This window comes from Lactobacillus sp. ESL0230 (genome assembly GCF_003692805.1).
GTDB classification, from domain to species: Bacteria; Bacillota; Bacilli; order Lactobacillales; family Lactobacillaceae; genus Lactobacillus; species Lactobacillus bombicola.
The window spans coordinates 403,700-461,370 of sequence record NZ_REHI01000006.1; the positions used below are offsets into that span (position 1 = coordinate 403,700).

Annotated in this window: 49 protein-coding genes and 1 other RNA gene (2 of these 50 running past the window's edge); 25 read left to right on the top strand and 25 right to left on the bottom strand. The window is 33.7% G+C overall.

The features are described 5' to 3' along the window. Window positions 1–175, top strand: partial view of an HU family DNA-binding protein gene (locus F5ESL0230_RS03685; protein ID WP_090091881.1) — the 3' portion only. It extends 101 nt beyond the left edge of the window; the window shows 175 of its 276 coding nt (coding positions 102–276); its start codon lies off the left edge, out of view; the stop codon is at window positions 173–175. Window positions 176–287: 112 nt separating this feature from the next. Continuing rightward, a complete protein-coding gene (locus F5ESL0230_RS03690) occupies window positions 288–1,538 on the top strand; it encodes a peptide-binding protein (protein ID WP_122021632.1) in 1,251 nt (416 codons plus the stop codon). A gap of 47 nt (window positions 1,539–1,585) precedes the next feature. Here F5ESL0230_RS03690 and F5ESL0230_RS03695 read toward each other — a convergent pair whose 3' ends face one another. Beyond that, the gene (locus F5ESL0230_RS03695; protein WP_122021633.1) at window positions 1,586–2,473 is read right to left on the bottom strand and encodes a YitT family protein; all 888 of its coding nucleotides are present in this window, start codon (window positions 2,471–2,473) and stop codon (window positions 1,586–1,588) included. A gap of 102 nt (window positions 2,474–2,575) precedes the next feature. On the opposite strand from F5ESL0230_RS03695, the gene F5ESL0230_RS03700 reads away from it, so the two are divergent. Beyond that, window positions 2,576–3,769: a CCA tRNA nucleotidyltransferase gene (locus F5ESL0230_RS03700; RefSeq protein ID WP_122021634.1), complete on the top strand. Its 1,194-nt coding sequence runs from the start codon at window positions 2,576–2,578 to the stop codon at window positions 3,767–3,769. Here the strand turns inward: F5ESL0230_RS03700 and F5ESL0230_RS03705 are convergent. Then, complete coding sequence (locus F5ESL0230_RS03705; RefSeq protein ID WP_122021635.1) at window positions 3,755–4,420, bottom strand: hemolysin III family protein; 666 nt, start codon at window positions 4,418–4,420, stop codon at window positions 3,755–3,757. The two genes, F5ESL0230_RS03700 and F5ESL0230_RS03705, sit on opposite strands and share 15 nt — an antisense overlap. 119 nt (window positions 4,421–4,539) lie before the next feature. Here F5ESL0230_RS03705 and F5ESL0230_RS03710 point away from each other — a divergent pair, with 119 nt between their 5' ends. The 11 genes from F5ESL0230_RS03710 (at window position 4,540) to F5ESL0230_RS03760 (ending at window position 15,526) form a co-directional block, all read left to right on the top strand. Continuing rightward, window positions 4,540–5,400: a DegV family protein gene (locus F5ESL0230_RS03710; protein WP_090091891.1), complete on the top strand. Its 861-nt coding sequence runs from the start codon at window positions 4,540–4,542 to the stop codon at window positions 5,398–5,400. 5 nt (window positions 5,401–5,405) lie between these two features. Further along, entirely contained in the window at window positions 5,406–5,636 is a 231-nt protein-coding gene (locus tag F5ESL0230_RS03715) for a YozE family protein (RefSeq protein WP_090091893.1), read from the top strand. A gap of 48 nt (window positions 5,637–5,684) precedes the next feature. Beyond that, the gene (gene ylqF, locus F5ESL0230_RS03720; protein ID WP_118896463.1) at window positions 5,685–6,524 is read left to right on the top strand and encodes a ribosome biogenesis GTPase YlqF; all 840 of its coding nucleotides are present in this window, start codon (window positions 5,685–5,687) and stop codon (window positions 6,522–6,524) included. Next, complete coding sequence (locus F5ESL0230_RS03725; protein WP_122021636.1) at window positions 6,521–7,276, top strand: ribonuclease HII; 756 nt, start codon at window positions 6,521–6,523, stop codon at window positions 7,274–7,276. Before ylqF ends, F5ESL0230_RS03725 begins: the two co-directional genes overlap by 4 nt. Before the next feature lie 52 nt (window positions 7,277–7,328). Then, complete coding sequence (dprA, locus tag F5ESL0230_RS03730; protein WP_122021637.1) at window positions 7,329–8,165, top strand: DNA-processing protein DprA; 837 nt, start codon at window positions 7,329–7,331, stop codon at window positions 8,163–8,165. Window positions 8,166–8,242: 77 nt separating this feature from the next. Next, window positions 8,243–10,351: a type I DNA topoisomerase gene (topA, locus tag F5ESL0230_RS03735; protein ID WP_122021638.1), complete on the top strand. Its 2,109-nt coding sequence runs from the start codon at window positions 8,243–8,245 to the stop codon at window positions 10,349–10,351. An 87-nt stretch (window positions 10,352–10,438) separates the two neighbouring features. Next, window positions 10,439–11,755 carry a methylenetetrahydrofolate--tRNA-(uracil(54)-C(5))-methyltransferase (FADH(2)-oxidizing) TrmFO gene (trmFO, locus tag F5ESL0230_RS03740; RefSeq protein ID WP_090091901.1) on the top strand — a complete coding sequence of 439 codons (1,317 nt, stop codon included), beginning with the start codon at window positions 10,439–10,441 and terminating at the stop codon, window positions 11,753–11,755. Window position 11,756: 1 nt separating this feature from the next. Next, on the top strand, window positions 11,757–12,683 hold the full coding sequence (gene xerA / locus F5ESL0230_RS03745) for a site-specific tyrosine recombinase/integron integrase (protein ID WP_122021639.1): 927 nt from the start codon (window positions 11,757–11,759) through the stop codon (window positions 12,681–12,683). Then, entirely contained in the window at window positions 12,683–13,207 is a 525-nt protein-coding gene (gene hslV / locus F5ESL0230_RS03750) for an HslVU peptidase proteolytic subunit (RefSeq protein ID WP_122021640.1), read from the top strand. The genes xerA and hslV overlap by 1 nt, the downstream gene beginning before the upstream one ends. Before the next feature lie 15 nt (window positions 13,208–13,222). Then, on the top strand, window positions 13,223–14,623 hold the full coding sequence (gene hslU, locus F5ESL0230_RS03755; protein ID WP_122021641.1) for an ATP-dependent protease ATPase subunit HslU: 1,401 nt from the start codon (window positions 13,223–13,225) through the stop codon (window positions 14,621–14,623). A gap of 18 nt (window positions 14,624–14,641) precedes the next feature. Further along, on the top strand, window positions 14,642–15,526 hold the full coding sequence (locus F5ESL0230_RS03760; RefSeq protein WP_122021642.1) for an aldose 1-epimerase family protein: 885 nt from the start codon (window positions 14,642–14,644) through the stop codon (window positions 15,524–15,526). Window positions 15,527–15,595: 69 nt separating this feature from the next. Here F5ESL0230_RS03760 and F5ESL0230_RS08695 read toward each other — a convergent pair whose 3' ends face one another. Next, entirely contained in the window at window positions 15,596–15,676 is an 81-nt protein-coding gene (locus F5ESL0230_RS08695; RefSeq protein ID WP_369931599.1) for an IS3 family transposase, read from the bottom strand. Window positions 15,677–15,945: 269 nt separating this feature from the next. On the opposite strand from F5ESL0230_RS08695, the gene F5ESL0230_RS03765 reads away from it, so the two are divergent. Genes F5ESL0230_RS03765 through F5ESL0230_RS03775 form a run of 3 tightly spaced genes read left to right on the top strand, consistent with a single transcriptional unit; the run spans window position 15,946 to window position 19,165 of the window. Next, the gene (locus F5ESL0230_RS03765) at window positions 15,946–16,992 is read left to right on the top strand and encodes an ABC transporter transmembrane domain-containing protein (RefSeq protein WP_122021643.1); all 1,047 of its coding nucleotides are present in this window, start codon (window positions 15,946–15,948) and stop codon (window positions 16,990–16,992) included. Further along, on the top strand, window positions 16,985–17,518 hold the full coding sequence (locus F5ESL0230_RS03770; RefSeq protein WP_158593053.1) for an ATP-binding cassette domain-containing protein: 534 nt from the start codon (window positions 16,985–16,987) through the stop codon (window positions 17,516–17,518). The genes F5ESL0230_RS03765 and F5ESL0230_RS03770 overlap by 8 nt, the downstream gene beginning before the upstream one ends. A gap of 15 nt (window positions 17,519–17,533) precedes the next feature. Further along, on the top strand, window positions 17,534–19,165 hold the full coding sequence (locus F5ESL0230_RS03775; RefSeq protein ID WP_122021645.1) for an ABC transporter ATP-binding protein: 1,632 nt from the start codon (window positions 17,534–17,536) through the stop codon (window positions 19,163–19,165). Window positions 19,166–19,451: 286 nt separating this feature from the next. On the opposite strand, the gene plsY is transcribed toward F5ESL0230_RS03775, so the two are convergent. Continuing rightward, window positions 19,452–20,087, bottom strand: a complete 636-nt coding sequence (gene plsY, locus F5ESL0230_RS03780; protein ID WP_090091914.1) for a glycerol-3-phosphate 1-O-acyltransferase PlsY — start codon at window positions 20,085–20,087, stop codon at window positions 19,452–19,454. A 73-nt stretch (window positions 20,088–20,160) separates the two neighbouring features. Here plsY and parE point away from each other — a divergent pair, with 73 nt between their 5' ends. From parE to F5ESL0230_RS03800, 4 genes are all read left to right on the top strand, one after another. Further along, entirely contained in the window at window positions 20,161–22,143 is a 1,983-nt protein-coding gene (gene parE, locus F5ESL0230_RS03785) for a DNA topoisomerase IV subunit B (protein WP_122021646.1), read from the top strand. Window positions 22,144–22,164: 21 nt separating this feature from the next. Further along, on the top strand, window positions 22,165–24,618 hold the full coding sequence (parC, locus tag F5ESL0230_RS03790) for a DNA topoisomerase IV subunit A (protein ID WP_122021647.1): 2,454 nt from the start codon (window positions 22,165–22,167) through the stop codon (window positions 24,616–24,618). Window positions 24,619–24,774: 156 nt separating this feature from the next. Beyond that, complete coding sequence (locus F5ESL0230_RS03795) at window positions 24,775–25,710, top strand: LysR family transcriptional regulator (RefSeq protein WP_122021648.1); 936 nt, start codon at window positions 24,775–24,777, stop codon at window positions 25,708–25,710. Between the two features lie 69 nt (window positions 25,711–25,779). Then, window positions 25,780–26,709 carry a manganese-dependent inorganic pyrophosphatase gene (locus F5ESL0230_RS03800; RefSeq protein WP_122021649.1) on the top strand — a complete coding sequence of 310 codons (930 nt, stop codon included), beginning with the start codon at window positions 25,780–25,782 and terminating at the stop codon, window positions 26,707–26,709. Window positions 26,710–26,797: 88 nt separating this feature from the next. Here the strand turns inward: F5ESL0230_RS03800 and F5ESL0230_RS03805 are convergent, their stop codons facing one another. Continuing rightward, window positions 26,798–27,157: a helix-turn-helix domain-containing protein gene (locus tag F5ESL0230_RS03805; RefSeq protein WP_122021650.1), complete on the bottom strand. Its 360-nt coding sequence runs from the start codon at window positions 27,155–27,157 to the stop codon at window positions 26,798–26,800. 1,388 nt (window positions 27,158–28,545) lie between these two features. Between F5ESL0230_RS03805 and xerS the strand changes: the two genes are divergently transcribed. Further along, window positions 28,546–29,628 (top strand): tyrosine recombinase XerS, encoded by a 1,083-nt coding sequence (gene xerS / locus F5ESL0230_RS03810; protein ID WP_122021651.1) that lies wholly within the window; start codon window positions 28,546–28,548, stop codon window positions 29,626–29,628. 31 nt (window positions 29,629–29,659) lie between these two features. On the opposite strand, the gene F5ESL0230_RS03815 is transcribed toward xerS, so the two are convergent. The 3 genes from F5ESL0230_RS03815 to F5ESL0230_RS03825 all read right to left on the bottom strand — a co-directional run bounded on the left by F5ESL0230_RS03815 (window position 29,660) and on the right by F5ESL0230_RS03825 (window position 31,680). After that, window positions 29,660–30,295, bottom strand: a complete 636-nt coding sequence (locus F5ESL0230_RS03815) for an NUDIX hydrolase N-terminal domain-containing protein (RefSeq protein ID WP_122021652.1) — start codon at window positions 30,293–30,295, stop codon at window positions 29,660–29,662. A gap of 21 nt (window positions 30,296–30,316) precedes the next feature. Continuing rightward, complete coding sequence (locus tag F5ESL0230_RS03820; RefSeq protein WP_122021653.1) at window positions 30,317–31,195, bottom strand: DegV family protein; 879 nt, start codon at window positions 31,193–31,195, stop codon at window positions 30,317–30,319. A 77-nt stretch (window positions 31,196–31,272) separates the two neighbouring features. Continuing rightward, window positions 31,273–31,680, bottom strand: coding sequence for a MarR family winged helix-turn-helix transcriptional regulator (locus F5ESL0230_RS03825; RefSeq protein ID WP_122021654.1), 408 nt, complete (start codon window positions 31,678–31,680; stop codon window positions 31,273–31,275). A gap of 279 nt (window positions 31,681–31,959) precedes the next feature. On the opposite strand from F5ESL0230_RS03825, the gene F5ESL0230_RS03830 reads away from it, so the two are divergent. Further along, complete coding sequence (locus F5ESL0230_RS03830) at window positions 31,960–33,648, top strand: NFACT family protein (protein ID WP_122021655.1); 1,689 nt, start codon at window positions 31,960–31,962, stop codon at window positions 33,646–33,648. Window positions 33,649–33,752: 104 nt separating this feature from the next. On the opposite strand, the gene F5ESL0230_RS03835 is transcribed toward F5ESL0230_RS03830, so the two are convergent. The 11 genes from F5ESL0230_RS03835 to F5ESL0230_RS03885 all read right to left on the bottom strand — a co-directional run bounded on the left by F5ESL0230_RS03835 (window position 33,753) and on the right by F5ESL0230_RS03885 (window position 45,425). Further along, a complete protein-coding gene (locus F5ESL0230_RS03835) occupies window positions 33,753–36,929 on the bottom strand; it encodes a carbamoyl phosphate synthase large subunit (protein ID WP_122021656.1) in 3,177 nt (1,058 codons plus the stop codon). 3 nt (window positions 36,930–36,932) lie between these two features. Then, window positions 36,933–37,985, bottom strand: coding sequence for a carbamoyl phosphate synthase small subunit (locus F5ESL0230_RS03840; protein WP_122021657.1), 1,053 nt, complete (start codon window positions 37,983–37,985; stop codon window positions 36,933–36,935). Between the two features lie 4 nt (window positions 37,986–37,989). Then, on the bottom strand, window positions 37,990–38,898 hold the full coding sequence (locus F5ESL0230_RS03845) for an RluA family pseudouridine synthase (protein WP_122021658.1): 909 nt from the start codon (window positions 38,896–38,898) through the stop codon (window positions 37,990–37,992). After that, window positions 38,882–39,355, bottom strand: coding sequence for a signal peptidase II (gene lspA / locus F5ESL0230_RS03850; protein ID WP_122022038.1), 474 nt, complete (start codon window positions 39,353–39,355; stop codon window positions 38,882–38,884). Before lspA ends, F5ESL0230_RS03845 begins: the two co-directional genes overlap by 17 nt. 7 nt (window positions 39,356–39,362) lie before the next feature. After that, window positions 39,363–41,039, bottom strand: coding sequence for a formate--tetrahydrofolate ligase (locus tag F5ESL0230_RS03855; RefSeq protein WP_122021659.1), 1,677 nt, complete (start codon window positions 41,037–41,039; stop codon window positions 39,363–39,365). A gap of 145 nt (window positions 41,040–41,184) precedes the next feature. Continuing rightward, window positions 41,185–41,520 carry an acyltransferase gene (locus F5ESL0230_RS03860; RefSeq protein ID WP_122021660.1) on the bottom strand — a complete coding sequence of 112 codons (336 nt, stop codon included), beginning with the start codon at window positions 41,518–41,520 and terminating at the stop codon, window positions 41,185–41,187. Further along, window positions 41,513–42,742, bottom strand: a complete 1,230-nt coding sequence (locus tag F5ESL0230_RS03865; protein ID WP_122022039.1) for a metallophosphoesterase — start codon at window positions 42,740–42,742, stop codon at window positions 41,513–41,515. Before F5ESL0230_RS03865 ends, F5ESL0230_RS03860 begins: the two co-directional genes overlap by 8 nt. Further along, complete coding sequence (locus F5ESL0230_RS03870; protein WP_090091942.1) at window positions 42,729–43,859, bottom strand: class I SAM-dependent RNA methyltransferase; 1,131 nt, start codon at window positions 43,857–43,859, stop codon at window positions 42,729–42,731. The genes F5ESL0230_RS03865 and F5ESL0230_RS03870 overlap by 14 nt, the downstream gene beginning before the upstream one ends. A gap of 73 nt (window positions 43,860–43,932) precedes the next feature. Beyond that, window positions 43,933–44,300, bottom strand: an RNA gene (rnpB, locus tag F5ESL0230_RS03875) — RNase P RNA component class B. 26 nt (window positions 44,301–44,326) lie between these two features. Further along, window positions 44,327–44,767, bottom strand: coding sequence for a DivIVA domain-containing protein (locus F5ESL0230_RS03880; protein ID WP_122021661.1), 441 nt, complete (start codon window positions 44,765–44,767; stop codon window positions 44,327–44,329). 97 nt (window positions 44,768–44,864) lie between these two features. Further along, window positions 44,865–45,425, bottom strand: a complete 561-nt coding sequence (locus F5ESL0230_RS03885; protein ID WP_122021662.1) for a DUF1273 domain-containing protein — start codon at window positions 45,423–45,425, stop codon at window positions 44,865–44,867. A 69-nt stretch (window positions 45,426–45,494) separates the two neighbouring features. Here F5ESL0230_RS03885 and recU point away from each other — a divergent pair, with 69 nt between their 5' ends. Beyond that, complete coding sequence (recU, locus tag F5ESL0230_RS03890; RefSeq protein WP_122021663.1) at window positions 45,495–46,145, top strand: Holliday junction resolvase RecU; 651 nt, start codon at window positions 45,495–45,497, stop codon at window positions 46,143–46,145. Then, window positions 46,126–48,483, top strand: a complete 2,358-nt coding sequence (locus F5ESL0230_RS03895) for a transglycosylase domain-containing protein (protein ID WP_122021664.1) — start codon at window positions 46,126–46,128, stop codon at window positions 48,481–48,483. Before recU ends, F5ESL0230_RS03895 begins: the two co-directional genes overlap by 20 nt. Before the next feature lie 38 nt (window positions 48,484–48,521). Here F5ESL0230_RS03895 and nth read toward each other — a convergent pair whose 3' ends face one another. The 6 genes from nth to addA form a co-directional block, all read right to left on the bottom strand. Then, a complete protein-coding gene (gene nth, locus F5ESL0230_RS03900) occupies window positions 48,522–49,166 on the bottom strand; it encodes an endonuclease III (RefSeq protein ID WP_122021665.1) in 645 nt (214 codons plus the stop codon). Then, window positions 49,166–49,801, bottom strand: coding sequence for a DnaD domain protein (locus F5ESL0230_RS03905; protein WP_122021666.1), 636 nt, complete (start codon window positions 49,799–49,801; stop codon window positions 49,166–49,168). Before F5ESL0230_RS03905 ends, nth begins: the two co-directional genes overlap by 1 nt. A gap of 75 nt (window positions 49,802–49,876) precedes the next feature. Further along, window positions 49,877–51,175 (bottom strand): asparagine--tRNA ligase, encoded by a 1,299-nt coding sequence (gene asnS / locus F5ESL0230_RS03910; protein WP_122021667.1) that lies wholly within the window; start codon window positions 51,173–51,175, stop codon window positions 49,877–49,879. Window positions 51,176–51,240: 65 nt separating this feature from the next. After that, window positions 51,241–51,720, bottom strand: a complete 480-nt coding sequence (locus F5ESL0230_RS03915; RefSeq protein ID WP_122021668.1) for a hypothetical protein — start codon at window positions 51,718–51,720, stop codon at window positions 51,241–51,243. Further along, window positions 51,707–54,487, bottom strand: coding sequence for a helicase C-terminal domain-containing protein (locus tag F5ESL0230_RS03920; protein WP_305022788.1), 2,781 nt, complete (start codon window positions 54,485–54,487; stop codon window positions 51,707–51,709). Before F5ESL0230_RS03920 ends, F5ESL0230_RS03915 begins: the two co-directional genes overlap by 14 nt. A gap of 29 nt (window positions 54,488–54,516) precedes the next feature. After that, on the bottom strand, window positions 54,517–57,671 hold the 3' portion of the coding sequence (addA, locus tag F5ESL0230_RS03925) for a helicase-exonuclease AddAB subunit AddA (protein WP_122021670.1). The gene runs 457 nt beyond the window's last position; the window shows 3,155 of its 3,612 coding nt (coding positions 458–3,612); its start codon lies off the right edge, out of view; the stop codon is at window positions 54,517–54,519.

Sequence of the window (57,671 nt, forward strand, 5' to 3'; positions counted from 1 at the left end):
AGATGATCTTGCTAAAAATGAAAAAGTTCAATTAATTGGTTTTGGTACTTTTGAAGTGCGTCAACGTGCAGCTCGTAAAGGTCGTAATCCACAAACTGGTGATGAAATCGAGATACCAGCAAGTGTTGTTCCTGCTTTTAGACCAGGTAAGGCTCTTAAAGAGGCAGTTAAATAGTTTTTAATAAAAAGATGATGGCATTTTTGGCCATCATTTTTTTTACTTAAAAAAATTTATAAAAGAGCTATAATAGACACCTGGATGTAATCTGATTAAGTGGAGGAATAATATGAGCTATTCAGAACAATTACTTGATTCAATTGAAGAACAAGATTTTTCTCAAGCAAATATTTTATTAAAGAAAGCATTAGAGAGCGACCAACCAGAAATTTTAGCATCATTAGCTGAAAGTTTAACTAATATTGGTTTTACTGATTTAGCTAAACAAGTCTATCGTAGTCTTATCGCTCAATTTCCCAAGGAAGATATTTTTAAAATTTATTTAGCTGAAATTTTATTAAATGATGGCAAAGATGACGATGGCTTATCTTTACTTTACAATATTTCTAATGCATCACCAGCTTATCTTGATAGTCTTTTAGTACAAGCAGATTATTATCAGACCAATGGCTTTTTAGAAACAGCTTATAGTAAATTGAAGGAGGCATCTCAGCTTGCTCCCAATGAAGATGTTATAAAATTTGGCTTAGCTGAGATAGATTATCTTAGTGGTCGATATGAGAATGCACTTGAGTTATATAAGGATTTATTAAAGCGACAAGAAAGTTTTGGTGAAATTAGTTTAAATGACCGACTTTTTCAAACTTTAGCAAAATTAGGTCGGTATGAAGAAGCTAGCCAAGTAATTAAAAGTAATAATAGTTCGTTATTAGACATTGATAGTAAATATCAAGCCGGATTAGTGTTATTAACAGTCAATGAAGATGATTTGGCAATTAAGTATTTGAATGAAGTTATTGGACAGAGTCCAGACTATGCTAATGCTTATCGCTTGTTAGTTACTGCTTATAAACATAAGAATGATAATGAGCAAATTTTATATATGGCCCAAACTGGTATTGAATACAACGAATTTGATCCTGTTTTGTATGTAGAAGGCGCCTTAGCGGCGGTTAAACTTAACAATAATAAAACGGCTGAGGAATTGCTTAAAAAGGGCTTGAAGAATATTCCTGAAAGTGAAGATTTACGCTTGCAGTTATCTAACTTATACCTTCGTGAAGGCAAGGATACAGAAAATCTGCAATTATTCAAAAATGTTGCTGAAGATGAAATTGAGCCGCGAGCACATTGGAATATGGCTATGTCATATCAAAATTTAGAACAAGCCGATAAGGCTAAAAGTGAGTATCTATTGGTTTATCCTGAATTCAAAAATAACGCTGCCTTTTTAAAACAGATGATTCGCTTTTTTAAAACTCAGGCGCACTCAACTGATATTGTGAAGCAGTTACTACAAAGATACTTAAAATTAGAACCTGAAGATTTTGAAATGCAAGAAATGTATGCTGATTTATAATTAAACAAAAAACTGTTGGAAATTCCAACAGTTTTTTTAATTAAAGACTATTTTCGGATAAAAAAGTGCCGTTGTTTTTGCTTATAGGTGAAGCCTTCACCAACAGCTTCATGGACTTTGATTACGCTAACGAATGCCTTAGGATCTTCTGCAGCTATTAAATCTTTAATAGCTGGCAATTCTCTTGGCGACACAACTAAATAAATGACGGGGCGCTTATGCTTACTATAGCCTCCTTGTGCTTCTAAATAAGTAAAGCCGCGGTCCAATTTCAAGTCAATCATTTTAGCAATTTCTTGATATTTATTGGAAATAATTAATAGACCTCTAGCTGATGTTGTTCCTTGCTGAACGGCATCCATTACCCGGGATAAAATAAAAGAAGCAACTAAAGTATACATAATATGTTTAATATCCAAATATGAAAGTGAGGCAAAGAGTACTAGTGCATCACAGATTAGCAAAACCTTACCAGAAGAAATACCATAATTCATTTGTAAAATACGGGCAATAATATCTGTGCCGCCAGAAGTACCGTTGTAGCGAAAAACTAGTCCTAGTCCAATTCCTGACAAAGCACCGGCCATTATTGAAGATAAGAAGAGGTCGTGTTCTAGATTTAATTGCGATATAATAGGTACCAAGCGCCAAAACCATAAGAAGAAGGATAACCAAAGTGTCCCCCAAATTGTATAGGCTAAAAGACGCTTTCCCATGTAACGATAACCTAAAATAATTAAGGGAATATTTAATAAAAGGGATGATAGTCCCATATTAATTCCCCAAAAATGACGTAAAAGTAGTGAGATACCACTTATACCACCGTCAGTTAAATTATTGGGAGCTGAGATCATATCTAGACTAATACCATAAATAGCGCAGCCTAGCATAATCATTAACAATTCTAAAAGATTGTGTTTATTAAATTTTGACATAATATAAATCTTTCTTTTAAGTTCTTAAATATAGCCCCTTAAACATACCAGAAATAAAGTCTTTTGAAAATAAAAATACTAAGTTAAATGAGTTGATTAAGAATGAAAATAGATAAATTACCTTCAATTTTTTTATCGGCACTACCAGTGCTGAAAATATTAGAACAAGCTGGATATGAAGCGTATTTTGTTGGAGGATCAATTCGTGATTTGCTGCTAAAGCGGCCAATACATGATATTGATATCGCAACAAGCGCTTATCCTGAAGAGGTTAAGAAGCTTTTTCCTAAAACAATTGATACCGGAATTAAACATGGTACAGTAACAGTTTTACATAATGGGGAAAGTTATGAGATAACAACCTTTAGGACTGAATCAGGCTATCAAGATTTTCGTCGCCCTGATAAAGTGACGTTTGTACGTAGTTTAGCTGAGGACCTTAAACGACGCGATTTTACTATAAATGCTCTGGCAATGAATACTAGTGGAGATATCATTGATTTATTTGATGGATTAAGTGATTTACATAAGCATTTAATTAAAGCAGTTGGCAATCCGCTAGAACGATTTCATGAAGATGCTTTAAGAATGATGCGTGCGGTTCGATTTATGAGTCAACTAGGTTTCAGATTGGAAAAACAAACAGCAACAGCACTAAAAGAGTTGCATCCGTTGCTAGCCAAAATTTCAGTTGAACGGATTCGAGATGAATTTGTAAAAATGGGATTAGGGAATGATTCTAGAAGGGCTTTTGCAGTATTTTTGAATACCCATCTTAGTGAAGAAGTTCCAAATTTTGCTGGTAAAAAAAACTTGCTAGCGGTTTATCCCAATTTAAAGTTTAATCCCCACTTAGAAACGAGTCTCTGGAGTGTGATTGCTATTTTACTTAAGATTCCTAACCGCCAAATAGCGAACTTTATGCGCAGTTGGAAAAATTCTAATTTAATGACTAATAAGGTAGAAAAAATTATTACCTTATTTGATGTGATTTCTGCTCATGTGCCAACAGATTTTGAATTATTTGAGGCTGGTGAGGAAACTTTAATGAATACAATTGATGTTGCACGTATTTTAGGACAACCAATTAGTTCAGAAATCCTGGTTAACCGATATCGGGCTTTACCAATAAAAAAAGCCGCTGATTTAGCGGTTGATGGTCGTTTTTTGATTAACTTGGGAATTAAACCAGGGCCGGAGTTAGGCAATTTATTGCTAACAATCAAAAAAGCAGTTGTTGCAGGTGAATTAGAAAATAGCCCAGAAGCAATTGCGGCCTTTTTAAACGTAGAATAAAACTGAAAAATACATTAAAGCAGATGCTAAAATAACAAAAAGGTGCCAAATAACGTGTATATAAGGAATGCGTCTCATGGTATAAAAAAATGCTCCGACAGTATATGCTACTCCTCCACTAGCTAGTAACCAAAATCCAGTTGGGCTCAGACGAACATATAGCTGTTGGGCGACTAAAATTACTAACCAGCCCATACCAACATATATTATGGTATCTAAAATACGATGTTTGCCCCGATTGAAAATGTAGTAAAGTATGCCCAAAATTGCTAATAGCCAAACTAAACTAAACAAGAACCAACCCCATCTACCGCCAATGACTACTAATGAATAAGGCGTATAGGTACCAGCAATTAAAAGAAAAATTGAGGAATGATCAAAAATTTGAAATATATTTCGTGCTTTTGTAAATATTAAACTATGAAAAAGGGTTGAAAAAAGGTATAGTAGCAACAAGCAAATTCCATAAACACTGAAGGTAATAATTCTTACTGTACTATGGGTTGAAACAGCTTTAATAATCAATAAAATCAACCCCGCTATAGCGAGACAAAAGCCGATGCCATGCGTAATAGCACTCAGCGTATTGTCAATAATATAGTATCTTTTTGTTCTTTTTTGCGGCTCTTGCCAAAATTCTTTTAATTTCATAATGAATCAAGCCATTCACTTTCTTCTTTTTGTTTATTTTTTTGATATAATACAGATAATTGATATTAATATTCTATCATAAAAATGTGACAGCAATTCAGAATTGAGGGCGAGTAAAGTTGTCAGAAATTAAAATTTTGACAGATTCTTCGGCACAATTGACGCCAGAAGAAATAGAAAAATATAATATTACGGTTGTACCGTTATCGGTAACCGTTGGAGGTAAAACCTATTTAGATGGGGTAGAAATCACCAGACAACAATTTGTTGATGAAATGGTTATTGCAAAAGAATTACCCAAAACAAGTCAACCACCAATCGGGACTATCATAAAAGCAATTAATGATTTGACAGCAGATGGTAGTGAAGTCATCGGTATATTTTTAGCCAAAGCATTAAGTGGTACGATTGATGCAGCAAGGCAAGCAGCCAATATGGCTGATAAGCCTGATGCTGTTCATATTGTAGATTCAGAATTAACAGATCGAGCTGAGGGACTACAAGTTTTAGCTGCTGCACGTGATGTTGCATCTAACAAAACAGTTAACCAAATTTTAGAGCATATTGAAAACATTAAAAAAACGCAGCGTTTGCGGATGATGATTGTGAACTTAGAAAATGTTATTAAAGGTGGACGTTTAGGCCCCATCTCTGGGAAGATTGCTAATTTACTTAATATTAGAATTGAATTACAGATGCCAGGTGGAGAATTAAAAATTGCTAAAAAGGGCCGTGGTAAAAAGTTCTCGCTTGCCTTTGATCAACGCGTTTTAGCTGATATAGCGGCTAACAAAGATAGTATTAAGGAAGTGGGCATTTCTTATGTTTCAACTGGTGGAGTACCAGAAAAATTACTTGATTTGGCTCAAAAAATAAAAGATATTAATTCAAATATTAATGTATTGGTACGTGAAACTAGTCCTATTATTGCCACCCATGCTGGTATGGATGCGTATGCCATTTTATATTATACGGAGTAAACATATTGTCATATCGAGAGAGCTTTTATCGTTATTTAATGACCCAGTGTAGTGCAGATGCAAAAGATGATGTAGCACAATTTGCAAATAATGCTCAAAATGATCAAACTTTTCCTAAACAAGAGCAAAGTTATGAAGAATTGTCTAATTATTTGGAATTAAATGCAGGTTATTTACCAAATATGAGTATTTTTGATGAAGCATATCAAATGTACCGCGAAAAGATGTCATATTAATTATATATGGTCACATAGACCTTTTAGTGTAAAGAAGGCAAGATAGTAATGGCTAAAATTCAGTGGTATCCAGGTCATATGAATAAAGCTCGTAATCAACTTGAAGATAAGATGAGCTTAATTGATGTATTAGTTGAAGTATTAGATGCACGAATTCCACAATCATCAAGAAATCCAATGATTGAAGACTTGGTTGGAGATAAACCGCATTTAATTATTTTAAATAAAGCAGATTTAGCAGATCCCACAATGACCAAGCTTTGGCAAAAAAAATTAACTGGCAAAGGTAAATTTGTTATGGCAATGGACTCCTTGCATAGTAATAATATGCAAGTTTTAGTTCGTATGATTAAAAATGCCGCCAATGAAAAAATTAAACAGCGTGAAGCCAAAGGGGCTACTAATCCTATAATTAGAATTGCCGTAGCTGGTGTACCTAATTGCGGGAAATCGACAATTATTAATCGTTTAGTTGGACGTAATGTAGCAGTAGTTGGTAATAAGCCAGGCGTTACTAAGGGACAAACTTGGCTAAAAACGCAGTCTAATATTCAGATCCTTGATACACCAGGGATTTTGTGGCCTAAATTTGAAGATCAAGATGTTGGTTATAAGTTAGCTGCATTTGGAGCAATTAAAGATACAATTTTTAGCGCAGATGATGTTGCTTTATTTTTGCTTGCAAGTTTGCGCAAAAATTATTTAGCTGATTTGGTGAGATTTACTCGTTCGACAAAAGATCGAGTAGAGAAGATTAATAATACTGATTTGTTATTAGCACTTACTGAAGAATATGGCATGCGCGATGATTATGACCGTTTCTCTTTGTATTTACTACAACGGCTTCGTAAAGGTAAGGTAGGAAGGATTACGCTTGATCGTCCATGAAGATTACTGAAATAAAACAGTTATTAACTGAAGATAATGTTAGTGAGTCAGATTTAACAATGCTTTCGTTAGATTCAAGAGTTGGCGTCCAAAAATTATTAGCAAGCTATTATAAACGTAAAGCAAAGTTTGCCGAAAAAAAACTTGCCTTTAATAATCGTTTTTTTTATGAAAAAAAATATTGGTCGAAAAAAAAGATTGTAGCTGGAGTAGATGAAGTAGGGCGTGGACCGCTTGCTGGTCCGATAGTTACTGCGGCAGTTATTTTAGACGATAGTTTTGATCTTATTGAAGTCAATGATTCTAAAAAATTAAGTGGAACTAAACGTTTAGAGCTCTATCCATTAATTTTACAAAAGGCAGTTAGTGTAGCTATAGGAATAAAGAGTGCCCAAGTAATCGATCAAATTAACATTTATGAGGCTGATCGTTTAGCAATGGCTGATGCGGTAAAAGGATTGGACTTAAAACCAGATGCATTATTAGTTGATGCGATGAATGTGCCAATTAACTTGCCGCAAGAGCGCTTGATTAGAGGGGATGCTAAATCTAATTCGATTGCAGCAGCTTCGATTATTGCGAAAGTTTTTCGTGATCAGTTAATGGAAGATTATCATGATATTTATCCCGAATATCATTTTAATTGTAATGCTGGTTATGGCACTAAGGATCATATTGCAGCATTACAAAAATATGGTCCGACGCCGATTCACCGTAAAACTTTTGCTCCAGTAAGTGATTTTTATAAGTAAAATAAAAAATCTGCCTCCTTTTCTGCGTATTATACAAATGGGAGGATTTTTTATGAAAATAACAGATTTTCTTTTACGTCTAAAACTACAAAAAAATATTGGTTATGTTAAAATGTTACGAATTGCTAGTCAAATCACTAGCAATGATATCAGTATTCAGACTATTAAGAATATGAATTTGCCTGATAATTTAAATCAGTCATGCTTAGCTGCGTATAATGATACAGGGATAGAAAAAATTATTATTCGTATTAAGAAACAGTGTTACCCCATTAGTTTTTTTGATAATGAATATCCAGACGCCTTGCGTCAAATTTATCGGCCACCTTTAGTTTTATTTACTCAAGGAGATTTGAGTTTATTAAAAAATAAAATAGTAACAATCGTTGGCGCTAGGCAGGCTACTAGTTATAGTCAAGTAGTGTTGGATAAGTTGGTACCTAATTTAATCAAAAATAAGATAGTAATTGCCAGTGGTCTAGCCAAAGGGGTAGACGTCATGGCGCACAAAGCAACCTTAAAAAATAAAGGTAAGACTATTGCTGTAGTGGGGAATGGACTTAATCATTTTTATCCCATGAGTAATTATCAGGTTCAAGAGCAAATTGCTAAATCTGGTCTAATTTTAAGTGAGTACCTACCTGATACTCCACCAAGACCCTTTCGATTTCCAGAGCGTAATCGTATCTTAGCTGGCATTGCACAAAGTGTGATTGTAACTGAAGCTAAGGAAAAGTCTGGCTCATTGATAACAGCTAACTTAGCTTTACAAGAAAATCGTGATATCTTTGCCATCCCGGGGCCAATTACTAGTCTCCTTTCTGCAGGACCTAACAAGTTAATTGCAGCTGGGGCTTGTCCAATTACGGATTTTGAATTTCAACTTTAAAGATTTGACAATTAGCCAATAAATATTCTATTCTCAGTCTAGTACTAAAATTAAGAAAATTAATGAGGAGGCTTTTGATGCCTACTAAGTCAAAGCCAAAAAAGCGTAAAAAAACATTAGTAATAGTTGAATCACCGGCTAAAGCTAAAACAATTGAAAAATATTTAGGACGTAACTATCGTGTGATTGCTTCTAAGGGACACATTCGTGACCTGCCTAAATCACAAATGGGGATTGATTTTGAAAATCACTACGAGCCTAAATATATTTCAATTCGTGGTAAAGGTGACACAATTAAGGAATTGAAGGCAGAAGCCAAAAAGGCTAAAGAAGTATATTTGGCTTCTGACCCCGATCGTGAAGGAGAAGCTATTGCTTGGCATGTGGCCCATGCCTTAAATTTGGATGATACAGATAAGAATAGAGTTACTTTTAATGAGGTTACTAAGGATGCTGTCAAAAACAGTTTCAAGCATCCACGGGCAATTAATATGGATACAGTTAATGCCCAACAAGCTCGCCGAATTTTAGATCGAATAGTCGGTTATTCTTTATCACCTATTTTATGGGATAAAGTAAAAAAAGGTTTGAGTGCTGGGCGTGTTCAATCTGTTGCGCTTAAGCTTGTGATTGATCGTGAAAAAGCAATAAATAATTTTAAGCCTGAAGAATACTGGACAATTGACGCTGAATTTAAGAAAAAAACTAAAATATTTAAAGCCCAGTTTTGGGGAATCAATGGTAAAAAAAAGGACTTACCCAATAATGACGCTGTCAAAAATGTTTTAGCTAAAATTGATAAAAAGCAAGAATTTAATATTAATAATGTTGTTAAACGTGAACGTCGGCGCCAACCAGCTGCTCCGTTTACAACTTCAACAATGCAACAAGAAGCCAATAAGCGGTTAAGTTATCGTACTAGAAGAACTATGAGCATTGCCCAGCAGTTATATGAGGGAATTAGCTTAGGTAAAGAAGGTACGGTCGGCTTAATTACATATATGAGAACAGACTCCAAACGAATATCTCCAATAGCCCAGGCTGAAGCATCTAAATTTTTGAATGAAAAATATGGTGCCCAATATGCAGCTAAAGGGGCGCGGCATTTTAAAAATCAAGAAGATGCCCAAGATGCTCATGAAGCAATTCGGCCAACTAGCGTTTATCGTACACCGGAGTCACTTAAAGCAGTGTTAACTACTGAGCAATATCGTTTATACAAGTTGATTTGGTCACGCTTTTTAGCCAGTGAAATGACACCAGCTGTTTATGACACAGTTAGAGCAGATGCTGAACAAAATGGGGTGATTTTTAGAACTACAGGTTCAAAAATGAAATTTGCTGGCTTTACTAAGGTATATGACAATCAACAAGAAAAAAGTAGTGAATTACCTGAATTGGAAAATGGTGATATTGTTAAATTAGCAAAATCTGATAATAAGCAGCATTTCACTTTACCACCAGCTCGATATACTGAAGCCAGTTTAGTTCATGCTCTAGAAGAAAATGGTGTTGGTCGGCCTTCAACCTATGCTCCGACAATTGATACACTGCAGCGGCGTTATTATGTTAAATTAGAAGCTAAATCTATTGTACCGACAGAATTGGGTGAAATTGTTGACGATTTAATTGAAAAATTTTTCCCAGACATTGTTAATATTGATTTTACAGCTCAATTAGAAAATGACTTAGATAGCATTGAAGCGGGCCAGAAGAATTGGGTAAAGGTGGTAGATGAATATTATCATCCCTTTAAAAAGGAACTAGATAAGGCTGATGCCGACATAAAAAAAGTTCAGATTAAAGATGAACCAGCTGGTTTTAATTGTGATATCTGTGGTGCCCCCATGGTCATTAAAATGGGCCGCTATGGCAAATTTTATGCTTGTTCGCGCTTTCCGGAATGTCGTAATACGAAAGCAATTGTTAAAAAAATAGGTGTTTTGTGTCCCAAATGTGGTAAAGGTGATGTGGTTGAAAAGAAATCCAAACGTAACCGTAAATTTTATGGCTGCTCTCGTTACCCAGAATGTGATTTTGTTTCATGGGATAAGCCGATTAGTCGCCAATGCCCTAATGATGGTCACTTCCTAGTTGAAAAAAGAAGTAAACACAATTTAGTTGTTTTATGCCCTAATGGTGATTACAGCGAAGAACCAAGGGAAGAAGAAAAAGAAAACCAATAAAGTTAAATTTATGTAAATATCATCAAATCAATCTGATTTGATGATATTCTTTTACATAAATAATATTTTTAGTAAAGGAATATTGATATGCCTAAAAAAGTAACTGTAGTAGGTGGTGGCTTAGCTGGAAGTGAAGCTGCTTGGCAATTGGCTAAACGAGGAATTCCAGTTGATCTTTATGAAATGCGACCGCAAAAAATGACATCTGCACATAAAACAGGGCAGTTAGCTGAACTTGTTTGTACCAATTCAATGCGGTCGAATCAACTATCAAATGCGGTAGGATTGATAAAAGAAGAAATGCGTCAGTTAGATTCACTTATTATTGCTGCAGCAGATAAGACACAAGTTCCAGCTGGTGGAGCACTAGCTGTGGATCGGGATGATTTTAGTGACTATGTTACCGCTAAGTTGCACGCAATGCCGAAGATTACTTTTCATGATGAAGAAATAAAAATTTTGCCAACTGAAGGAATAAATGTTATTGCTACAGGTCCTTTAACTAGTGATGCATTAGCTACACAAATTCAAAAATTTTCTGGAACTGAAAGTTTACATTTTTTTGATGCTGCTGCACCAATTATTGCTGCTGATTCAATTGATATGGATATTGTTTATAAGAAGTCACGCTATGATAAGGGTGAGGCGGCATATTTAAATTGTCCAATGACGCAAGAAGAATATGAAAATTTTGCCCGTGAATTGGTGAGTGCAGAAACAGCCCAAGTGCATAGTTTTGAAAAAGAAGATGTATTTGAAGGTTGCATGCCGATTGAAGTTATGGCTGCTCGTGGTGAAAAGACTATGTTATTTGGTCCACTAAAGCCAGTAGGGTTAGAAGATCCACATACTGGGAAACAGCCGTATGCAGTAGTCCAATTGCGGCAAGATAATGCGGTTGCCTCAATGTATAATATAGTTGGCTTTCAGACTCATTTGAAGTATGGGGCCCAAAAGCGAGTTTTTTCAATGATACCAGGACTAGCCAATGCACGTTTTATTCGTTATGGTAAAATGCATCGTAATACTTATATGGCCTCACCTGAAGTACTAACGGCAAGTTATGAAGCTAAAAAATGTGCTGGCCTCTTTTTTGCTGGTCAAATGACAGGTGTAGAAGGATATGTTGAGAGTGCAGCCAGTGGCTTAGTTGCTGGAATTAATGCAGCCAGAAAAGCGAGCGGACAAGATACAATTATTTTTCCGAAAATTACTGCAATGGGTTCAATGGCTAATTATGTGACTACAGCTAATGTTAAGCACTTTCAACCAATGAATGCTAGTTTTGCTTTGATACCTGGTCTTGAAGGTAAAAAAATTCGTAATAAGCGTGAACGGCATGAAAAAATTAGTGAGCGTAGCTTGGAAACGCTAGCAAAGTTCAAGCAAGAAGTGATAGACTAAAATGGTAGCGGAAGAAAGTAATTTTTTGCAACTTTTTATTTCGTATTTACAAAATGAGCGTCAATATAGCAAGGCAACTATTAGGTCTTATCAAACTGATTTGCTTGAAGCAAAAATGTTTTGGCAAGAAAATGGTGGCTTTACTGGTTGGGAAAAAGTAGTACCCAGGGATGTGGAGATTTTTTTACAAAATTTGGCTCAACGTAAGCTTGCACGTACTACTCAAGCGCGAAAAATGTCAAGTTTACGTTCTTTTTATCATTTTTTGTTTAAACGAAAAATGATTAAAGTTAATCCGACTCAGACTATTGTCTTGAGAGCTAAAGAACGAAAACTACCGCAATTTTTTTATCCACCAGAAATTGATCAAGTTATAACTTCACTAAGTAGTAAAGATCCATTAACAATGCGTAATCTAGCGATGTTTGCATTGTTTTATACAACTGGTATGAGGGTTAGTGAGGTTAGTGGATTAAAAATTAAGGCAATAGATTTTGATTTAAAGATTATCTTAGTCCATGGTAAGGGGAATAAGGATCGTTATGTAGCTTTTGATGATCAAACTAAAGTTGTATTAGTAGATTATTTAGAAAGTGCGCGCAAGCAACTTTTAGCCAATGCAAAAGATACAGATCATGTTTTTTTAAATAGTCGGGGACGATCATTAACCTCGCGTGGCATTGAGTATGTTATGCAAAAAGTGTTTAACAATGCAGGAATTAACGGTAAAGTGCATCCACATGAGTTACGGCACTCCTTTGCGACGGCTATGCTCAATAATGGTGCTGATTTGCGTAGCGTTCAAGAATTACTTGGTCACGTTAATCTTTCAACCACCCAGATATATACGCATGTGACTATGAGCCATCTACAAGCAAATTATAAAAGATTTTTTTCCCGCAATGATAAGAAAGACGAGGCAAAATAATGACAACAATATGTTCAGTAAAATATAATGGTAAGACTGCAATTGCAGGTGATGGACAGGTTACTTTAGGTGAAAAAGTAATTGCTAAGTCAACTGCTAAAAAAATTCGCCGGATATATCATAATCAAGTAGTAATCGGTTTTGCAGGTGGGGTTGCGGATGCTGTTAGTCTGCAAGACATGCTTGAAGGAAAGTTAGAGGCATTTGGTGGAGATTTGCGCCGAGCAGCTGTTGAAATGGCGCAAGCATGGCGTAAAGATGCAACTTTACAGAAATTGGAAGCCATGATTATTGCTTTTAATGATCATGACCTATTGCTTATTTCTGGTAATGGAGAGGTTTTAGAGCCAGATGAGAATGTTGTTGCGATTGGTTCAGGTGGCAATTTTGCTCAAGCGGCGGCAATTGCGATGATTAGGCATTCTTCGAATATGACAGCGAGTGAAATTGCACATGAAGCAGTTGAAATTGCTGCTGGTATTGATATTTTTACCGATGACCAAATTAATACAGATGAACTTTAAAAGCAGGTGAAACTCATGGAAACAAAGACTCCTAAGCAAATTGTTAGTTTGCTAAACGAATATATTATTGGTCAAGATAATGCTAAAAAGGCAGTTGCAGTTGCCCTTTATAATCGTTATCGGCGCATGCAATTATCCAGTAAAATGCAGGCAGCAATAACTCCTAAAAATATGCTGATGGCAGGACCAACGGGTGTGGGTAAGACAGAAATTGCTAGAAGGTTAGCCACAATCGTTAAGGCACCTTTTGTTAAAGTAGAAGCAACTAAATTTACAGAAGTTGGCTATGTCGGTCGTGATGTGGAATCAATGGTACGTGACTTGGTTAATGAAGCAGTTCGTATGGAAGAAAAAGAACAATTTGATCAAGTTCGTTTACAGGCAACTAAAGAAGCTAATAAAGCTTTAGTACGCTTGCTAGTTCCTGGTATTAAACGTGAAAAGCAAAAGAATATGATGGAAGAATGGCAACAGATGATGTCGGCGATGACTTCAGGTACTCAGGCAGACGCTAATTCAAATGAAGAAGAAGTAACTGATGCTATCCGTAATGAGCGTTTGACTGTCGCTGAACAATTAAACAAAGGCTTACTAGAAAATCGAGATGTTACAATTAACGTTGAACAGGCACCTAAAGTTAACCCGATGGGTGATATGATGGGGCAAATGGGTATTGATATGAGTTCAATACTTAATGGGCTAGCACCTAAAAAGAAAATTAAGCGCACCTTACCAGTTCGAGAAGCACGTGAAATTTTAATTCAAGAAGAATCACATAAGATGGTTGACTATGATTCAATTTATCAAAAAGCGATTGAACGGACGGCTAATAATGGCATCATTTTTATTGATGAAATTGATAAAATTGCTGCTGGTAATAAAAAAACTTCTGGGGAAGTATCACGTGAAGGGGTACAGCGCGATATTTTACCAATTGTTGAGGGATCGACCGTGCAGACAAAATACGGTCCAGTTGAAACAGACCATATTTTGTTTATTGCAGCCGGTGCCTTCTCTGAATCTAAACCTAGTGATTTAATTCCTGAATTACAGGGACGTTTTCCAATTAGAGTGGAACTTAATGCGTTGACAAAGAATGATTTTGTGAAAATTTTAAAGGATCCAGCCGATTCTCTGTTAGAACAGTACGTTGCTTTGATGAAAGCAGATGGTGTTAAATTGATTTTTACACAAGAAGCTATAAGTCGAATTGCACAAATTGCTTATGATGTCAATCAGGGAACTGATAATATTGGTGCAAGAAGATTGTCGACTATTTTAGAAAAATTGCTTGAAGATGTGCTTTATGAAGGACCAGATATGGCCATGGGTGAAATAACGATTACTGAAGCATATGTTAATGAAAAACTTAGTGATATAATAACAAATAAAGATTTAACCAAGTTTATTCTTTAATAAAGGCGATGAATGATCATGGATTACACTATTAAAAATAGTATTTTACAAGTTGTTATTTCAAATATAGGTGCCGAGATTCACAGTGTTAAAAGTCTGCATAGTAACTATGAATATATTTGGCAGGCAAATCCAGATGTATGGCAACGGCATGCACCAATTCTGTTTCCTATCGTAGGTAAATTGAAAAATAATCAATATACTTTTCAAGGTAAGACCTATCAAATGGCCCAGCACGGTTTTGCCCGCGATATGGCATTTGAGGTTGAGCAACATACTGCTGAGAGTATTACTTTTTTGCTAACAGATACAGCTCAGACAAGAGAAATTTATCCCTTTAAGTTTGAACTGCGGGTTAACTATAATTTATTAAACAATTTACTTGAAGAAAACTTTAGTATTACCAATAAATCAGATTATGAAATGATTTTTGGAATTGGCGGTCATCCGGGATTTAATATTCCAACAAGTTCGGTTATTAGCAAGTCTGATTTTTATTTTAGTACTAAACCTTCACTTACTCGTGTGCAAATTCCAATAAAAAGTAATGGTCTTCTAGACTGGTCTAATCGCTCTCTAGCATCGACTAATAGTTTGATTACCTTAAGCGAACATTTATTTAAAAATGATGCCCTGGTTTTTGAATTACATGGCCATGATAATCGCATATCGTTGAAAACTGATACTAGTAATTATCATGTTAATGTATGGCTGCGGGATGCACCTTTTGTAGGAATTTGGTCACAGTATCCCCAAATGGCTGATTATGTTTGTATTGAACCTTGGTGGGGAATTGCTGATCGAGCAGATTCGACTGGGAAGTTAGAAGAAAAATTTGGAATGAATCACCTTGAAACAGGAAAAACTTTTACTGCTGGTTTTAGTATGGCTTTTCATGATTAAGGTAAAAAGCTTAGTGTTAATTATTGACTGAAACTAACCCCTAGAATTAGAAGTTAATATTATTTCATTTTATAAGGCCGTATTCCGATATTCAATCGGGGTGCGACCTTTTAACTTATACTTAATTCTAGTTTGAGTGTAGTGTTTGATTCACTTTAATAGACAATCTGTTTTCCAAAAGATATAGGTAAATCTAAGAATGTAGAATCTATTTCTAACTTCTGCCATTGCAAGCTTGAGTTTACTAGTACTATAAATTGCTGGCTTAACGGTAAGTCTTTCAGGTAATAACTAATTTATAAGCATTCTATGAAAGAATATTAACATTTACTTTAAAAATAACATATTTTTTTATTTTATTCTATTGCTATATGGTAAAATATAGCAATAGTTTTTTATACAATTGAAAGAGAATTACAATGTCGCTTAGAAGTCTTTTTAAAATCAACACTTTCCGAGCAGGTTTGTTGGTTATTATTTATCTTGCGTACTCGTATGCAGGAACAATCTCTGCATTTCTTTTTCGATATGCTTTAAACTCCTTAATCAATAAAAGCTTATCGAACTTTATTTATTGGTGCATTGCAGAGATACTTATCGCTATGGTAAGTAGCCTGCTTTTAGCTTATGGAACCTACTTATTTAATAAGCAAATACAGCAGTATATCCATGCTATCAGGGACAAGATTATTCATCATTATTATCAAAATAACAATACCAAAGTTGCTGAAATTCAAAATATTTTAAATAATAATATGAAAACTTTAGCAGATGAATATGCCAGACCTTGGATTCTTATCTTAAGCAGCAGCTTAATGCTTTTGATGTCTATCGGTGTGTTGTTTTCTATGCATTGGACGCTGGTCATAGCTACAGTCCTCACTTGTGTCATAGTACTTGCTCTGCCTCAATTAACCCAAAAAATTACCACGCGTGCAACTAAGGCAGCTTCCCAGAAAAACGCCGTCTTTTTAAAGACAGTTGCTGACTGGTTTAGTGGATTAAATGTATTACGGCGCTACCATGCAATTAACCGATTGCAAAATGTGCTTAACCAAAGTAGTGGTAGGCTTGCTGATGCAAATGAAAAAAAACAAAAAGCATTGAGTACTGCTGATGGACTAAATGGGGTAGGTAATTCAATTGGTCAAGTTGGTATTATCCTCTGGGGTGGTCTACTTTTCTTTCACCACCAATTAGACATCGGTGGTTTGCTTGTTGCTAGTAACTTTGTTAGTTCTATTTTTGATGAATTATGGGACATAATTGACTCCATTACGCAGATAAAGGCCACTAAAGACCTGCGCACCGAATTGCACACGTTGACTCAGGATACTGAAACAGATACTGAAGTGGACGCTTCTCCTGCTGCTATCAGTGTAAAAGGGCTAGTGATAACTTACGAGGGCCACCAGATAAGGTATCCAGATTTTGCAATTAAGGCTTGCGACAAGGGTCTTGCTTAGCGGAGACCCGGGCACTGGGAAGTCAACTCTGCTTAAAGCTATCTTGGGCAAGTTGCAGCCTACGGCAGGCTCAATTGAATATTACAATAAAAAAGGTGAATTGATTACGCCTAACTACAGACAGATCGGCTATGTAGCCCAGGACGGCGTTCTTTTTCCTGATACAATTGCAAATAATATGACAATGTTTCAACATTATCCAGAAAGTCAGTTAAATAAAGTGATTGATTCGGTTGAATTAACTGACAATCTGACCAAGTTTCCCCAAGGTGTAAACACGACAATCAATCTCGATAATCTCAACGTATCTGGTGGTCAGCAACAAAAAATCATCTTAGCGCGGGCCAAATTAAAAAGACAAAATTTTTTGCTACTAGACGAGCCAATTAGTGCAATCGACAGTAAAACTAGTACTAAGATTATCAAATCACTGCTAGCAAGTGATCAAACTATTATCATGATTGGTCATAATTTGCGACCGGAAGTGCAAAAATTATTTGATTATCGTATTAACTTAAGCAGATAGAAGTAAGGAAAGATTATGAAAATCAAAGATTTTTGGCAGGTGAATCCTGTTGTTTTTATTTGTACGATAATAGTTAAGCTACTAGCGCCTGCTTTGACCCTGCTAAACACACAGGTTGGAATATACCAGGTTGATGCTATTCAACAGGTTAGTTTACCCAAGTTTTTAAAACTAACGGCGCTTTCCTTTGTTTTGCTAGTAGTTAGTTACTTAATAGAATATCTATTTGATTATATTTTAGCCAAACAAAAAGAACGATATAAAAAAATTATAAGAGCAAAAATAGTTAGCCATCTCTGTTATACCAAGCAAGAATATGCAATTGCTCAAATACAGAATTTTTTAACAAACGATCTAATTCAAAGTGAGGAAAACTATCTTGATGCTTTTTTCAAATTGGTTAGTGGCATCGGCTATTTTGTTTCTGCTTTAGTATTGTTATTTACTATCCATTGGGCCATGTTAATCGTTATTTCCTTGATGGTAATTGTATCATTACTTTTACCCAAGTTAATAGCAAGGCCGTTACAAAAAGCTATGATGACTATTTCTGCTAGTAACAAAAACTATCTTGATACAATAAGAAGTTGGTTGACCGGAATAGAAGAGTTACAAAGATATTTTGCTGGTAATCACCTTTTTGTAGTATTAAGCAAATCTTCACAAAAATTAGAGAACGCTAATGTCAAAGAAACTGGAATAAAGCAATATCTTAAGTTTGTTAACGAAGTCTCCTCTCAAGTTATGTTACTGTTGCTATATGCTGTAACTGGCTATTTAATTATTACCAAGCAAATAGCTTTTGGGGTGATTTCAGTAGTTAGTGATCTCAAATATTATTTAACTAGTGGTATTGAGATGATCACAGAGGCTCGTGGAGCCATGATTGGAGTTACTGATCTTAATAGGCAGATTGAAGATTTAGTCATACCAGTTATTAAGCAGGAAGAACCCAATGTAGGTTTAGAAGAAGTAGATGAAATTATCACAGCTGATTTGCAAATGGCTTTCCCGAATGGTGAAAGTTTACAATTACCCGATATTAAAGTTAAACCTGGCCAAAAAATATTGTTAACGGGTGAGTCAGGTGTGGGCAAATCAACCTTGCTTAAAATTCTGGCCGGTGAACTTAGACCTAGTTCTGGTCATGTTATCTATTGCGGTAGGCATGGCAATCTAGCTCACCCTGATTTAAGTACAATCGGATACTTGCCTCAAAATGCAGTTTTATTTCCTGCTAGCATAGTTGACAACATAACCATGTTTGATGATAACTTAGCGCCAATGGTGCCAGAATGGGTCAAAGATATGCAGCTGCAGCAAGACATTGCCGAGCAGAAGCTGAACCTGCAAACAAAACTTGATTTAAATAAGCTGACTATTTCAGGTGGTCAAAGACAAAAAATAGTTTTGTCACGTGCACTAATTCATCAAAGTAGAATCATTCTGGTTGATGAGGGAACAAGTGCGATTGATGAACAGGCAACTATAAAAATCTTACGTAAAATTATGGCGACTGATGCCAGTGTAATCTTCATTGCGCATAATTTAAATCCAGAAATGAAACAACTTTTTGATTACGAACTTCATTTTTTTAGAAACAATAACAAAATCAAGGCGAATATCATTGCCAACATAGCTATTTAGAAAACTTAATATAAACTCGGAAGTTTAAGTTTAACTAAAAGCTTAGACATTTTATTATTATAAAAGACCCAATGCGCGGTTTGAATATTAATGTGAACCCCAAAATTAGGATAGTTTAGTAAATTTAACCATAATAAAACCCTCCAGCTGGATTTTTGGTCCATTCTAGAGGGGAACCTCAGTTAATTATTGATACTATTTTTTTTATTAATTATTTTATTGCGAACTTTTGTTCTGATGATTTATAATTATAACAGCCAGTTTTTCTGGTTGTATTTATTTTAGTTTATAACTTATGGTGCTTTTTTTTATACCAGTACCATAAGCCGAAGGGAATAATATTTTCTTGGTGGTGAATAAGTCGATTTATATTACTGCGATGGCGATTAAAAAGGATAATCATAATGCAGCCAACGATGATCTCTAAGAAAAGATCATGAAAGAAAAAGGTAGTAATAAAAATCAAAACAACAGCGATTAAACTTGATAAGCTTACATAAGAAGTAATAAACACAAGGGGCAAAAAAATCAAGGCACAAATGCTGAAAAACTTCAAATCGTAGCCTAAGAAAAGTCCGGCACTAGTTGCAACAGCTTTTCCCCCCTTAAATTTAAGGAAAATAGAAAAAGTATGTCCTAAAATTGCTAAGCAACCACAAATTAGAAGAAGATACTTTGGACCAGAAATTTGCAATAATCTTGGCAGATTAGTTGCTAAGGTTCCTTTAAGTACATCAATGATTAACACAAAGCTACCAGCTAATGGTCCAAAAACTCTAAAAGAATTAGTTGTTCCTATGTTACCTGAACCATATTTACGTATATCTTCTGCGAAAAATATTTTTCCGATAACAACCCCGGTCGGAAATGATCCTAGTAAGTATGCTAAAATAAATACCAGTATTAATTTTAGATTTATCATTTATATCCTACTCTCTTAATTTCTAATCTTATTCTATCAAAGATTGTTTAGTGTGAGAACAGAACAAAAATAAATGATTAAAAAAACTGGAGGAGTTTATTTGGCTAAAACAAATAAAAATATAAATTCATATGATGATTCGTCAATCCAGATTCTTCATGGTTTAGAAGCTGTACGTAAAAGACCAGGAATGTATATTGGATCGACTGACATTCACGGTTTAAACCAGTTAGTTTATGAAATCGTTGATAATTCAGTTGACGAAGCTATGGCTGGTTTTGGCCAAGAAATTGATGTAACCATTCACGGTGATAACAGTGTGACTGTACGTGATTTCGGACGGGGGATGCCTACTGGCATGCACAAGTCTGGTAAGCCGACGATTGAAGTGATATTGACTGTTTTACATGCCGGTGGGAAGTTTACCGAGCAGAACTATAAAACTTCTGGTGGACTCCACGGTGTAGGATCATCTGTTGTCAATGCTCTTTCTAGTTATATGTGTGTAAAAGTAGTGCGTGATGGCATATTGTATGAAGAGGAATTTACTAATGGTGGTCATCCTGTTGGCAGTTTAAAGCGTCTTGGTAAAACTAAGGAACCAACAGGTACTACTATAACTTTTAAGCCAGACGAAACAATTTTTTCGACCACAAAATATAAGTATGAAGCTATTCAAGAGCGAATTCGGGAGTCTGCTTTTTTACTAAAGGGCGTTCGTTTTGTTTTAAAGGATGAACGTGAACCTATACATCATGATGACTTCAAGTATGATAACGGAATTGAATCTTTTGTATCATACCTTAACGAAGGCAAGGATACATTAAATAATGTCTTTTACTTTGATGGAAAACAAGATGAAATTGAAGTCGAATTTAGTGGTCAATATAGTGATAGTTATTCTGAAAGTCTTGTTTCTTTTGTAAATAACGTGCGTACAGCTGATGGTGGAACACATGAAGTTGGTGCACGAAGTGGCTTTACGCGAGCATTCAATGATTATGCTAAAAAGCAAGGATTACTTGGTAAAAAAGATAAAAACTTGGATGGCTCGGACTATCGTGAAGGTCTAAGTGCAGTATTGTCAGTAAAAATACCTGAAGAGCTTTTGGAATTTGAGGGCCAGACTAAGGGAAAACTGGGTACCCCACAAGCTAGATCAGTAGTTGATGCAATTGTTTATGAAAAAATGTCTTACTATTTAATGGAAAATGGTGAGCTGGCTCAAGAATTAGTTAAAAAGGCCCAGCGTGCAAGGGATGCTCGCGAAGCTGCAAAAAAAGCACGTAATGAAAGTCGAAATGGTAAAAAAAGACGTAAAAAAGAAGTATTATCAGGTAAATTAACCCCCGCCCAATCTCGTAATCCGAAAAAAAACGAGTTATTTCTTGTCGAAGGTGATTCTGCTGGTGGTTCCGCTAAACAGGGGCGTGATCGTAGATTTCAGGCAATATTACCTTTGCGCGGTAAAGTATTAAATACGCAGAAGGCTAAATTGCAAGATATTTTTAAAAATGAAGAAATTAATACTATGATCTATACTATCGGTGCAGGTGTGGGAGCTGAATTTAAAGTTGACGATTCTAATTACGATAAAGTAATTATTATGACGGACGCTGATGATGATGGTGCTCATATTCAAATTTTGCTATTGACTTTTTTCTATCGGTATATGAGGCCAATGATTGAACATGGCAAAGTATATATTGCTTTACCACCTTTATATCGCTTACAAAAAGGGCGCGGTAAAACTAGACAGGTTAAGTATTCTTGGACGGATGAAGAATTAGCAATTGATGAGGAAAAAATTGGCCGTGGCTATACTCTGCAGAGATTCAAGGGATTGGGTGAAATGAACGCTGAACAGTTATGGCAGACAACGATGAATCCTGAATCTAGAATGTTAATTCGAGTTAAGATTGACGATGCGGCATTAGCTGAACGCCGCGTAACTACTTTAATGGGTGACAAGGTTGATGCTCGGCGCAAGTGGATTGAAGAGAATGTTAAGTTTAGAATGGGCGAAAGTGCATCAATTTTAGAAGAAAATGAGTAGAAATAAAGAGGTTTTTGATTAATGGCTACAAATGAACGAATTCGTGAAATGCCGCTTGAGCAGGTTATGGGTGAACGTTTCGGACGATATTCGAAATATATCATTCAAGAAAGAGCATTACCAGATATTCGTGATGGCTTAAAACCAGTACAAAGGAGAATCCTTTATGCTATGTATCTGGACAATAATACTTATGATAAACCGTTTAAAAAGGCTGCTAAAGCTGTAGGTAATATCATGGGTAATTTTCATCCTCATGGTGATAGTTCAATATATGGTGCTTTAGTTCATTTATCCCAAGACTGGAAAATGCGTGAGACTCTGATTGAAATGCATGGTAATAATGGCTCAATGGATGGTGATGGTCCGGCAGCTATGCGTTATACAGAATCACGTTTGAATAAGATTTCTAATATGCTTTTACAGGATATTGACAAAGATACTGTCAATATGGTACTTAATTTTGACGATACAGAATATGAGCCAACTGTTCTTCCAGTTCGTTTTCCTAATTTATTAGTTAATGGATCTACCGGAATTTCATCAGGTTATGCTACTGAAATACCCCCACATAATTTAAGCGAAGTAATTGATGCTACAATTTATTTATTGAAACATCCTAATGCTAGTTTGGATGAATTAATGCAATTTGTTAAAGGCCCAGACTTTCCTACAGGGGCAATTGTCATGGGGCAAAAGGGACTTCAAGAAGCATATCAGACTGGACGCGGTCGAATTCAAGTTCGAGCAAAATCAGTGATTCAAGAAATTCGCGGTCATCGGGAAGAAATTGTGATCACTGAGATACCCTTTGCAGTTAATAAGGCTCTATTAGTTAAAAAAATTGATGAAATTCGGCTAAATAAAGAAATAGATGGTATTGCTGAAGTTCGTGATGAAACAGATCGTCATGGACTATCAATCGTAATTGAACTTAAAAAGGGTACAGATGCTCAAAATATTTTAAATTACTTATTCAAAAATACAGAACTACAAGTTTCCTATAACTTCAATATGGTGGCAATTGATCATATGACACCGGTACAAGTTGGTCTGAAACATATTTTGACGTCATATTTAGAGCATGAAAAAGATGTTGTTATCAAGCGTACTAAGTATGACTTAAATAAAGCTGAAACACGTTTAGAAATAATTCAAGGCTTAATCCATGCGATGGATATCTTGGATGAAGTAATAAAAGCAATTCGTGCATCTAAAAATAAGGCCGAAGCTAAGAAAAATTTAACTGCTAAATTTGCTTTCACTTCAAGACAAGCAGAAGCAATTGTCTCATTACAACTATATCGGTTAACTAATACCGATGTAAATGCATTAGTTGCAGAGCAAAATGATTTAAAAGATAAAATTTCCCGTTATCGTGCACTACTGTCAGATGACAAAATTTTACAAAAAGAAATTATTAAAGAATTATCAACTGTTAAAAAAGAATTCGGAAATCCCCGAAGAACAGAAATTTCTACAGAAACAGCTCAAATTAAAATTGATGAAAAGGCACTTCTGGCTGATGAACAAGTACGAATTTTAATTAGTCGTGATGGTTATTTAAAACGATCCTCTTTACGATCTTGGCAATCAAGTGATGATGAAGATAATGGATTACCAGATGGCGATCAAGTTGTGTATGAAAAGACAGTGTCAACTTTAGATAATTTATACTTGTTTACTAACCGTGGTAATGTGATTTATCGTCCAGTAAATGAACTTGTTGAAGCAAAGTGGAAAGAAACCGGTCAGCATTTATCACAAGAAATAGGCTTGAGTAGTGACGAAGTAATTATTCGGGTGTTTTCATTTAGCAAATTAGATGAAGACGTAAATTTTGTGTTAGCTAGTACAGATGGCTACATTAAGCAAGTAAAATTAAAGAGTCTACCACCAACTAGGACCTACCGTTCACGTGCAATGGTTGCAATGAAAATGAAAGGTGATACCAGTACCATAGTAAGGGTTGACTTAGTTAAACCAAATGAAAAATTTGAAGTCATTTTATTTACTCATGATGCTTACGCTGTTAGATATGATCTCAATGAGGTACCAGAATTGGGGGCAAAAGCGTTAGGCGTTAAATCAGTTAACCTAAAAGCCGATGACTTTATTGTTTCGTATACACTAATTCCTTCTAATTACATTAATTTAGTTCGAATAGGTATAGTTACGCAGCGTGGTGCCTTTAAACAAATTAAGGCTGATTTAATTAATAAAATTTCTAGAGCTAAAAGGGGCGTACTTGTACTTAGAGAACTTAAGTCGCACCCACATAAAATAGCTTCTTTGGTCTCATATGGACAAGAACATGTATTAGTAATAACTACAAGTAGTAAAAGACAAATTATGGTAAAAACCAATGAGTTTCCATTAAGTGATCGGTATTCTAATGGATCTTTTGTTGTTGATACTACAAGCGATGGAGTACCAATAAGTTTGAAATTAGGTAGGCCTTTGAATTATAGTTAAATAGTTTTTTATTTATGATTCTATTTATATATATTTATTATTTTACACAAGTTATTTAATTATTTATAAAATATACTTTGACACAGAGCCATTTTTGATTGATAATAGCATATAAATGTAAGCCATATTATTGTTAAGATAGAAGGAATAATTTATATGCCTAAAATGGATGCTATTCTCTCAAGTAAATCTCTACACTATTTTTTACAGTTAATAGATACAATGAATTATACTCAAGCAGCACAAATTTTGGGAATTACTCAACCAGCATTAACGCAGCAAATCAAAAAAATTGAACATGCAATTGGGACTCCTTTGTTTGGACAAATGGGTAAAAAACTATATCTTACTGAAGCAGGAAAGCAATTACAAGTTGGAGCAATTAAACTTTTGGGAACTATGAACTCTGTCGTAAATGATATTCAGGAGTTTACCCAAGCTGATCGAGGGAATATTTCAATTGGAGTTTTAGAAAGTGTTAATTGTGAGTGGTTACAAAGGTTCTTAATTAAGTTTAACCAGAAATACCCTGATATTACTATTAATCTTAGTTGCTTTAATCGTAAGGATTTGTGGTATAACTTGGATAATAATTTGATTGATTTGGCAATTTTATATATTCCAGATGTTGCTAAAAAAAGTCAGGCTAGCTTGAATAATCAATATGAACAAATGAAAATTAATGATGAACGCTTAATAATTTTGACGCATCTCACTAATTTAGAAGCTGGTGAAGCATACCCAATTTCTACGTTTACTAAACAAAAATGGGTAGCATATCCAGATGGATTTTTTTTAACTCAACTAATGAAAGAAAAATTTGGAAGTAGAGTTAATATAAAAAAGAAATTGGATATTTCTATGAGCTTTTCATCAACAGAGCAGCTAGTAGCAACAGCTATAGCAACAAACTACGATACATTTGTTAGTCATTCGTATTATCAAGCTCACAAAAATGACATTAATTTAACTCCAGTCTTTTTAAAAGATGACAAGAAGTTCCTTACTTCAATAGTTTATCGAAAGGGTAAAAAAGACGTTCCTCGAGTCGCCAATATTTTAGCCGAATTTAAGCAATTCTTACCTAAATAGGCTTTATTGAATAGGAGTTATTAGGTAAACTAATTATGTACAATAATTTATAGAAAAAGAGGAAAATTAATGGAAAAAGAGCTAGTTTTTGGTCATCAAAGTCCAGATACAGATGCTATTGGTACAGCTATTGCTTATTCATTTTTACAAAATAAACTGGGTTATAATACTGAAGCAGTGGCATTAGGTGAGCCTAATGACGAAACTATGTTTGCATTAAACAAGTTTGGTTTTCAGGCACCTAGGGTAATCAAGACCGCTGCTAATGAAGTTGAAAAAGTAATGCTAGTTGATCATAATGAACCACAACAAAGTGTTTCTGATATTGATAAGGTAAAAGTTACCCATGTTGTTGATCACCATCGGATTATGAATTTTAATACTAGTTCACCGCTTTTTTATCTTGCTGAGCCAGTCGGCTGTACAAGTACAATTGTTTGGAAGCTATATAGACATTTCGAAATTGCTATTCCGCAAAATATTGCTGGAATTATGCTTTCTGCTATTATTTCTGATACTTTACTTTTAAAATCACCGACTACAACTGAAGATGATCGTAAAGCAGTAAAAGAGTTGGCTAAAATTGCTAATGTTGATTATGAAAATTACGGACTTGCAGAATTAAAAGCAGGCACAAATATTGCAAATAAGTTAGAAGATGATTTAATTAAGTTAGATGCGAAAACTTTTGAATTGAAAGATAAAAAAGTTAGGGTAGCTCAAATTAATGTAGTTGATTTGCCTGAAGCAATGGGACGTAAAGCTGCTTTTCTAAAGGCAATGGAGTCTGCAATAGCCACCGATCATTATGATCTATTTATGTTACTTATTACGAATGTATTGGATTCTGACTCAACTGCAATAGTAGCAGGATCTAGTGAAGCACAGCAGTTATTTGAAAAGGCATTTGGACAAATTATTGATTCGGAAATCAGTTTACCAGGTGTAGTTTCACGTAAAAAACAAGTTGTACCACCACTTACAAATGCATTTAGTTAATAATTATTTCAAATTTTAAAGATTAAAAAACACGAGTAGGGAAGTAATCCCGCTCGTGTTTTTATTTACGTTTCTAAATTTAAATAAATTATTCTTTGTTAATTTCTTTAGCCAGAATAATAAAAGATTTACACACTCTTTCAGCCTTTTCTGAAGACATTTTTCTTAATTCATTGAGAACTTTTTTGATAAATACAGGTGTATTATCCTGATGGTTCTCAACCTTAACTTCTTTAAATCTATATGCGTTCATTATTATATCAGGTGTAGTAGTATTCAATGCTCTAGCAATAGAATCAAGTTTTTGAATACTGATGTTTTGATTTTTGGTACGCTCAAGACGAGAAATAAAGTTTACAGACAAATCACTCAACTCTGCCAGGTCCTCCTGCGTCAACTTCTGTTCACGTCGACGACGGCATATTTCTTTTCCTAAATTTATACTCATGGAATAAATTCAACCCTTTCAAAAAATATAATTCCATATTCCATAATAACAGATTAATTATAGAATTAAACAATAAAACAAAAAAATTATAAATAAAAACAATTAATTTCAACAAATCTTTAAAACATCAAAGTCGATTGTTGAAATAATAGTTTTAATCTATACTCCAGATAGTATTATAAGACAAACCCTAAAAAATATAAATAATAAAGCTCTAAATAATTAAACTTAAAATGAAAAAATATAAGTTTTAAAATATTATTTCAAGTCTGAATTTCCTTTGATACTATAGCTAAAAAGTTCAAATTATAAAAACCACTTTTGCAACTAATGATAATATATAAATTCGATATAGAAACCGCTTTACATATACTTATTTAAGAAAATATAAGAAAACTGGTAGCAAACATTTTTAGATAAAATACTATCTAAAAGTAATTGATAATAAAAAATAATAAAAAAAATCAAAAAGCAATATTTTAAGGTCTATAAATAAAATTCTTTAAACTATTTTAGTGGAATTTATTTTAAGTTAGCTATTTTAAATAATGGCTAAGCAAATTTAATATTTAAGCATCTATATGAATTTGTACAGGGGAATAGTTGTAGCTAATTTGTAAGTTAAGTTTACTAATCTGGTAATACTTCGTATAATATATATTATGTAAAGTAAAAAACAAATTTCAAACATCAAACGGAAACACACTAATTAAAATTAATTAAAAAGGCAGCGCTAAAACTTAACACAGTAATCAGTAAGCCGGTTTAACTGAATAATCAATCAAAAGTAGCAAATAAACTTTTCTTGTTTTGCCAGTTTCTAAAAGTAGCAAAAGATCACTCCTCTTACAACAATGAAAAAGACTTGTTCCCAGTAATCATATCAAGGTAATATTACAAGCAAGATTATAGTTTTTAAGAACATGAGTTTTGGGTGCAGTGCCAAAAACTAAAATCGGTAAAGAGAGTAACTAAGAAATAAATATTAACTTCTAACGCTTTTAAGCAAGCTGTTAGTGAGTTATTAAAATCTAAATAAGCCAATTAATTAAGTTCATGCAAAATTCACTTTAGAATTAATTGGTAAAGTTGCAGCTAGAAAATGCGTGTAAGCTGATCTGATTTTAGTGTATATTACACACGCAAAGAAAGTGTTGAAACCAGCAAATATTTTTTGATTATTGTTTTTGTTGCTACCACAATGTTTTCTCGATTTGTAATCATTAAAACTATAATTTTAATGAAAGGTAAAAGACAACAGCAATAAGGGTTTTTACTTTTCTACCTAATGAGAATAATTTTTATATAAATGTTTTCAAAATCCAAACAGACATTCTTATTTTGCTTTATAATTTAACTAAGATAAATTTATTTAGGAGAAAATAATATTGGAAACAAAAAAATATTTGGACTTAATTGAAGATGAATTAACAAAAATGCCTGACTTTGTCCAGGAATACAATTTTGGTACTAACCATTCCTTAGCAACTACCTATCAATATTTAACAGAAATTCGCAGATTCTTTGATTGGCTACGTAAAGAAGGAATTTCTTCTGCTCAAAAAAATAGTGATATTACAACTATTACTTTAGCTAATTTACATCGTAGTGACATTATGCTTTATATCAATTATCTAGGTCATGTTAAAAATCAACAAGGTCATTTAAATTCACCTACAACAATCAATCGCTCGATTAACGCCCTACGCTCACTTTTCAAGTTTTTGACCATTACTGCAGATAATAATGACGGCCAACCTTATTTTGAGCGAAATGTAATGCTGAAAATTGACTCCCTTAATAATACTAAGACCCTTAATTATCGTGCACATATTCTTGAATCTCATATGTATATTGGAGACTTAAAATACCAATTTTTGAATTATATTGAGAACAACTTTGAAAAGCACTGTAATCCTCATGCCCTCCCCTCCTTTAAGCTTAACAAGGAGAGGGATATGGCAATTATTGCCGTAATTTTAGGGACAGGAATCAGAGTTTCAGAATGTGCGGGTATTAATATATCCGATTTAAATTTAAAGAAAGCAACTTTAGACGTTACTAGAAAAGGCGGTCAAAAAGATAGTGTGCCAATAGCCGAATGGACGTTAACTTATCTAGTTAAATATCAAAAAATACGTAGCCAACGTTATAAAGCAACCAAAAAAGAAACAGCGTTTTTTCTTACTAGGTGGCACCATCAAACGCGTCGAATGACAACTAGCGCAATTGAAAAAATGGTTAATAAGTACTCGGCTTCATTTGGACACCCACTCACCCCACATAAGCTGCGTCATACTCTTGCTTCAGAACTTTATGGAGTTACTAAAGATCAAGTTTTAGTTGCACAGCAATTAGGTCAAAAAGGTACATCAGCAACAGATTTATATACACACGTTGACCAACATAAGCAACGTGAAGCCCTAAATAAAATCGCCCAAAGTAATAATTCAAATAATAAAAAGAGCTAGTAATCATAACTAGCTCTTTTTATTATCGTTATTAAAATCTTACTTGCCAACTAGAACCAGCCTGCGCAGCATTGAAACACATTTTGATTTCATCTTCATTAGTTTTATTTTGTGAAAGTGGAGGAAGATTATTTAAATTGAAGTAAGCACTTTCGCTTGTTTCAATATTGGGTGTGAAATTTGAACTTAATTCGCGACACAGAAAAATAACATTACACACGTTAACTAGCCTTTTAATACGCTTTTTATCATGAATGGTAGTTTGACTATCATTAATTGCAATTAGATAATCAATTGCAATATCACATCCGGCTTCTTCTTTTGCTTCTTTAATGCAGTTATCTTTTACCGAAAGATTAGGTTCACACCATCCTCCAGGCAGGGACCAAAAGTTGTCTGTGGTTTCTTTAACCAACAAAATCTGCTTATTTTTAAAAATTGCTGCTCGTGTGGCTAATTTAGATGTTTGATAGCCATCTTCACTACTGAAAATTTCTTTTACTTGTTTCAGTGGTAATCCGGTTTTGGCAGCCATCATTTCGGTAGCAATTAATCTAATTTGTGCATACCGTTCTATATCAAAACAATCATTGCCATATTCTAACCCATTTTGGGCAATATTTTGTAATTTTAAGGTCCAATTTAAAAATTTATCTGCATTGTCCATTTTTAATCCTTAAAATATTTTTTATTTAGTTAAATCAATTTTATCAATATCAATCATCCAGCCAATTGCAAATGATTTTTCGCCTAAGTGAGTTGCAATTCCTGGACTAAATTTAGTAATTGAAATGTTTTGCTCAGGAAAGTTTTCTTTCAAAAAGACTTTTGCTTCCTCTACTTGACTACTATCATTTGAATCAATAATAAATAATTTGATTTTATCTTTGTATGGAAGTGTAGCAATTTTGCTTAAAATTAATTGCTGCATTTTCGTAAAAGCACGTTTCATTGATCTAATTTTATCAAAAGCCACAATGTTTCCGTCTTTAAAAGTTAAAAGTGGCTTTATATTAAGCATTGAACCAATAAATGCTTCAGCATTACTTAAGCGACCACCTCTTTTAAGGTTCTGCAAATCGTTTGGTACAAAAATTTCATCAATTGTGGCCCTAATCTCTTCAAGTCGTTTAAGTATTGTATCTAAGTCGACCCCATTTTTTATCATTTTTGCGGCAGCTAAAGTAAGTTCTCCTTGAAGACGGACCGTCATTTTAGTATCAATTGCATGTAAGTTGTATTTGGGATTATTTTTTGAAATGTTACACAGAGTATGATAGAATCCAGAAATTCCACTGGATAAAGTAATTGCAATAATTGCTTCGTATCCATCATTATGTAGTCTCTCAAAAAGACTAATTAAATAACCCATACTCGGTTGAGACGTTTTGGGAAAATCTGCCCCATTCTTTTGCATTTCAAAAAGTTGTTCAGACGTAATGTCAATATTTTCTAAATATTCTTTATTACCAATAATAATGGGTATTGGCAAAACAATGATGTTATTATCCTTTGCTTCTTGTTTAGTTATAACGCTAGTACTATCAGTAACTAATGCAATCTTCATCTAATTAACCTTTCGCTGTATATACAATATAGAAGATTATAGCATAAAAATAATGAGGTTACGACTAATAGTTAAAATCATTTTGAACCTTTTGTTTTTTGAATTAATTTAGTAAACACCTGGTTAAACGTGTCAATTTCATTTTCAGAAAATCCAGTTAGGAAAAATTCTTCTATATTCTTGACAGTACTTCTTAACTCAGCAATTTTTTTAATGCCATGCTCATTTAAATGGACAGTTTTACTTGAATCGCTTTCCGACCGAGTAATTGTAATAAGGCTTAATGTCTTTTTCTGTTGTAGTTGTCGGCTTAAAGTTGATAAAGAAATTTTAAGCTTTTTAGCCAAATCGCCCATTTTTTGTTCTTTATTGTTATTGTGAGCAAAATAAAGCAATAAACGAGTCTGAGAAAGGTTAAGACCACACCTGTGTTTAATCTCCTTTTTAATAGTTTCGGAAATCAAATCGAAAGATAAAATGTCCATATAAACCTACCTTTTCTTTTTAAATCAATAATAAAAACAATTTATACAACTTTTGATTATTTGTGAAACATTATCAAATAACCTATTAGTGAATGATTATAGTTTATCGATTAATATTCTAAAAATCTAAAATCAGTATACCAGCTTTTTTGAAATAATGCTTGGCAAAAATTGCAAAACAGTTATATATGCACAAAAGTAACTTATTTTCAGATAATAATCCTTATACTTATTGCGGTATAATTGATATAATTAATATCGTATTTTGAGGTGATACTTATGGCATATGATGGCTTATTCATTCATAGTTTGTTAGGTAATGTAAGAAAGCTTTTGGTTGGTGGACGTTTATCGAAAATTTATCAACCATTTGAGCATGATTTAATTTTAATTTTTAGAAAAGAAAGAAAAAATCGCCAACTGCTTATTTCGGCAAATGCGCAATATCCCAGATTTTATATAACTGACCAATCGATTAACAACCCAGATAAAGCCCCTACTTTCGTAATGGTGCTAAGAAAATATCTTGAAGGCTCCATTTTACAATCAATTAAACAAGTTGGTGTTGATCGAATCGTCAATTTTTATTTTAGTAATCGCAACGAATTAGGTGATCAAGTACAACTTGTTTTATCAGTTGAATTAATGGGTAAGCATAGTAATGTTATTTTATATAATCAAACAAGTGGACGGATTATTGATTTACTTAAACGGATAAATCCAGAAGAAAATCGGGTGCGTTTACTCTTACCTAAAGCTAAGTATGTATTACCGCCACTTAATCCAGGGATAAACGGCTTTGAGATAACATCAGCTGAATTTAAGGCAGAAATTAATAAGGTAGCACCAACTGAATTTGTGCAAAAGGTTAATGGACTTGATCGTGATGATCGTAATGAATTACTGGGTTATTTGACAGACGATTATTCTTATTCTTCGTTTATGACTTTTATAAGTCAATTTGATAAGGGCAGAGCATATATTTTAACAACTAAAAATAATAAACGAAAAATTTTCCCCTATCTTCCCTATCATCTTGATTTGCTTAAAGAAACTACTGATGATGACTTTAATCATGCACTTGATGAATTTTATCGCTACCAATCAAATCATGACTGGGTTAGACAAAAGTCAACGCAGGTCGAACGAATTATAAAGAATGAGCAAAAAAAATTAACAAAAAAAATAGTTAAATTACGCAATCAACTTGAATTGGCTGAAAACTCTGAAGGCTACCGAATCCGAGGCGAAATTTTAAATGCTAATTTAGCCCAAGTAAAGCCAGGAATGACCAAAATTAAACTACCCAATTATTATGATAATAATAATTTGATTTCAATTACACTTGATGTTGCATTGTCTCCTGCCCGTAATGCGCAGAAATATTTTACACGCTATAAAAAAATGCGTGACTCAATTAAGCATGTCAAAGAGCAAATCCAAATAGCACAAAATAACTTACTTTATTTTGATTCAGTTCAAACAGCAATTGATAATGCTGAACCACAAGATATTGATCAAATTATTGATGAATTAACTAGTCAAGGGTATATTAAACCAATATCGACGAAAAAGCGGCGTAAAAAGATAATAGAACAGAGCTTGAATAAATTCAAACTCTCTTCGGGCAAACTTGTTTTAGTGGGTAAAAATAATTATCAAAATGATTGGTTAACATTTAAAAAAGCTAATAAGCAAGATATATGGTTTCATGTAAAAAACATACCCGGTTCGCATGTGATTTTACAGGATTCTCAGCCCTCAGAAGCTGATATCATAGAGACAGCTGAAATTGCAGCCTATTTTTCTAAAGCGAAAAACTCTGCTCATGTACAAGTTGATTTTGTTAAAGATCAACGGGTTAAAAAGCCCAATGGTGCAAAACCAGGATTTGTTATATATACTGGCCAAAATTCGATTGAAGTTACGCCGCAAAAAGATAGAGTTTTAAGTAAAAGAATAGACTAATATTTATTAAAGAAAAAAAGTTGATAAATCACTGTTTTATAACAAGATTTATCAACTTTTTGCTTCTTCTTTAAGAGCTTTAACTTTGAAGACGGAAATATTTGCTATATAGGCAAAGTAGTCAAGGATAATGATTCTAAAACTTCCAAAATCAATTCTGTAGTTTCAATACTTGAAAAAACCGGAATATGAATATTTAGAGCAGCATCACGAATTCTAATTGCGTCACCACTTGCTGTGTCAGATAAATCAGTAATATTAATAATCATTACTATTTTATGTTGATTTATTTTATCTAACAAATTATTTTCGTTGCTATATACTTTAGTGATTACACCTGTTGTGATTCCTGCTTCAGCAAAATTATTAGCTGTTCCTTCAGTAGCAACGATTTTAAATCCAAGTTTATAGAATCGTTTAGCTAATTCAGTCATTTTTTTCTTATCTTGATCTCTTACTGAGATAAAGATGGTACCGTAACTAGGAATGCGTAGCCCACTTGCCTCGTAGCCTTTATATAGAGCTTTTGCTAATTGCGTGTCTCTACCCATTACTGAACCAGAAGATTTCATCTTAGAGTCAAAAGTATTATTGCTTGAGTAATTAATATAAGAAAAAACCGGCATCTTAACATAAATGAAATTATTAGACGACCATATTTTATTTTTATAAGCTAATTCCGGCAGATTATGACCACATAATACTTCAGTTGCACAAGCTGTAATATCTTTATCCAATGCCTTAGACAAAAATGCTATATTATGTCCAGCATATGGTTTAATTTGAAGTAAATAAATATCTTTATTAACGATTAAGAAATGTAGTGTGAAAATACCACGCATTTGTAGTCGTTTGATCAAATTAATTGTGTACTCAATAAGAAGTTTTTTGCTAATTTTGGCCAGATTTTGAGGCTTAAAAACTGCAATCGAGTCTGATGCATGAGAGCCTGTTTGTTCTAAATGCTCAATAATGCCTGGAATTGTCACATCTTTGCCATCTGAAATGGCTGTAACTTCATATTTGTTTCCTTCAATAAAGTGTGACAAGGTAATTTTAGCTAATTTATTTTCTTGCAAATATTTTTCTAAGGCAGGCAGATCATAAACAACAGCTGACTTTTGCTTGATACCTTCATTATTATAGCCACCTATTAAAATCGGAAAGTTCTGCTCTTTAATAAAATCAGCTGCTTCTTGTTTATCAAAAGTAGTTAATAATTGATTCTGCTTTAATGATTTTAAAGGTGCTTGCAAAATACTATTAATTTTTTCTTTTGGATCGAGGGTATGATTACCCAACACATTTAGGCCATATTTGGTTAATTTTTTGCTTAATGCACTAACTTCTTTTCCAGAAAATTGTAGCAGAACATCCTTTATGGCCTCTTTTTCTGCAATATTCAGAATATTTTCTAGTGTAATCGGCTCAAAGTAAATTTTATCAGCATTTTTATAACTAGCTGAGACAGATTCATCGTTATTTGAAATTAAAACTATAGCATAATTATTATTATGTAAAGCTTTGATGGCATGACTAATCATATAGTCAAATTCACTAGTTACGGATACTTGAGATGGTAACATACCAATTACTAATACTTTTTTATAGGCATTCAGAGGCTGCGACTCATCTTGGATGTTGTAGGCACTATAATATGCATGAACTCTAGGTTTATCGACACCAGCTGAACCATCAATTTGCAAATAGACCGGTTTTAAATGAATTTTTTTAAAATGCTTGTATAACACACTTTCCTTTATTTGCGTCAAATTAGAAATTAAGGCATTACCAAAACCATATTTTTTTGCCGTAAGCAATAAATTATCAGTAATTTCATCTTCAGCTAATTGTTGGCCAATCTGAACGATATGCTCTAATTTTTGGTAATAAACAGGATGAATATATACAATATGTTGCAGTTCTTGATAAGTAAAGCCTTGATAAATTGCCGCTAAAAGCTTGATTATATGCAATTCATTTGGATGATTTAGGTCAAAAATAATTTCAGCTTTGTCTTTAATTTTTTCAGCTTCAAAAACTTTTAAAGCCATTTCACTATTAATAGATGAAGCTAGTCCCTTTAAAAAGGCAGATTCAAAATTTCGCCCGATACCGATTGTTTCACCACTAGCTTGAGTTTTATTACTTAAATCATAATGATTACTGCCCGACTGTGTTAGTGACCAAAATGGCATTCTTACAGTCACTTTATCTTGTATTGGCTCAATAGCAGCATTTAGACCGGTCATTGGATCAATAATCTCGTTTAGATTATAACCCACTGCTATTTTACAAACAATATAACCAATACTATAAAGACAAGTTTTTTGTGACCATAATGCACTCCGCGTTAGCCGGGGTTTAATGGTTAAAATCTTTACTGTAAATTCATTGCCTTGATGCTTTACCGCAAAGTGAATATTTAAAATACCAATAATTTGTAAGCAATTAGCAATTTTTTTGGCAATTAGTCGAATTCTTTGGACTTGGTCATTATTTAAGGTTAAAGCTGGCATTACAGCAGTTGAATCACCTAAATTGACAGCAACTGGTTCAATTGTATCAGCTAGACTAGTAAATAAAATATTACCTCGATTATCACGTATTACATTAACAATAACCTCTTCCCATGAGGAAAGGTCTTCAATTAAGCGATAATTATCATGTGAAGCAGCTTCATTTTGGCGCTCTTTTTTTAAATAATCACTCACTTCTAAGGAATTTTTTAAAATAATATGTTTATTATGTAAATACGAATTATCTTTAATTAATAATACTGGAAAAGTAACTTGTTCCTTTAATTGTTGTTCTAGTTTATCAAATGCAAAATCAGTCATCTCCCAGTATTGACTTGCAGTAATTTTATTTCTTTCTAAAAAAGATGTCATATCCTGTTGGGAATTGAGCTTTAAAGCCTGTTCATTCAAGGCGAGCAAACGTACCCCCATTTGCTTAAGAATACCATCATGAACTAATTCACGTGTCACTTTAAGTCCAGTTGATGAACCATAAGCTGAAATAATCGCATCAGGCTCTTCCATCCTAATTATTCTTTTAAGAAAATCGATTGTCATTGGCTCCAAATAAACGGTTACACCTGGTTGTTTATCAGTAGAAACGGTTGCAGGATTGGGATTAACTAAAATAACGTTAATATCTTCTTCTAAAAGTGCACAAATTGCATCGGACATTAGGATATCTGTTTCCGACACACTACCAATTAATGTAGGACCTGACCCAATAATTAAAATTTTATCTAAATCATTTTCTAAAGGCATGCTTTACCCCATCATCTTTACAAAATCGTCAAAAATTTGTAGTGCATCTAAACTACCCGGAGCACCTTCAGCATTAAAGGCTGTAGCAATTGCTTTGTTTTTAGTGCTGAAACCAGCTAGTAGTTGACTATGTAAATCATAGTATTTTTGGTCTAATTCAAGCTGGACACTATTTGGCAAAACTAAGCAATCAATATTCAGCGCTACTTGCCAAATTTGCTTTGTTAAATCATTAATTATTGGATAATTTGTGCCATTATATGCTTTAGGTAATTCCACTAATTGAAAATTTAAGTAATCACTAAGTACAAGAAAACCAAGTCCAATTCCCCATATGGGATATTCGCCATAAAAATTATCTAAGATGGGTTTAAGCTCACCTTGAACTTCTTTAACTTTACCAGGCCCACCAGAGATAATAATACCCTCAGGGCGCAAATTTTTGATATCTGGTACAGCAGTGTTATAAGGCAAAACAGTTGCGTTAATCTTTCTTAATGATAATTCTCGAAGCATTGAATGTTTAAGACCCAAATCAATAATGGCTACACTTTTACCAACATTTGGTACAGCATATGCATTTTTAGTTGAGACAGACGCAGACCTATTTTTTGGCAAAACTAGTGCTTTAATTTGATCAAAGGCATGTTCGTCATTAGTATCCATAATAGATGCTTTAATCGTTTTAGCTTTTGTCAATCGATGAACTAAAGCCCGTGTATCAATATTATAAATTGCTGGAATATTTTTTTCTTTTAAAAAAGAATCGAGGTCTTGAAAGTTTTCATTATCTGAAATATTTAGAGCAACATCGTTAGCAATTATGCCCTTAACAGTAGGATTAATGCTTTCATAATCAATGGCGTTAATTCCATTACCACCAATCATAGGTGTAGTAAAAACCAGAATTTTTCCAGCATTTGTAGGATCTGTAAGCGCTTCTTGATAGCCGAAATTACTAGTTTCAATGGCTAACTCGCCAGTTGAAATAATTGAAGAACCAAGACCTTCACCAGCTAGTGAACTGCCATCTTCAAGGATTAAATATCGCTTCATCTCATCACATTTTTTCTTTTAGCTCGGCTAATCTTTCCGTAAAGATGGTTGGCGGAGCAACTTTAAACTCTAACCATTTATCAGTGCTGGGTTGCATGAACCCCAAAACTTGCGCATGTAAAAATTGACCGTTTCCTTGTAAGGTATTCTTTGGACCATATAATGGGTCACCAGCTACAGGATGACCAATATATGCTAGATGGACTCTAATTTGGTGTGTCCGCCCAGTTTCTAGTTGACAACTTACTAAGCTATAGCCCTTAAATTGTTCTAGAACTGCAAAATGTGTTATAGCTGGCTTACCATTATCAACTACAGCCATTTTTTTACGATTAAGTCGATCACGTCCAATAGGCGCATCAATTAAGCCAGATTGCTCGTTAAAGTTGCCATGGACAATTGCTAAATACAATCTTTTGTTACTTTTACTAGCAAGTTGTTTTTCTAAACTAATTCGTGCCTTTTGATTTTTGGCAACCATTAATAAGCCCGAAGTATCCTTATCAATGCGATGAACAATCCCTGGACGAAAACCTTCAGGACTACTTGCTAAATCTTTTGTATGATATAAAAGTGCATTTACTAAAGTATGATTGGGATGACCGGCAGCAGGATGAACTACCATACCTTGTGGTTTGTTAACTACAATTACATCTTTATCTTCATAAATAATGTCCAGTGTAATATTTTCTGCAGTTACTGCTAAAGGGGTTAATTGTGGTACAGTGACTGATATTTGATCTCCTGTTTGAATTTTATATGATACTTTTTCTTTTTTATGATTGACCGTAATTCGTTCATCATGAATCAGCTCTTTAATTCGAGTCCGTGATAACGAACTAATTTTACTTGCAATAAATTTATCTAATCGGCCCTGTTCTGTATTAACCTTGAGTTCATAACTTTTTTCCATGCTCTTTTTCACTTTCATCAAGAAATAGTAGATAAATAAATACCAAAACTATCCCGACTGTTATAGCAGAATCAGCAATATTAAATATATTAAAGTTAATAAAATCGAGTTGAATCATATCGATTACATATTTTAAATGAATCCGATCAATTAAATTGCCGATAATTCCTCCCAGAACTATTGCTAGGCCCAATTTCATTAGTTTACTTTGATTCCGTCTTTGAAAAATATAATATAGACAGATTAGAATAGCTATCACACTAATAATATAGAAAAGCCACATTTGACCAGTAAGAATGTTCCAAGCAGCCCCATTATTTTGAAGGTAAGTTAATGAAATAACATTAGTTAAAACTGGACGTACTTCCCCAATTGAAAAATTGTGGGCAACAAAACCTTTTAGAGTTTGATCAGCAACAACAATTAATAACGAAATTATTAAATAAACAAATTTTATATGTTTTTTAGAATAAGCCACTAATTTTACCATTATTATCAACATCAATATCTAGTGCTGCAGGATGCTTTGGTAAACCTGGCATGTCTAAAACATGACCAGTGGTAATTACAATAAAACCGGCACCATTTTTGAGATTTGCGCCCTTAACATGCAAAGTGAAATCGGTTGGTGCTCCTAATAATTTTTGGTTATCAGTAAATGAATATTGAGTTTTAGCAATAATTACTGGCAATTTATCTTTACCAAGCTTTTCTAATTCTCGAATATCATTTTCGGCTCTTTCAGAGTATTCAACTTTGCTAGCATGATAAATTTTAGTAGCTATCTTTTCAATTTTTGTCTTAACTGAATCGTCTTTTTCATAAGTTGACACGAAATTAGACTGATTGGAGTTAGCTAAATCAACGACTGCTTGAGCAGCTGCAATTCCACCTTTTGATCCTTGTTCATGATAATCAACAACGAGAGCTTTAATCCCCTGTTCAGCTACCAACTTTTGTAATAAATTGAGTTCTGCAGGGGTATCAGTTGCAAAATGATTAATTAAAACTATTACTGGCACACCATAATTACGCATATTATTCATATGACGCTCTAAATTTTTAAATCCAGCTTCTAATGCTGTGAGGTTTTCATCATTCAAATGATCTGTGGTTCCTTCTGCTTGGTATTTAAGTGCACGAACGGTAGCAACAACAACGCAGGCATCAGGCTTTTTAGCAAGATTATTTGAAACAAAGTCCATAAACTTTTGCCCACCTAAATCACTACCAAATCCAGCTTCCGTTAATACATAATCACTTAAATGCAAAGCTAAATTAGAAGCAATAACGGAGTTAGCTCCGTGAGCGATATTGGCAAAGGGACCACCGTGAACTAAGGCTGGAGTATGTTCAATAGTTTGTACTAAATTAGGTTTAAGTGCATTAGCCAATAGAGCCGCAATAGCCCCTTCAAAACCTAATTCTTTTACATAAACAGGTTGGTCTGTTTTGGTATAGCCAACTAGCATTAAACCAATTCGCTTTTTCAAATCATCAATATCAGTAGCTAAACATAAGATGGCCATTAATTCATTGGCAACTGTAATGGCAAAGCTTGATTTGTGTTCTATACCATTAAACTTAGACCCCTGACCAACAGTTATGTTACGCAAACTACGATCATTTACATCAATGCCTCGTTTTAACAAGATTCTTTCTGGGTCAAGATTAAGTTCATTTCCTTGATATATATAATTATCAACTAATGCAGCTAAGGTATCAATTGCCGCAGTTAACGCATGCATATCGCCAGTAAAATGAAGATTTATATCCTCCATTGGAATCACTTGTGCACGACCGCCTCCGGTTGCTCCACCTTTTAGACCAAAAACTGGTCCCATTGAAGGTTCTCTAAGTGCAATTAAAGTTTTTTGATGGAGTTGATTATTAATTGCATCTCCTAAGCCAATTGTCATAGTTGATTTACCCTCACCAGCTGGTGTAGGCGAAATCGATGTAACTAAAATCAACTTTCCTAAATGATCTTGAGCCATACTTCTGTTAATGGCAGACCATTTTATCTTAGCTTTATTTGAGCCATATAATTCTATATCTGCTGAATTTAAACCAATTTTAGTTGCTATTTCGTCAATAGGTAGTGAATGTGATTCTTGCGCAATTTGAATATCTGATGTCATTGGGCATACTTCTTTCTATAAAAAATTATTTGTCCTGTTACTTAATTGCATCTTCGAGATTAGAATTTAGGTTCCCCCTTTGACTTAATAAATTAATTATAGCAAAAATATAAGCTTGTGTATCTTAATTATTAATTATTCTACTTTACCTTCGTTCAATGCGCAAAAGATGATATTTTTTAAAATTATCTATTTTGACTACATAAATTGAAAAATAATGCCATTTATTATTAATTTGTGGCACTGATTCTAGCTGAGTTTTCACCCTAAATGGTAATTTGAAAATATTCCCCTTCCAATAGGAAGTTAAAAATGTATAGATAACAAGAAAAATAAATAAAATTCCCCAAGCAATTGCTGACCAGTTGATAGTTTTAGTGCCCTCGTAGGTAATAATTAAACTCAAAAAAAGAACAATAAGTAACCAACTATAGTAAATAATCCCAACGTTACCTAAAATAATAAAATGTTTTTTATTCATTTTGCTTCTCTTTAAAATTAATTTGTATATTTAGATTACTGTGATCAGTTGTATCAAATAATGTCTGCAAATATCGACCCAGTTTTGGTTGATATTTAGTCAATAGCCGATATTCCTCGGAGTTATAAAGCTGAATTAACTTTTTTTCATTGATATGATTGTGTCCGGTAAAATAATTATAATTTGACTCAATAAAAAATTTATTTATTTTTTGCCCAGAATTTTTATCTTTTTGCGTCATATTATGGGTTAAATTTTTTAATTGTATATCTTTAAGATAATTATGAAAATGGGTTAAAGTATAACTCTTTTGTTCTTCTGCAGATAAGTATGGTCGCATATTAAAAGTTTGGCGCTGATATCTAATTTGATTTTTTTTGACTTTTACAAGACCATAAGCTTGATCAAAAGAACAAAAACTAGATGTAACTATTTCAGTAGTTGGAATATTTGGCTGTGGTTTTACAATATTTTGTGCATGAATATGTCCAGAAAAAGCTAACTTAACATCATATTTTTGGCAAAGCCGACTTAATGAACTAGCATTATCGATAACAAATCCACGATTAACTGCAGGATTATGAACGTATAAATTATGATGCATAAATAAGAGCGGATATAAATTATGCTTTTGGGCAAATTTTAGCTGTTTTTCAAGCCAAGCCAACTGCATTTCGCCTATAAAACCAGCCGTTACTGGTGACCTCAAAGCTTCTTTTTGACCATATATATTAGTGTCAAGCATTAACAACAAGTATTGTGGATTTAACTGAATGCTGTATGCTAATGAAGAAGAATCTGTTGCCCAAGCATGATCATAAGATTCATGAAAAATATTGCGCCAATCAGTGGGACTAATTTGTTTTGTATAAAGTTGCTGGTCATTGCTAAAAGATCGCGCCCAGCCATCAAAAATATCATGATTTCCTGGTAATAAAAATAGTTTGGTGTCAGTTAAGCTACTAAAAATTTTTTGAAATCTTTGTGCTGATAATAATTCGCCATTAAAAGTGACATCGCCAGTGACAATAATTGCTGCTGGTTTTTTTTCGTTTGCAAATTTGCAAAAAGCTCTAAGAGCAATCTCTTGATATACCAAATCTTTGCCTTGGCTAGTACTTTGAATTTGCTTGAAGGCAGGTCCATTATCATGAAGTTGATTAGCAATTAAATGGGTATCAGTAATCACCCAAAATTCAGTATTTAGTTTATTTGTAATCATTTTTTGCCCAATATTGATAAAAATCAACACGTAAGTTGCCATTAAATAACTTACGTTTCTTAGTTGCTTTTTTGCCAAAAAAACTTTCGAAATTGGGATCACCAACTAAATAATATTGACTAAAACTATCATATTTTAGTAAGTTTGACCCCATTTGGGTGTATAAGGCCTCGGCCGATTGTTTATCTTTTAACCGTTTCCCATATGGAGGATTAGCAATAATTACCCCATTTTTTAAATCGGTTGCTAAATCTTTAACAGCAACTTGCTTAAAGTAAATATCTTGTAATACACCAGCATTGTTAGCATTTAACTTAGCAATTTCCAAGATGGATTGGTCAATATCGCAAGCCCAAATTGGGGCTGCTAGTTTTTTGATTTTACTTTTTGCTTCAATTAATAAGTCTTTGTGTAATTTTGCATCAAACCAATCAAAATTATCGAAAGCAAATTTTCGCCATGATCCGGGAGCAATATTTTTCCCAATTAGAGCAGCCTCGATTGCTAAAGTACCTGAACCGGTCATTGGATCGATTAGCGGATGACTTCCGTCAAACGGAGTCAACTTTATTAAACTTGCTGCAAAATTTTCTTTCAGGGGTGCGCCACCATGCTCAATGCGATAACCACGTTTAAAAAGACTGTCACCACTAGTATCAAGTGAAATACGGGCAGTATCTTTATAGAGGTGAATGTCTAATGGATAAAAATTACCACTTTCTGGTAAAAAACCACGGCGATGATATTGATCGGACATTTTGTTGACGATTGCCTTTTTTACAATGGATTGAATACCTGGCTCAGAGTGCAATTTTGAGCGAACAGACCGCCCTTGCACTGGAAATTTAGCATCAATAGGTAAAATTGTTGCCCAATCGATATCATATACTTGATTATATAGTGTATCAAAATCAGTTGCTTTGAATTCTTTAAGTAAAATTTTTACGCGATCAGCTGTACGAAGCCAAAGATTGGTTTTAACGATATCTGCTTGAGTTCCCTTAAAAAATACACGACCATTTTCTGTAGTAGTTTCATAACCTAGTGAATGTAATTCTTTAGCCACAACACTCTCAAAACCGGCACCCATTGTTGTATATAATTGATATTTTTTCATTAGTTATCTCTTTCATTTTAATTTTAAAAAAAGCGTTGAGCCCTTTTAAAAGCTCAACGCTGCCTGTACAAATTTCTATAAGCCACGTTCTGTACGGGTAATTTTGGCAAAATTACCTTCAGCAGCCATCTATCTTTACTATCAACATAGTAATCTAACCTTTAGTTTATTTTCTTAGGTTAAGACGCCCCCACCAAATTTGGGTTGCACGCTCGCAGGGTTTACCTCGTTCCACCAATAATGTTTCCACTACTGCTACGTCACTGTGGCACTTTTCAGAATATTCATGCATATTAAAAAACTTAGCACTTTTTTCGCCGTAATTATAAAAATTCTTTAGTTTATTGGACTAAATACGAGCACTACAAGCATCTCAGCTTGTGCGTGCGTGGACTTTCCTCAGCTCAATTATTAAAAATCAAACCGCGACTGCTCAAAATTTGTACTATAAAAAATTATAGCAAAGCTTACTGCTTTTGCAAACCATAAACTTGTCGTTCTAAGTTATAAACTTTACGTTCAAGAGCTGAGATACGTTGAATGATTGCCATGTTAGTAGAACTTTCTGTTTGGTTAGCTTCGCTGTCACTAATTGAAGTAAATGACGAATTTCGACTGTGGTTCGGAGTATAAGTACGTACAACTTCATCTGTTGCTTTTGTTTGGTTAGTTTCTTTAGAAAATTGGTCTTTTTGCTTTTCTTTTTGTTGATCAGCCATTAGTTGGCCTTGTAATTTTCCAATTTGACCATATAAATCTTCAATGAGCTGTTCAAAAGTATCGTAATCAGCAATTACAATATCTAAAAATGCATCAACTTCATCGGGATCAATACCTTTAACTTTAGTTCTAAATTGTTTTTTTAAAATATCCTGTGTAGATAATTGTATATCATTTAAATCAGCCATGAGAATGCAACTCCTTTATTGTTATAATTTATTTTAGCAAAAAGTTGTTTAGCTTAAAACTTAAACGATAATTTTAGGCAAACTTTTATAAATTTTATTAAAATTGATTTCTTTCCTGATCACGATATTCTTCAGCAGCATCTTGTAAATCATAAAAATCAATTAATTCAAGCGGATAGTTTGTAGTTTGTTGATAGTTACGTATCAAATCATAATCGTATTGAGCTTTGCCAGGATATTCTGCATCATATACCATTAAAGCCGCATCAGTGTGTAGAAGCATAAAATTTTGATAATTTCTAAGTTGGACTGCATCATAATAAGCTTGATTTGAAGTCGAGGCAAAAAAATCAACTTGTTGCGTTAAATTAATAAACTTAGTTTGATTAATTTCGGTCCACCTATGGGCAAAATCCTCGTAAGGAGTGATGATTGAAACGCGCAAGGGATATTTTTTACGTAATTCAATTGCTGATTCACAGGCCCATTGCTCTATGCCTAGATTAGCACCAGTAATTATCCAATCAAGCTGCTTATTTTCAAGTAAATTAACCAAACGAGTTTGCAAGACATTTTTAATGATTTTTATTTTTGGATCTTGATCGTTAAAGGTATTTAATTCAAAATTTCGATATCCAGTAATCCAAAGGCGTTGCATAGTAAAAAAGATAGCTCCTTGTTCAAAAACTTTTCTATTATTGCTATAATGCTAACAGGAGTGAGATAGATGGTCAAATATCCAAACGGTACTTTTGCTGCATTTCGTAAGTCTGTTGGGGAGCCGACATTTAAAAAAAATCAAAAAAGCAACTATTATCGTAAAAATATAAACTTTTCTGATCGTGGCATGACTCTAGAGCAGATGATTAACGAATCAAATAAATTTTATCGTCTTAAAGAAATTGCGGTTGTACATAAAAAACCAACCCCTATTCAAATTGTAAAAGTTGACTACCCTAAGCGATCAAGGGCCGTAATTAAAGAGGCTTATTTTCGCCAAGAATCTACAACAGATTATAATGGTGTATACAATGGCTATTATTTGGATTTTGAAGCTAAAGAAACTAAAAATAAAACAAGTTTTCCTCTAAAGAATTTTCATGAACATCAAATTGTTCATCTTACAGAATGTTTAAAACAAAAGGGAATTTGCTTTACAATTATCGGCTTTACTAGTTTGAACCGATATTTTGTCACTCCAGCCAATATGATTGCTAAAGCTTGGTGGACCCAAAATAAGAGTTCAGTAACATTAACAGAAATTGAGGAATGGTCAGTCGAAATTAAAAGCGGTTTTCAACCTACCCTTCCGTATTTGGAAGCCGTGGATTATTTTATCGCAGACAGGAAATCGAAGAATGGCAAATACAAAATATAAACGTGTATCGCGCAAAAATTATCGGCAAAGTCGGCCTAAGCCAATATGGTGGCGGATAATTAAGTGGGCATTTTTAGTAGTTTTTCTGATTTTATTATCAGGTGTAGGCTTGTTTGCCTATTATGCTAAAGATGCTCCCAATATTAGTCGCTCACAGCTAGAAAGTGGTGGTTCTTCAAGCCTATATACCGCTGATGGTAAATTTTTACTGTCGCTTGGTTCAGAGAAAAGAATCTATGTCAAAGACAGTCAAGATTTACAATTATTAAAAGACGCAGTTGTCTCGGTTGAAGATAAACGATTTTATAAGGATAAATTAGGCATCGATCCCATCAGGATTGCTGGATCAATGTTAACAAACGCTAAAAGTAATAGTATTTCAGCCGGTGGGTCTACTATTACACAGCAGTTAGTTAAGTTAACGGTTTTTTCAACTGATGCTTCGCAGCGTACTTTAAGGCGTAAAGCTCAAGAAGCTTGGTTAGCGATGCGCGTCCAGCGTGAATATACCCATGATGAAATTTTAGAATTTTACATTAATCGTGTCTATATGAATTATGGTAATTATGGTATTGGGACCGCAGCTAATTACTATTATGGTAAAAAAATTGGTCAACTTGACTTAGCCCAAACGGCTCTATTAGCTGGTATTCCTAATCGCCCTACAGCGTATAATCCTTATGTTTATCCTAAGTATGCTAAATATCGGCGTGATCTGGTTTTAAAAGCAATGCTTGATAATAACAAAATTACGCAAAAACAGTATGAGCAAGCTACCAAGGAAAGTATTAAAAAGGGGTTAAAAGCACATAATCAACGTAAACAATCCAATTTACGTAAAATAGATGATCCTTATATAAAGGAAGCAATTACCGAAGTCAAAGCCAAGGGCTTTGATCCTTATCGTGACAATTTAAAAATTACCATTAATATTGATCAAAAGGCCCAAACTAAGTTATATCAATTAGCAAATAATGGTTTAGTCCCCTTCACTAATGATCAAATGCAAATAGGAGCAACTGTAGTTGACCCAAGTAATGGACATGTAGTGGCAATTTTGGGAGGCCGCCATTTACCAGCTAGTGTTCAACTAGGCTTAGATCGGGCCGTACAAACTAGTCGTTCTACAGGTTCGTCAATTAAACCAGTATTAGATTATGCTCCGGCTATTGAGTATTTAAATTGGTCTACTGCCAAAATATTAGATGATAGCAAATACATTTATCCTGGAACTAACGTTCAATTATATGATTGGGATAATAAATATGATGGAGCAATGACGATGAGGCATGCTTTAGAGCAATCACGGAACGTGCCTGCTGTTAAAACTTTAGCAGAAGTTGGAGTTAGTCGAGCTGCTAAATTTGCCGCTAACATGGGTATTAATGTTCCTAAAGACTCAGGTTTATCTGTAGCAATTGGTGCTCAAGCATCTAGTCTACAAATGGCTGGGGCATTTAGTGCCTTTGCTTCTATGGGGATTTACCATAAGCCACAATTTGTTTCTAAAATTGAAACACCTGATGGGTTAACTAGAAACTACGATTCTGCTGGAATTCGAGTTATGAGTAAGTCTACTGCCTATATGATTACGGATATGCTCAAAGGTGTAATTAAACATGGGTCTGGTACCAATGCGCAAATTAAGGGACTTTATCATGCTGGCAAAACCGGTTCGGTCAAGTATTCTGAACAAGATTTAGCCCGTTATCCAGGTTATGCAGCAACTCCCAAAGACTCTTGGTTTGTTGGCTATACTCAGAGATATTCAATTGGGGTTTGGACAGGCTATGATAACCTGCGCGATGGGACAATTTCGGGAATTGGTCAACAATCAGCACAATTATTTTACAAAAATATGATGTCATATTTAATGCAGGATAAAGAAAACACAGACTGGCAAAAGCCAAATTCAGTTATACGAGCAAGAATTGCCCGTAATTCTAACCCACCTGAAGTTTCGCCAGCTGGTGATTGGCAATTATTTGTGAGAGGTCATGCTCCAGTAGGAATTATTGATGACAGCAGTTCTTATGATGAAGATGACGAAGAAACTAATATTAATCGTTCTAATTCTACTAGTACAACTCAAAATTGGCATGAAAGTGATCAGCATATAAACGGTGCGACTACTCAGTCGAATACAAATCAGCATAATTCTAATCGTCAAGCTAAAGATTATCACCTCCAAGAGCCTGATGAAAGTCATGCTCATAGCAGCTCTGATTCTAAAACTAATGATGATAATAGTAATAAGCCAAAGCAAGATAATGATGATGCTGCAGATAATAGTTCACCTACTAATGAATCTAAAAATCAGCATAAAAATCAACATTAAGTAAAAAGAGTAACAATGACTGCATTGTTACTCTTTTTCTAATGTATCGATTTTTGGTTTGGCTTTAAATAGCTGTATGGGTCATCTTTGTCACGTGCTGTCATCGAATAACGGCCAAATAATATCATTGCATGGTGGGTATGAATCCATTCATTTTTAGGTAAAATTTGTTCAAGTCGCTTTTCAATCTGAAGTGGCTTGGCATTTTGGTCAACAATATGAAATCTTTTAGCGATTCTAGCCACATGTGTATCAACAGCAATTGCTGGTACACCATATCCGTCTGCCAAAACAACATTAGCAGTTTTTTCGCCAACTCCGGGTAAAGTAACTAATATTTTTTTGTCTGGTGGTATTTCACTATGATATTTATGAACTAAAATTTCTGCCATAGCTTTTAAATGTTTGGCTTTAGAATGATAGAGTCCTATTTGAGAAATATGTTGTTCGATTTCGATAATTGAAGCTTGCGCCAAGTCTTTGGGTGTAGGATAATCTTGCATAAATTTCGGCATAACACGATTAACCATCTTATCAGTTGTTTGCGCGCTCATTAAGACTGCACATAATAAATGAAATTTATTGTCCCAGATTAGTTCGCTTTTAGCATCTGGATACATTTCATTTATAGTTTGCAAAACCTGACGGGCTTGCTTTGTACTTAATAATTTATCTTGTGCCATTAACGATTCCTTTGCAAAAAGCTTTGAACTTCATTACTTGTCTTTAAGTTATGTCGTTGCCAATTTAATAATATGCGATCAACATATTTGAGACTATATGCTTGAGCTAAAACTGCCTCGCGTAGGGCCAATCTGATTATTTCTGGATCATAATGATCAACTCTTAGCCAAGCTGAAATTTCTTCTCTTTCAATTGGACTTAAATAACGTCCAAATTCAATTTCAAATTGACGCAGTAACTTGTTTAAAGGGCTATTATCTATTTCAGTTGTGGGCTTAGCATGATTAGAATTTGCTGCTGTAATGTTCCCACGCAAAACCTCATCTAATTTATCGTAAATTTGATCAAGATTATAACAATTGTAAATTCTCCCTTTATTGTCAGTACTTTCACCGATTGCTAAATAATTTTGCTCAATCAACTTTTGAATTAAACTAGAAATTTCAGTAGTTGAAAAATTGGTATTTGCAGCTAATTCTTCATTAGAAGGAAAATTATTTCCTTTCTGGGCAAACATTTCAAGCTGAATGATTAAAATCATTTCAGCATCGCTTATTTTAAGCTGAGGATAATAAGCAATTAATCCATTCGAAATGGTGGTAAACCCTAAATTACGATAGTTATTGTAATGCAATATAATTTTCTCCTTTTAAAAAGATGGGCCAAAATAATTTTAGTCCAACTTTTTAAAATATTCACTTTTCATGTTTTATGGCTGAACACGATTAATCATTCTTGGAAATGGAATTGCTTCACGTACATGGTCTAATTTACATATCCATGCAATCACACGTTCAAATCCCATCCCAAATCCAGAATGAGGAACACTACCATATTTACGTAAATCTAAATACCAACTATAATCATTTTCGTTCAGTCCCGCTTCAGCTATTTGTTGCCGTAAAGTTTCATAGTCACTTTCTCTTTCAGAGCCACCCATAATTTCTCCGTATCCTTCAGGGGCTAAAACGTCAGCACATAGGTATTCCTTTGGATTATCAGGATTTTTCTTCATATAAAATGGCTTAATTACAGTAGGATAATTTACGATAAAGAATGGACGATCAAATTTTTCAGAAATAAACGCTTCATCCGGTGCACCAAAATCATCGCCCCATTTAAAGTCACGTCCAGCTTCTTGCAGCATTTTAACGGCATCATCATAAGCAAGTCTAGTGTAGTTACCTTGAGCAGCCGGTTCTAATTTTTGCGGGTCACGCCCTAATAGTTCTAATTCATATTGACCATGTTCCAATACTGCTTTAACCACATATGACAGAAAACGCTCTTGAATATCTAATGATTCATCTTGATGCATCCAGGCCATTTCTGGTTCCATCATCCAAAACTCAGTTAAATGACGTCTTGTTTTGGATGCTTCAGCTCTAAAAGTTGGTCCAAAGGTAAATATCTTATCAAATGCAGCGGCACCAACTTCTCCATATAGTTGTCCAGATTGTGATAAGTAGGCATCCCCACCAAAGTATTCTGTATGGAATAATTCAGTTGTACCTTCAGGTGCAGAATGCATAAAAATCGGAGCATCAAATTTCACAAATCCTTCTTTTTCAAAGAAATCTATTGTTGCTTTGTAGATAATATTTCGAATACGCATAATAGCAAACGGCCGTCTACTTCTTAGCCATAAGTGGCGATGGTCCAATAAGAAATCAATCCCATGCTCCTTATTTCCAATCGGGTAACCTTCGTTATTGGTAACTACTTCCAAATCAGAAATTTGAATTTCATAACCAAAGTGTGATCTTGAATCTTCACAAACCGTTCCTGTAATATAAAAACTGGCTTCTTGATGTAATGATTTCGCTGTTTCAAAAACTTCAGCAGAAACATTATCTTTACGAATAACTCCTTGGAAAAAAGCTGTACCATCTCTTAACTGTAAAAATGCTATTTTCCCACTGGAGCGCTTATCTGTCAACCATACGTGCATTTTAACTTCTTCGTTAACATGCTTGTCGCAATCTCTAATTGAAATTAATTTTGTCATAAATCTTGTTTCACTTTCCATATCTTATCAATTTAATAATACCAAAGATTTAATTAATAATCGACTTAACCTAGCAATTTCCCATTTTTAAATTCATACAATTGATAGGTATATCTATTTGCTTGATCTTTAGCTGTAACTTCCCAAACAGCTTGTTTTTTGTACCAACCAAGATTAACTTTAATTATGCTATAATTTGCCCTTTTACCAGAAAATTTATTGCGAACAACATGTTCACTGACTCCTTTATTAGCTGGAAATAAATAAGCTTTCTTTGATCCTGGTAAGTAAATAAAGTAGTAACTTTGTTTTTTGGCTTGTCCTTTAAGTGCATAGCTATTAATACCACGATTTAAATGGTAGTTTTTTTCAATATGCTTTATTGGCGTTTTTGATAAAGCAAGGGCATTTATTTCTTGAACCTGACTTCGCTCTGGTTTACTTGCTTTATAAAAAATTGCTAATAGTAAAAAATATAGCACTATAATTATCGCGGCCAACCATGCTAAAAAAGTTATTGCTTGTTTTGTATCATCTTTTATCATAATTATCTAACTTATTTCGTAATTTATTCAACTTAATCTTTTTAATTTTAACAGGAATGGCATCTAAAAAATTAATACCATAATCCATATTCAATATTCGTGTATCTAGGATTAGGAACTGACCATGATCTTTTTCATTGCGAATTAAACGCCCCATTCCTTGTTTAAACTTGATGATGGCTCGTGGCATTGTATCGGAAGTAAACACATTAATGCCTTGACTTTGTAAATTTTTTTGTCTTAGTTTTACACTTGGTTGATCAGGTGATTCAAATGGCAATTTTGCCACAATAACAAGATCAATACCGCAAGTATGAAAATCAACCCCTTCCCAAAAACTATCAGCACCAATAATTATTGCCTGTTGAGCAATTGAAAAACGCTTAGTAATTCGATTATTAGAACCGGATACACCTTGTGCTAATATCTCAAAATCACGTAAGGCTGGTTCATTCGTTATTGCACTAAATACTTCCCTAATTTTATCTAGATTAGTCATTAAAACTAAAACATGATGCTTAGTTTTTAGACAGCTTACTAAAATTTGCTCTAACTTTTCGTCAAAATTAGTGCTGGAAATATCAGGCATATCGGTAACTCCCAAAACTTCCAGATTCTGTTTTAACTCGAAGGTGCTAGCTCCAATATAAGTTTGCGGTTTTAAATTGGCTAATGCTAATTGCTTAATAATAAAGGTAAAATCATTATTATTAGTCAAAGTAGCACTGACAAATAGAATATGATCAAAACGTTCATAAATTTGATTTAATTCGTTGGAAGCGTCGAGCATCATCCAGCTTAAATTTACACTTAACGGATCTTGCGGATTGGTCAAAGTTATTATAAAGCCCTCATGCTTTAAGAGATTTTGTTTATGTAGCAAATCTGATAGTTGATAGCTTTGGGTAATGTAAAAATCTAATTGATCAATCTGTGTCATTAAATTACCTAATAAGGCTTCCTGCTCAATACCAGAACTATCAGTTTCGCTGTACAATTTAAATATAATTTGATTAGTTTGTTGGCGAACATCTTCTAGTTTTCGCTGGAAATTAGCTATTTCCTTTTGAAAACCACTATTTTGTGGGAACAAATCAGCTGCTTGAAAACTAAGTAGCAGATTACCATTGGCTAAAGTATTACTGCTCACAGCTAGTGCTTTTTTACTATATAAGGAACGTTGTAAGTTAGTAATTGCTTCAATTAATGATAAAATTGCAGGCTTTAATTTCTCCAATAAAAAGTTAAACTGAACATCACTGCCATATTGATTTAAAATGCTATCATCGGCATAGTAAAGCAAATTACGTAAATGATTTAGTTCACCCCAAAGTGATTCAAACTGAAAAGAATCATTTCTCGAATTAATGACGTTTTCATTAAATCGATGTGCTTCATCGATTACTAGGTATGGATTTTGCCCCCAAATCGTATCATGATAATGATTAGCTAAATAAGCATGATTAGTTACTAAAATATCAGCTGCTTCTTGTCGTTGTCTAGCTAAATTCCAAAAATCAACTTTTGCAAAAATACTCCCGACACGAGCATCACCTGGATGACTAATTTGAGCAAATAATGGTGCATGATAGGTGGTTAATTGTAATTCATCTAAGTCACCAGTTTTAGTTTTAGTTAGCCAAACCAAAATTCGCATTTGCAAAGTTAAAGTTACTCGATTGACAGTTCGATTTTGATATAAACTTTGATAAAAACCATCTAAGTCTAAGTAATGATTACTTGATTTGACTATCTCAGCTTGTAAATCTAAATTAGTAACTTTTAATAACTGCGGTATTTCTTGATTAATTATTTGATCTTGTAGGACCTTAGTTGGCGTTGAGATTACTAATTTTCGATTTGTATAAAGACGATATGAATAAGCAAACAAATAAGAAAAAGTTTTGCCTGTACCATTGGGGGCTTCAACTAAGAAGGCTCTTTGTTGCGGGTCTGTGATAAATTTGTTTATTTGGTTAATTAAATTGACTTGCGGCTGCCGATAATTAATTTTACCCTTAAATAAGTTATTTTTGCTTTGATCACTTAGAGGGAAAGTAACGTTAGCAGCATTATTAGTTTTGTTACTAAGCACTTGTTGTTGCAAAATAATATGTTGGACTTGTTGGTACTGCTTTGCTAAAGGCCGTTTTTGCTTACGCAAATTATCCGCAATTGTTGTAAAAATCCATGCTGTATCTCTAATTAGCCCATGAGCCAATGAACTAAGTGTATTTAAAGTGGCTTGGGGCAGTTGTTCTAACGCTTGAATACTTTTAATTAGTAAAATAGCTGTGCTATAAGCATCAGAGTCGGCTTTATGTGGGTTTTGATGCTTAATTCCTAAGTGACTTGTTAAGTCACTCAGTTTATATGAAGGCATAGTGGGAAAAGCAATTTTTGCAAGTTCAACAGTATCAATTGCCTTATTAGTCAGCGCATCATAACCATGTTGAATAAGTTCGTAATTTAAAAAAGGTAAATCAAAATTGACATTGTGCGCTACAAAGATAGTATTTTTTAGTATTTTAATGATTTTTGGGGCATAGTAATTAAAATCTGGTTGAGTTGTGACATCTTCATTGCGAGTATGGGTCAAATTTTGTACGGCTATGGGAATCTCACAATGAGGATTAATCATAAAAGAATATGTTTTTACTACTTCCATTTTTTTTATGATGGCACAGCCAAACTGAATGATATGATTATTTTCTTCATGTTGTGTACCAGTAGTTTCCAGATCGACTACTGCAAAAGTGTCATTCATAAATGAAACCATATGTTCTTTCTTCTCCCCTATTTGACTTCAACAATCTTTTGCGCATTAAGTAAAATAAGATATTTATGCTTAACCTTTTTATTTGCGAAAGAGTTGAGTGCTTGTTCATATAAGCGTAATTGTCCCGTGTATTTATGCTTAACTTTTTTGATTGCTTTATCTTGATGATTAGGGTCAATATAATCAGTTTTATAATCAAACAATATTATGCCATCATCTTGGATGAAGTAACCATCAATTGTCCCATGAATTAGAATTTTCGCATCAGGATCACTGAAATCACTAAATAAAGTACTAGCAGGAATTAAACTTGAAAACTCTATTTCACGTTTTAAATTATGCGGCTTTTGCCAAAACTCTTTAGCAAAATCACTGTGAACAAACCAGTTAATTTGATCTTTATTGAGACTAGACACGATATCGGGATTAAGTTGATGATGTTTAATTAAATCTTTAATCTCTTTATCAAGTTGCTCCTGATTACCACGACCATTGTAATCATAATATTGTAAAAGCAAATGCATAGCCGTACCGATTTCAACTCCGGTAAAAGTTGTTTTAAAAAGAAATTTTGGTTTTGTATCAATTGGTTGTAAATAGCGGTTAGTAGAAGATAAAAGATGAGCATTTTCGAGTTCCGTATCTAAGGGATCATTGAAGGCTTTTTTAATTTCAGAAACTGACTGGTAGGCAGTTGTTTGGCTAGCATCTTTAAATGTATATGAAAAATCATATAATTTTTGGGCCATTCGATGCAAAAGTTCTGGACTGTAATTTGCTTTTTGCTTTGTATTAATCCTTTCATGAACCGTTTCAGCTGTCTTAGCTTGCTTATGATAATTTACAAAAATAAAATCTTTGCTGAGATCAAGATCCATATTAAGATCATTTAATGATAAACTGGAGCATTCCTGTAAACCAAGTGCTGGTCCAATAAAACCTAAGGGATTAGTAATGGTTAGTTTATCATTTAATGATATTTTGTGCTGTTTTGCTTTTCGACGCCATAGCTCAATATTTTGCTCAAAATTACTAATTTCAGCGGTTAAAATCAACTTTTGCCTTGCCCTAGTCATGCCAACATATAAAATACGTGCTTCTTCTTCTAAAAGTTGTTTTTCTTTAGTCATATTATCAATGGCTTTGAGCAAAGTATCGGCACAATAATGATTGCGTTGAATAGTAAGTCCAACATTGTCAGCAGTGATGATGTAGTCGCCACTTATATCACGTTTTTGAAAGCGATGCTGTAATCCAGCATAAAATACAATTGGAAATTCCAATCCTTTGGAACCATGAATTGTCATAAGTTTAACTGAATCATCAACTTCATTTGTTAGCAATGGTTGCGCTAAATCCTTTTGACTACGACGCATGCGTTCAATAAAATTGATGAATTGATACAATCCTTTGAACCCAGCGCTTTCATATGAACTCGCACGCTCATAAAGCGACTCTAAGTTGATGCGCCGCTGCTTGCCATTAGGAAGTGCAGTCATAATTTCTAATAAATCAGTTCGCTCATAAATGCTCCAGATTAATTCAGAAATACGATGATTGGCAGCAAATTGGCGTAAAGAAGCTAATTGATTTAAAAAAATTTTTATCTTTTGACTAAGTTCGTCATTAATTGCAACATAAGCAGTTAGAGCATTATAAAACGTAACCTTTTTGCTATTTATACGAATTTTTACTAAATCTGGTTCCTTAAAATTAAACAAGGGAGAACGTAAAACGGTCACTAAAGGGATGTCTTGATCTGGATTATCAATGAGACGTAAATAATTCATAATAATAGTCAATTCTATGGTTTGAAAATAATTTTTAGCATCAGTTACCAATAATGGAATATTCTCATTAGCAAATTCTTGCATCATAGCTAAATTATCGCTGCGACTTCTAGTTATAATTGCGATGTCACTATATTTAAATGGTCTCTTTTGACCAGCTTTTACATCATAGATTTGTAAATTTTCTTGTTTAAATTGTTTGATTCGACTAATAATCATTGCAATTTCGGTAGAATCAAAAGTTTGCTCATCATTTTCTTTATCGTCTTCTGTTTGGTAATAAAGAAATTCTGTTGCTTGAGCTAAATCGTCTGGATAATATTGCGCTCCAAAAGTTAATTCCCCTTCTTTTGCATAATCAATGCCACCGAAATCAGGGGTTAAAATGTTATCAAATACTTGATTAACGATTTTAATAATCGGTTTAGTAGAACGAAAATTATCAGCTAGTAAAATTCGTTTTTGTGTTTTATTTTCGACAGTTTCTTCATATTTACGTAAAAACAAACTCGGGTCGGCTTGGCGAAAGCCATAAATTGACTGCTTAACATCCCCTACCATAAAAAGATTATTATGTTTGTCCTTTTTAATCAATTGCAAGATATTTTCTTGTAATTGATTAATGTCTTGATATTCATCAACCATAATTTCTTTAAACTTATTTTGATAAAAAGAACGAGCCATAGTTGAACTAGATGTATCTTGACTTAGAATTTGATAAGCTAATTGTTCCATATCACTGTAATCAAGCAAATTTTGGGCCCTTTTTAATTCATTAAATCGGTTAATTAAGGCCGTTTCTGCTTTAGTAATACCCAACATTATTTGCTTGCCTTGCTTTAAGATACTTAATTGTTCTTGTTCATCAGTGGCATAAAAAGATGTAAAGGAGTTAAAAACTAAAGTACTGGCTTCACTTTTTAATTCTGCACATTCATCAATAAAGTCTAGGATATCTTCATCCCATTTTTGGGATTTAGTAAATCTTGAAAATTTACAACTACGCAGATTTTCACGTTGTAAATCGTAATCATAATCTTGCTTTAGACTAGTTAAATAATAATCAAGACCTTGTTTAAATAGCGTAAAGCTTTCTTTTACTTTCTTGAGCTCTTTAGTTTCAATGATACTAGAAGATAAATAATGATTGATTTTTTCCCTTAATGTTGAAAAACTTTCAAAAAGATAAGGTTTAACTTGTTCTTGCCATAATGGTGAAGTTATTAGGTTAGCTTTTACCTGATACTTTTGGGGCAAATTCTTTAACCAGGCAGTATAGTCAGGCTTAGCCATTGCATAATTATATAAATCCAAGAGTAAATTACGGGCTGCTTCTGCATCTCGATCTCCTGCAAAATTATTATAAAAAGCTAAGAAGTCTT

What these genes read in the sequence shown, in the direction of transcription:
- F5ESL0230_RS03690 (WP_122021632.1), top strand. Translation starts at nt 288, where the DNA reads ATGAGCTATTCAGAACAATTACTTGATTCAATTGAAGAACAAGATTTT.
- F5ESL0230_RS03695 (WP_122021633.1), bottom strand. Translation starts at nt 2,473, where the DNA reads ATGTCAAAATTTAATAAACACAATCTTTTAGAATTGTTAATGATTATG.
- F5ESL0230_RS03700 (WP_122021634.1), top strand. Translation starts at nt 2,576, where the DNA reads ATGAAAATAGATAAATTACCTTCAATTTTTTTATCGGCACTACCAGTG.
- F5ESL0230_RS03705 (WP_122021635.1), bottom strand. Translation starts at nt 4,420, where the DNA reads ATGAAATTAAAAGAATTTTGGCAAGAGCCGCAAAAAAGAACAAAAAGA.
- ylqF (WP_118896463.1), top strand. Translation starts at nt 5,685, where the DNA reads ATGGCTAAAATTCAGTGGTATCCAGGTCATATGAATAAAGCTCGTAAT.
- F5ESL0230_RS03725 (WP_122021636.1), top strand. Translation starts at nt 6,521, where the DNA reads ATGAAGATTACTGAAATAAAACAGTTATTAACTGAAGATAATGTTAGT.
- dprA (WP_122021637.1), top strand. Translation starts at nt 7,329, where the DNA reads ATGAAAATAACAGATTTTCTTTTACGTCTAAAACTACAAAAAAATATT.
- topA (WP_122021638.1), top strand. Translation starts at nt 8,243, where the DNA reads ATGCCTACTAAGTCAAAGCCAAAAAAGCGTAAAAAAACATTAGTAATA.
- trmFO (WP_090091901.1), top strand. Translation starts at nt 10,439, where the DNA reads ATGCCTAAAAAAGTAACTGTAGTAGGTGGTGGCTTAGCTGGAAGTGAA.
- xerA (WP_122021639.1), top strand. Translation starts at nt 11,757, where the DNA reads ATGGTAGCGGAAGAAAGTAATTTTTTGCAACTTTTTATTTCGTATTTA.
- hslV (WP_122021640.1), top strand. Translation starts at nt 12,683, where the DNA reads ATGACAACAATATGTTCAGTAAAATATAATGGTAAGACTGCAATTGCA.
- hslU (WP_122021641.1), top strand. Translation starts at nt 13,223, where the DNA reads ATGGAAACAAAGACTCCTAAGCAAATTGTTAGTTTGCTAAACGAATAT.
- F5ESL0230_RS03760 (WP_122021642.1), top strand. Translation starts at nt 14,642, where the DNA reads ATGGATTACACTATTAAAAATAGTATTTTACAAGTTGTTATTTCAAAT.
- F5ESL0230_RS03765 (WP_122021643.1), top strand. Translation starts at nt 15,946, where the DNA reads ATGTCGCTTAGAAGTCTTTTTAAAATCAACACTTTCCGAGCAGGTTTG.
- F5ESL0230_RS03775 (WP_122021645.1), top strand. Translation starts at nt 17,534, where the DNA reads ATGAAAATCAAAGATTTTTGGCAGGTGAATCCTGTTGTTTTTATTTGT.
- plsY (WP_090091914.1), bottom strand. Translation starts at nt 20,087, where the DNA reads ATGATAAATCTAAAATTAATACTGGTATTTATTTTAGCATACTTACTA.
- parE (WP_122021646.1), top strand. Translation starts at nt 20,161, where the DNA reads ATGATTAAAAAAACTGGAGGAGTTTATTTGGCTAAAACAAATAAAAAT.
- parC (WP_122021647.1), top strand. Translation starts at nt 22,165, where the DNA reads ATGGCTACAAATGAACGAATTCGTGAAATGCCGCTTGAGCAGGTTATG.
- F5ESL0230_RS03795 (WP_122021648.1), top strand. Translation starts at nt 24,775, where the DNA reads ATGCCTAAAATGGATGCTATTCTCTCAAGTAAATCTCTACACTATTTT.
- F5ESL0230_RS03800 (WP_122021649.1), top strand. Translation starts at nt 25,780, where the DNA reads ATGGAAAAAGAGCTAGTTTTTGGTCATCAAAGTCCAGATACAGATGCT.
- F5ESL0230_RS03805 (WP_122021650.1), bottom strand. Translation starts at nt 27,157, where the DNA reads ATGAGTATAAATTTAGGAAAAGAAATATGCCGTCGTCGACGTGAACAG.
- F5ESL0230_RS03815 (WP_122021652.1), bottom strand. Translation starts at nt 30,295, where the DNA reads ATGGACAATGCAGATAAATTTTTAAATTGGACCTTAAAATTACAAAAT.
- F5ESL0230_RS03820 (WP_122021653.1), bottom strand. Translation starts at nt 31,195, where the DNA reads ATGAAGATTGCATTAGTTACTGATAGTACTAGCGTTATAACTAAACAA.
- F5ESL0230_RS03825 (WP_122021654.1), bottom strand. Translation starts at nt 31,680, where the DNA reads ATGGACATTTTATCTTTCGATTTGATTTCCGAAACTATTAAAAAGGAG.
- F5ESL0230_RS03830 (WP_122021655.1), top strand. Translation starts at nt 31,960, where the DNA reads ATGGCATATGATGGCTTATTCATTCATAGTTTGTTAGGTAATGTAAGA.
- F5ESL0230_RS03835 (WP_122021656.1), bottom strand. Translation starts at nt 36,929, where the DNA reads ATGCCTTTAGAAAATGATTTAGATAAAATTTTAATTATTGGGTCAGGT.
- F5ESL0230_RS03840 (WP_122021657.1), bottom strand. Translation starts at nt 37,985, where the DNA reads ATGAAGCGATATTTAATCCTTGAAGATGGCAGTTCACTAGCTGGTGAA.
- F5ESL0230_RS03845 (WP_122021658.1), bottom strand. Translation starts at nt 38,898, where the DNA reads ATGGAAAAAAGTTATGAACTCAAGGTTAATACAGAACAGGGCCGATTA.
- F5ESL0230_RS03855 (WP_122021659.1), bottom strand. Translation starts at nt 41,039, where the DNA reads ATGACATCAGATATTCAAATTGCGCAAGAATCACATTCACTACCTATT.
- F5ESL0230_RS03860 (WP_122021660.1), bottom strand. Translation starts at nt 41,520, where the DNA reads ATGAATAAAAAACATTTTATTATTTTAGGTAACGTTGGGATTATTTAC.
- F5ESL0230_RS03865 (WP_122022039.1), bottom strand. Translation starts at nt 42,742, where the DNA reads ATGATTACAAATAAACTAAATACTGAATTTTGGGTGATTACTGATACC.
- F5ESL0230_RS03870 (WP_090091942.1), bottom strand. Translation starts at nt 43,859, where the DNA reads ATGAAAAAATATCAATTATATACAACAATGGGTGCCGGTTTTGAGAGT.
- F5ESL0230_RS03880 (WP_122021661.1), bottom strand. Translation starts at nt 44,767, where the DNA reads ATGGCTGATTTAAATGATATACAATTATCTACACAGGATATTTTAAAA.
- F5ESL0230_RS03885 (WP_122021662.1), bottom strand. Translation starts at nt 45,425, where the DNA reads ATGCAACGCCTTTGGATTACTGGATATCGAAATTTTGAATTAAATACC.
- recU (WP_122021663.1), top strand. Translation starts at nt 45,495, where the DNA reads ATGGTCAAATATCCAAACGGTACTTTTGCTGCATTTCGTAAGTCTGTT.
- F5ESL0230_RS03895 (WP_122021664.1), top strand. Translation starts at nt 46,126, where the DNA reads ATGGCAAATACAAAATATAAACGTGTATCGCGCAAAAATTATCGGCAA.
- nth (WP_122021665.1), bottom strand. Translation starts at nt 49,166, where the DNA reads ATGGCACAAGATAAATTATTAAGTACAAAGCAAGCCCGTCAGGTTTTG.
- asnS (WP_122021667.1), bottom strand. Translation starts at nt 51,175, where the DNA reads ATGACAAAATTAATTTCAATTAGAGATTGCGACAAGCATGTTAACGAA.
- F5ESL0230_RS03915 (WP_122021668.1), bottom strand. Translation starts at nt 51,720, where the DNA reads ATGATAAAAGATGATACAAAACAAGCAATAACTTTTTTAGCATGGTTG.
- F5ESL0230_RS03920 (WP_305022788.1), bottom strand. Translation starts at nt 54,487, where the DNA reads ATGAATGACACTTTTGCAGTAGTCGATCTGGAAACTACTGGTACACAA.